This is a genomic window from Streptomyces sp. NPDC057428 (assembly GCF_042803195.1).
In the GTDB taxonomy this organism is placed as follows: domain Bacteria; phylum Actinomycetota; class Actinomycetes; order Streptomycetales; family Streptomycetaceae; genus Streptomyces.
Genome location: NZ_JBHVCT010000016.1, coordinates 42643 through 94800 on the forward strand (window position 1 = coordinate 42643; position 52158 = coordinate 94800).

Sequence of the window (52158 nt, forward strand, 5' to 3'; positions counted from 1 at the left end):
ACCGGCCGGGGGGGCCGGCGCCCGCGGGCTAGCTCTCGGGGCGGTCTCCTTGCGACCCCCCCCGTCCTTTTGCCCCCTGGTTGGGGGGGGGGCCGCCGGCGGCGGCCCCCGCCCGGGGCCCCCCGCCGGCGACTGCGAGTCATATCAGGATGGTGATCATCTCTTTCGTACGACAACGAAGTCGGCGAGCGCGGTGAGCTGCGCCCGCACTCGTTCCGGCATGTCGACACCGTGCAGCGCCTCGACGGCCACGGCGTGCTGACGGCGTGCTTCCTCGGTGGTCCACTCGCGGCCGCCCGCCTCCTCGATGAGTGCCGCGCGCACGGCGAACTCCTCTTCGGAGAAGGTGTCGAAATCGGTGCTCTTGGCGTCGGCGGCGAGGAGTTCACCCAGCCGCTCCGACGCCGGCCCGCCGGCGGCCAGGGCGGCTACGACGGGCAGGGACTTCTTGCGCTGGCGCAGGTCGCTCCACGTCTGCTTGCCCGTGGACTCCGGGTCGCCCCAGATTCCGAGCAGGTCGTCGACCGCCTGGAAGGCGAGGCCGAGGTGGTAGCCGTACGCCTCCAGGGTGTCGGCCGTACGGTCGTCCGCCCCGCCGAGCACGGCGCCGATGGAGACGGCGCAGGCGAGCAGCGCGCCCGTCTTGTTGCCCTCCATCTCCAGGCACTCCTCGACGGTGACCCGCTCGCGGTGCTCGTAGGAGATGTCCTGGGCCTGACCGTCGATCAGCTTGCGGCTGGCGGTGGTCAGCCTGCGGGTGGCGCGGCCGGCCTCGACGGTGCCGAGCTCCAGCAGGACCTCGTTGGCCAGCGCGAAGAGCGCGTCGCCGACGAGGATCGCCTGGGCCGGACCGTGCACCTTCCACACGGTGTCGCGGTGGCGGCGCTGCTCGTCGCCGTCCATCAGGTCGTCGTGCAGCAGCGAGAAGTTGTGCACGAGTTCGACGGCCACGGCGCCGGGGATGCCGGCTTCCGCCGGGGCTCCCGCGGCCTCCGCTGACAACAGCGCCAGCGCGGGACGCACTGCCTTGCCGCCGTCGCCGTCAGCGGGCCGGCCCTGAGCGTCGATCCAGCCGAAGTGATAGGCCGCGACGGTGTCCATGGGCGGCGCCAGCCGGTCCACGGCAGCTCGCAGCACCGGCGCTGACAGGGCCCTTCCACGCTCCAGAAGCGCGGTGACGTCCGTGGTGTCCGCCACGGTGTCGAAAGCCGGATTCGCCGGGGTCACAGACTCTCCTCTTGTTCCGGTGGTACTGCTCATGCCGCCTCCTGCAGCGGATGTTCGTGGGGCCGGCCGAGTGCCTGGAGCGCTGCGTCCGCGGCGCTGAAACCACTGCGGACGGCGCCCTCCATCGTGGCGGGCCAGCCGGTCGCGGTCCATGCTCCCGCCAACTGCAGCCCGGGGGCACGGGTTTTCGTGCCGGGCCGCAGGCGGGCCACTCCGGGTGCGGGCGCGAACGTCGCCGTGCGCTCCCTGGTGACGAAGAAGTCCCGGATGCCGGCCCCGCGTGCGGCCGGCAGGAGTCGTTCCAGCTCGGGTACGTAGCGCTTGCGGAGCTCGGCGACCGGGAGATCGATCTCGTCCTGTGCCGCGGACTGCGACACCGCGATGTACTGGCCACCTCCCTGGAGGCCGGAGGACCCCGTGCGGTCGAAGACCCATTGCACGGGTGAGCCCAGTGCGGCGAAGAAGGGCCTCCGCAGCACCTTGCGGTCGTAGACGACGTGCACGTTGAGGATCGGCGCGTCCTCGAGGTCGAGCAGCCTGCCGGGGTCGTCGAGCGCGCCGTCGGGCAGCAGCCGGTGGGTCTCGCCCTGCGGCACGGCGAGCACGACGGTGTCCGCCTCGAACCGCTCGCCGTCCGTCCCGACGGTCCAGCGGCCGTCCTCGGTACGGGTGAGGGATCCGGCCCTGGTGCGCACGTGGATGCGTACGCCCGCTGATTCGAGCGCCTTGCGGGCGAGGGTGTCGTGGAGATCGCCGAGCGGCACGGCCGCCCAGCCGATGTCGGCGGCGCCCGGGTCGGAGAGCAGTCCCGTCTTGAAGACCATCGCGGCCAGGGCCATGGAGGCGTTCGAGGCGGTGGCGTTGAGCGTGGCGACTCCGACGAGGTCCCAGAGTGCCTCGATGGTGCGCGAGGACTGCCCGTGGCGGCGGAGCCAGGTCGCGAAGTCGACGCCGTCGAGCGCGGGGTCAGCGGGGTCGAGCCGCCCCAGGGCGAGCGCCGCACGGGCGACACCCGCCTTCTCCGCGACCGAGAGGTGGGGGTAGGCGGCGAGACCGCCGGCGAGGTGCAGCGGCACGGGCAGTCCGGTACGGCGCAGGCGGCCGAGCCGCGGCCCGGCGAGCCGGCCCACGTCGAGTACGGGTACATCGAGGCGGTCCTGGAGCGGGGCGAGGTGGGAACCCTCGATGCGGTCCAGGAACCAGCGGTAGCCCGTACAGCAGCGCAGGTACACGTGCTGGCCGTTGTCGACGGAGAGGTCGCCGCGCCGGAAGGAGAAGGCGAGCCCGCCGAGCCGGGGGCGCCCTTCGAGCAGGGTCACGTCCACGCCGGAGTCGGCGAGACGCAGCGCGGCGGTGACCCCCGCGAGGCCTCCGCCGATGACGACAGCGCGGAAGGAGCGTGCGCTCCGGTCGGTCATGGCTGCCCCTTTCGCCGTGTCGTCGCAGTCAGGGACGCGCCGGAGCCCTGCCGGGTTGCCCGCCCGGCACCGGCGGATCGCGCAGGACGTGCCATCAGACCCGCCCCCTGGCCGTACGGCGCGAGATGTACCGCGCGTCGAGACCCGACAGGCCGCGCACCGCGACGTAGGCCTTCTCGTGGCCGGGGAGCGAGACCCTGCCGCGCAGGACGGCCTCCGGGTCACGCTCGATCCTGTCGAGGAGGCGACGGTAGATACCCGCCATCGCCGCCACGCAGGCACCGCTGCGGCGGTCCAGCATCGGCAGCAGCCGGTACCCCTCGGCGAAGAGCGCCCGGGCGCGCCGGACCTCGAAGTGCACCAGACCGGCGAAGTCGGACCCGGGGGGCGGGGTGGCGCGGTGGAAGCCCGCGGAGCAGCCGAATTTGGCGAGGTCGTCGGCGGGCAGGTACGTGCGCCCGTTCCCGGCGTCCTCGCGCACGTCGCGCAGGATGTTGGTGAGCTGGAGCGCCAGGCCGAGGGTGTCGGCGTACTCCGCCGCGCGTTCGGCCCCGGGTGCGCCCGCCTCGGTACCGAAGACACCGAGGCTGAGACGCCCGATGGCACCCGCGACACACCGGCAGTAGGTCTTCAGGTCGTCCCAGGTCTCGTAGGTCGCGCCCCGGACGTCCATCAGCACGCCGTCGATGAGCTCGTCGAGGCCGTCGAGCGGCAGCGGGAAGCGCCGCGCGGCGTCGGCCAGCGCGACCGCGACCGGGTCGGTGTCGTCCTCGTCGACCGCCTTGTCACGAATCCGGTCGAGCAGTTCCCGGGTGCTTTCCAGCCGGGTTCGCTTGGTCTCCGGATCCAGTTCGCCGTCGCCGATGTCGTCGACCCGACGGGAGAAGGCGTACAGCGCCGACATGGCCTGCCGCTTCTCGTACGGCAGCAGTCGGATGCCGTACGCGAAATTACGGGCCTGCTGTCCGGTGACGGCCTCGCAGTAGCTGTATGCGGCCTGTACCGGCGCCGACATGTACGTCGTCTGTCCCTCCACGGTCCGGCTCACCCCTCTCTGTGCGCTCTTCGCAGGACGGCTCCCACCTCGCGCAGCATTCTGGGCGCGGTGGGCTTGGGCGGTCCGGGCAGTACGTCGAAACCGGCAGCCGAGACGGCGCCGAGTGCGGCACGTCCCCCGCCGACGAATCCGGCGAGCAGCAGCCGGAGCCTGCCGTGGACGCTGCCCACCAGGGGGATGCCCTCGTCCAGCAGGTGACCGGCTCGCTCGGCCTCGAAGGCGACCAGGGAGCGCACCGCCGCCCCCGCACAGGGCGCGGCCAGCTCGGACTCGCCGACGTGGAAACGGGCCATGTCCTCGGCGGGCAGATAGATGCGGTCGCGGCCGAGGTCCTCGGCGACGTCCTGGAGGTGCTCGGCGATCTGCAGCGCGGTACAGACGGCGTCGGAGCGGCGGATCCGTTCGGGGCTGGCGGTGCCGGTGATCTGCAGGACGAGCCGCCCGACCGGGTTGGCGGAGAGTTCGCAGTAGGCGAGGAGCTCGCCGTACGTCCCGTAGCGGCGGACCTTCTGGTCCTGACGGTTGGCTTCGATGAGCCCGAGGAAGGGCTCGGGGGTGAGCGCGCAGCGCCGCACCGTGGGGAGCAGGGCGCGCATCAGGGGGTGACGGGGGCCGTCTCCGACGCTCGCGAAGACGCGGTTCAGGTCGGCTTCGAGCGCGTCGAGCATGGCCGGCCGGTCCTCGCCCTTTCCGGGCTCCAGGCCGAGCCGGCGCGCGTCGGCGCCGCCGGGCGCCAGATCGCCGTCACCGATGTCGTCGACGAGGCGGGCGAATCCGTAGACGGCCATGAGATCGTCGCGCCATCCCCGCGGCAGGAAGAAGGGGGCCACGGGGAAGTTCTCGTCCGCGGCCTTGTCGAGCGTTCCGGTCGCGACGGCGTCGGCGCGCGCCTCCTGGGTAGCGGTCACCGCGTACCACCCGACGCGGGGACGGCGAAACCCCGTCGGAGCTGGAGATTTTCCATCGTTGCCGTCATATCTCCCGTTCTACACTGCTGACCCAAAACATCCCTTTTCGGACACGCCCTTAGTCCTCCCGAGTGCGACATGCGCGCCACGGGTGATGTGCCGGGGGGCGTTTCACCCCACATTGCCGCGAATCAGCACCGGTACAGCTTACGTTGTACAGCTCACAGGGACGCGCCGGGGTACGGCGCGCGCCGGTACAACACTTCGTGTGCCGTCAACGTTCCCCGGACGCGGGGTGATTGACGTCATCCGCCCGGAGGAGACCGTCCCGGGGCCCGCCCCGCGTCCTCAGGTGTCCGTGGGCGCACAGCGCGTGGCCCCCGCCGGAACGCACCGGCGGGGGCCACGCGGAGGCGACGGCTACTTGCCGGTCTCCCGCTCGTAGGCCTTGAGGACCTCTTCGGTCGGGCCGTCCATCAGGAGCTCGCCCCTCTCCAGCCACAGCACCCGGTCACACGTATCCCGGATCGTCTTGTTGTTGTGGCTGACCAGGAAGACGGTGCCCGCCTCCTTGCGCAGCTCGCGGATCCGCTCCTCGGAGCGCACCCGGAACTTGCGGTCGCCGGTGGCCAGCGCCTCGTCGATCATGAGGACGTCGTGGTTCTTGGCGGCCGCGATCGAGAAGCGCAGCCGCGCCGCCATGCCGGAGGAGTACGTCCTCATCGGCAGCGTGATGAAGTCGCCCTTCTCGTTGATCCCGGAGAAGTCCACGATGTCCTGGTACCGGCTGCGGATCTCCTCACGGCTCATCCCCATCGCGAGACCGCCGAGGACGACGTTGCGCTCACCGGTGAGGTCGCTCATCAGCGCCGCGTTGACACCGAGCAGGGACGGCTGGCCGTCCGTGTAGACCTTGCCGTGCTCCGTCGGGAGCAGGCCGGCGATGGCGCGCAGCAGGGTGGACTTGCCCGAGCCGTTGGTGCCGATGAGCCCGATGGCCTGGCCGCGGTAGGCGGTGAAGGAAACACCGCGCACCGCGTGGACCTTGCGCACACCGCGCGGCTCCCCCTTGCCGCGACGCATGATCCGGCTCAGGGCCGCGGTGGCACTGCCCTTGCCGCCGCCCGTGCCGTTGACCCGGTAGACGATGTGCACATCGTCCGCGATCACTGTGGGGATGTGTCCCTGGGACAATTCCTCAGCCACGGCCGTACCGTTCCTCTGCCTTCCAGAAGTACACGAAGCCCACGCCGCCCACCAGGAGCGACCATACGAGTCCGACCATCCAGACGTGCTGCGGCAGGTTCTCCGAGCCGTATCCGTCGATCATCGCGAAGCGCACCAGGTCCATGTAGATGGCCGCCGGGTTGTACTGGAGCACGTCGGCGATCCAGGCCGGCTTGCCCTCGAGCTGTACGGGAATGGAGAACATGACGCCCGAGGCGTACATCCAGGTACGCATGACGAACGGCATCAGCTGAGCCAGGTCGGGGGTCTTGCTGCCCAGCCGGGCCATGATCAGCGCCAGGCCGGTGTTGAAGAAGAACTGCAGGGCGAGAGCCGGGACGACCAGCAGCCACGAGAGCGTGGGATAGCTGCCGAAAGCCACGGCCACGGCCACCAGCACGATCATCGAGTACAGCAGCTGCTGGAGCTGCTGGAGCGAGAACGAGATGGGCAGCGAGGCCCGGGGGAAGTGCAGGGCCCGGACGAGGCCGAGGTTGCCCGCGATGGACCGCACCCCCGCCATGACCGAACTCTGGGTGAAGGTGAAGACGAAGACACCCGTCACCAGGAACGGGATGAAGACCTCCTGGGGCATTCCCTTCGACGTGCCGAGAATGAGCCCGAAGATCAGGAAGTAGACCAGCGCGTTGAGCAGCGGTGTCGCCACCTGCCACAGCTGGCCGAGCTTGGCCTGGCTGTACTGCGCCGTCAGCTTGGCCCTCGAGAACGCCAGGATGAAATGCCGGCGGCCCCAGAGCTGACGGACGTACGCGAACAGCCCGGGCCGGGCGCCACTCACCGTCAGGCCGTACTTCTCGGCCAACTGGGACGCACTCAGTCCCGCGTCGGCGGACGGTGGGGGGCTCAGCGCGATCCCTCCGTCATGGGTCGTGTCACTCACAGTTAAGAACTCTCGTCTTCACAATGCGCAGCCGGGGCGGCCGAGGCGGACAGGGTCCCCGTACGAATGAGTACGGCTCATGTTCTCAGAGGAAGAGCCTCTCAGATCACCGGTGGCCGGCCCAGTCTCGTCAGCCGCCATACCGTACGCCACCTCATGGGCCGCCGGGGTCCGCAGGGCTTCGTCCACCCTTCCCGGAAACCTCCGAACCATGCCCGCAGGGCCGGCAGCGAGGGTTTGCGCATCAGGGTGAGCAGCAGCCAGACCCCCGTGTACACCGGAACCAGCGGTGCGGGCAGGTTCCGGCGGGCCAGCCAGACGCGGTTGCGGGCCACCATGCGGTGGTAGACCGCATGCCGCGAGGGCGCGGTGGTGGGGTGGTTGAGGACCATGTCGGCGCGGTACTCGATCATCCAGCCGGCGTCCAGGGCCCGCCAGGCGAGGTCGGTCTCCTCGTGCGCGTAGAAGAACTCGCCGGGAAGCGGGCCCGCCTCCGCGATCACCTTGCTGCGGACGGCGTTCGCGCCGCCCAGGAACGTCGTGACGCGGGACGAGCGCATCGGATCGGAGGCGCGGAGCCTGGGCACGTGCCGCCGCTGGGTGACGCCGGTCTCCGGGTCCGCGATGCGGAAGGTGATGACGCCCAGCTTCGGGTCCGCCTCGAACGCCTGCCGGCAGAGCTCGGCGGTGTCGGTGTTCGGCAGCAGTCCGTCGTCGTCGAGGAAGAGCAGCGCGTCCACGTCGGCCCCGGAAGGCCCGAAAGCCTCGATGCCGACGTTGCGGCCGCCGGGGATGCCCAGGTTCTCGGGCAGTTCGACGGTCCGCACGCCCGGGGGCACGTCCGGCACCGGGGCGCCGTTCCCGACGACGACCACCTCGATCCGGTCGCCGTCCTGCCGGGCGACCGAATCGAGCAGGGCACGCAGTTCATCGGGTCGGTTGCCCATGGTGATGATGACCGCGCCGAGTTTCATGGGGGAGCTCACTTCAGCCTGCTGGACGCCAGGATCGACACCAGGTGCAGGACGGTCTGGAGCAGGGCGATGCCCGCCAGGACCGCGACCGCGAGACGGCTGAAGAAGAGGTCGTCCCGGACCGTGTCCAGGACGGCGGCCACCAGGATGACGAACGACGCCTCGATGCCGAGGATCAGGCGGTGGAACTTGAGCGCGCCGGCGGCTCGCCGGGCGAACGCCATTCCGGAGGAGCGCGGCTCTGACGCGGCCTCCTTGACGGGCGGCAGCCCGCCCTGGTGACGGGCGACGCCGACGAGGTCGGTCTCCGCCTTGATCAGGATGGCGCCGAGGGCGGCGAGCGTGCCCAGGAAGGCCCACAGCCAGTCGATGCGTCCCGGGCCCCACAGGTCGGCGGCGCGCAGGCCGAAGCCGACCAGCACCGCCGCGTCACACAGATACGCCGCCACCCGGTCCAGGTAGACCCCGCCCAGCGAGTACTGCTTCTTCCAGCGGGCCACCTCGCCGTCGACGCAGTCGAACAGCAGGTAGAGCTGGACCGCGAGCACGCCGAGCAGGGCTCCGGGGATGCCGGGGAGCAGCAGGGCGGGCGCCGCGAGCACCCCGGCGACGGTCATCACGTAGGTCAGCTGGTTCGGCGTGACCTTGGTCGTCACCATCTGCCGGGTGATGCGCAGCGAGACCTCGCGCATGTAGAGCCGACCAGCCCAGTGCTCGCCACTGCGCCGGTCCTTCACGCCCGGAGGGTGAACGACGGGGCGGAGTTCAGCTATGGATGGCTTTTGCATAGTCGGCGTACGCGTCCCTGATCTGGTCGGTGGACAGGTTGAGGTGTTCCAGGATCGTGAATCGGCCCGGACGCGTCTGCGGCGCGTACTCGACGGCCCGCACGAACTCGTCGGCGGTGAAACCGATCTCCTCGGACAGCACGGGCAGCCCGTGGCGACGCAGGACGGACGCCATGTGCCGCGACTCCTCGCGGGCACCCCTCAGGTGCATCGCGAAGCAGGCGCCGAGGCCGACCTGCTCGCCGTGGCTGGCGGCACGCTTCGGGTACAGCAGGTCGAAGGCGTGGTTGATCTCGTGGCAGCCGCCCGACGCGGGCCGGGAGTCACCGGCGACCGACATCGAGATGCCCGTCAGGACGAGGCCCTCCGCCAGCACCTTGAGGAAGGCGTCGTCGCCGACCCCGCCGGGGTGGCGGAGCACGGCCTCGCCCGCCTGCCGGGCCATGGCCGCCGCGAGACCGTCGATCTCCTCGCCCTGTACCTCGTGGGCGAGCTCCCAGTCGGCGACGCAGGAGATGTTGGAGACCGCGTCCCCGATGCCGGAGCGCACGAAGCGTTCGGGGGCCTCGCGGATCACGTCGAGGTCGATCACCACGGCGATGGGGGTGGGGACCCCGTAGGAGCCGCGCCCGTTGTCGTTGTCCAGGGTGGCGATCGGAGAGCAGAGCCCGTCGTGGGCGAGGTTCGTCGCGACGGCGACCATGGGCATCCCCACCCGCGCCGCGGCGTACTTCGCCACGTCGATGATCTTGCCGCCGCCGAGGCCGACGAGCGCGTCGTAGCGGTTGCCCTTGATGCCGTCGGCCAGCCGGACCGCGGAGTCGATCGTGCCGTCGGTGACGGGGTACCAGTCGGCCCCGGGAAGCACCGGGGCGAGCCTCTCGCGCAGGGCGCGCCCGGACCCCTCGCTGATCGCGATGGCGAGCTTGCCCGATGCGGAGATCCGCTGGTCGGCGAGGAGACCGGCCAGGTCGTCCATGGCGCCGCGCCGGATGTCGACGACGACGGGGGACGGGATGAGGCGGGTCAGTACCGGCACGCGATCTCCCTGCCCCTGGCCAGGTCGTCGTGGTTGTCGATCTCGACCCACGTCACTTCGCCGATGGGGGCGACGTCGACCGTGAAGCCGCGGTTCACGAGCTCCTGGTAGCCGTCCTCGTAGTAGAGGTCGGGGTCGCGCTCGAAGGTCGCCTTCAGCGCGTCGGCGAGCTCCCCGGCGGCCTCGGGCTCGATGAGCGTGACGCCGATGTACTCACCGGTCGCGGTGGCCGGGTCCATCAGCTTGGTGATCCGGCGCACGCCCTTCTCACCGTCGGTGATGACCTTCATCTCCTCGTCGGCGAGGTTCTTCACCGTGTCGAGGGCGAGGATGATCTTCTGGCCCTTGCCGCGGGCGTCCAGGAGGGTCTTCTCGACGGAGACGGGGTGCACGGTGTCGCCGTTGGCCAGGATGACGCCCTGCTCGAGGACCTCACGGGCGCACCACAGGGAGTAGGCGTTGTTCCACTCCTCGGCATTGTCGTTGTCGATCAGCGTCAGCTTCACGCCGTACGTCGCTTCGAACTCGTCCTTGCGGGCGTAGACGGCCTCCTTGCGGTAGCCGACCACGATCGCGACCTCGGTCAGTCCGACCTCGGCGAAGTTGGCCAGGGTGAGGTCCAGGACCGTCTTCTCGCCGTCCACAGGCACCAGGGCCTTCGGCAGCGTGTCCGTGTAAGGACGCAGACGGCGTCCGGCGCCGGCAGCCAGTACGAGGCCGATCATGCGAGTTCTCCTTCGTCGTGTACGGCGGGGGCCGAGGAGGACACCCAGAAGCGGATGGACTCCACGAGCACCACCAGGGCCACGGCGGCCGCGAGCGCGGTGAGGGCCGTGGTGAAGCCTGAACCGCTGGTCAGTACGGCGGCGAGTACGGCCACGACCAGGGTCCGGCCCTCGTGCCCGCCGATGGTGCGCACCAGCCACCGGGGGGGTGCGCCGGTGCCGCCCCGAATGCGGTACACCGTGTCGTAGTGATGGTAGGCGACCGCCGAAACCAGGCCGAATGCCGCGGGAACGGCGTGCGGCACGTCGCTGCGGGCGGCCAGCACGAGGATGGTGCAGTACTCGGCGGCCCGGAAGACCGGGGGCACGAGCCAGTCGAGCGCGCCCTTGAGCGGGCGGGAGACCGCGAGGCCCGAGAGGATCGCGTAGACCACCCCGGCGCCCACGGTCAGCAGCCCGCCGTAGGGGGCGAACAGCGCGGCGGCGACCACGGCCAGCGCTCCGGCGAACGCCAGCAGAGGGGCGGTGAAGCCGCCCCGCGGGCGCCGGAGCACGGAGGCGACGCCCTGCGCGAGCGGCCCCGAGTCGGCGAGGTCGGCCAGCGCCCCGGCAGCCCGGTCGGTGCGCTGCGCCTTGCGGGTCAGCGAACGCAGGAGACGGCCCGCCGTGGTGTAGCAGGCGGCCAGCGCACAGCCGATGAGCAGGGCGTAGAACACGATCCGGGGTGTGGTCACGGCGGTCAGCACGGCGATCATGGCCCATCGTTCGCCGATGGGCAGCACTATCATCCGGCGCAGCCAGACCGTCCAGCCGACGCTGTCCAGCTTGTCGGAGAGAGCGGCGGTCGGGCTGGTGTTGGAGACCGCGTCGTGGTTGGCCTCGTTGAACGAGAAGTCGACGACGTGGCGGCACGCCTGGAGCACCATCGCGCCGAGCGCCAGCACCCACACGTCGTCACCGCCGCGGGCGGCTCCGAGGGCCAGGCCCGCGTAGTACGCGTACTCCTTGGCCCGGTCGAAGGTGGCGTCGAGCCACGCCCCCATCGTCGAGTACTGCAGGGAGTACCGGGCGAGCTGCCCGTCCGTGCAGTCCAGGACGAAGGAGAGGAGCAGCAGCACCCCGGCCGCGATGTAACCGCCCCGGGTGCCGGTCGCTGCGCTGCCTGCCGCGATAAGCGCCGTGATCAGGGAGGCGGTGGTGACCTGGTTCGGGGTGAGACCCCGGCGGGCGCACCAGCGGGCGATGTAGCGCGAGTAGGGGCTGATGAAGTACGTGGTGAAGAAGCCGTCGTGCGCCTTCACCGCGCTGCGCAGCCGTACCGCCTCGTCGTCGACCGCGTCCACCGCGGCCTGTGCGGCACTGCGGTCCTCGGGGCCGGTGGGCACGGCGGCGGTGAGGGAGCCCAGTTCGGGAAGCTTCACGTCGGTGCCCTCGGCGGCCAGGGCGGCGGCCAGGCGGCCGGGGACCGTGCGGTCCTCGGCGGGGGTCACGGCGCCTTCGGGCTCGGTGCCCTCGGGCAGGGCAGGGCTGCCCACCCCGACGGGCGACACGGACCGGTGCAGGGCCCGCAGTGCCGCGGCACGTGCCTCGGGCCGCGCGGTGAGCGCTCCCGGGATCGCGGCGACGGGGAACCGGGGGTCGGTGAGTCCGAGCCTGAGGGCGTGGACGTGGCCGACGAAACGCGGGTCGACGAGCGCGACGCGTCTGCCGGCGGGGACGGCGGCGAGCAGCTCGGCGGCCTCGGAGGCGTCGGCGGCGGCAGTCACCTCGAAGCCGAGTGACCTCAGATCGTCCTCGAGCGACGACCCGGGTACCGGCGCACCGGTGAGGATTGCGGTCGACAGACGAACTCACTCCTTGGCACTGAGGGACGGCGCGCGACAGTGCGGCCCCGAGGTGGGCCGGCGGCACGTCGGCTGAGGCTATCGGATGAACGGAAGACCGAGTTCACCGCCCGTTTGTGCTCCGTTCGGGCGATCCGGTCATCACCCGGAGCCGTAGGCGATCATCATCGTCGATCAACACCTCGCCCCACAAACCGCGTCCGGACAGCGCATAAGCTGACGCGCATGACGTGGTTGATCACAGGCGGAGCCGGATACATCGGGGCACATGTGGCGAAAGCCATGAAGGCGGCGGGAGAGCGGGTCGTCGTCCTCGACGACATCTCGACGGGGAACGAGGCCCGGCTGCCCGCGGACGTCACGCTGGTGCGCGGTTCGGCGTCCGACCGCGGCGTGCTCGACCAGGTGCTGAGGGAGCACGCGGTCACCGGGGTGGTGCACCTGGCGGCGAAGAAGCAGGTCGGCGAGTCCGTCGAGAAGCCGCTGCTGTACTACCGGGAGAACGTGACCGGGCTGTCGGTGCTCCTGGAGGCCGTGGTCGCGGCGGGCGTGGGGCGCTTCCTCTTCTCGTCGTCGGCAGCGGTGTACGGCGTCCCGGACACCGACCTCATCACCGAGGACACCCCCTGCGCGCCCATCAACCCGTACGGCGAGACCAAACTCGCCGGGGAGTGGCTCGTCCGCGCCACGGGGCGGGCGCACGGCATCTCGACGGCCTGCCTGCGGTACTTCAACGTGGCCGGTACGGGGGAACCCGAGCTTGCGGACACCGGCGTCTTCAACGTCGTCCCCATGTTCTTCGACCGGCTGACGCGGGGCGAGGCGCCCCGGATCTTCGGTGACGACTACCCGACGCCTGACGGCACGTGCGTGCGCGACTACATCCACGTCGCCGATCTGGCCGAGGCGCACCTGGCCGTCGCCCAGAGGCTCGACCGCAACGCGGCCGGCGGGGACGGCGGCGACCTCACCGTGAACATCGGCCGGGGTGAGGGCGTCTCGGTGCGCCGGCTGGCCGAGCTGGTCGTGGAGGTCACCGGCCTGCCCGCGGAGCCCGTGGTCGAGGCGCGCAGGCCGGGGGACGCCGCCACCGCCGTCGCCTCGGCGGCCAGGATGACGGAGGAACTGGGCTGGACGGCCCGGCGGGGGATGCGCGAAATGGTGGAGTCGGCCTGGGAGGGCTGGTGCCTGCTCCACCCCGGGGCACGCGCCGCGAAGTAGCGCCCAGCGCGCCCGACGCTCTGACCTGCGGACGTTTCCGCAGGTCAGAACACATGACAACGGTGTTCAGTCCCGTCTTGCCCCGTACCCCGGCCCCGTAGTTCACTGGCCGCATCGGGCGAGGTGCGTTCGGGCTGTCCGATGGACACGACGGTGTACGGAGGCGTTCTCATGGGGGCAGGCCACGACCACGGGCATGCGCACGGTGGACCGCCCCCGACGGGGACGGCCGCGGCGGCGTACCGGGGCCGGCTCCGGGTGGCCCTGGGCATCACGCTCGGCGTCATGGTCATGGAGATCGTCGGCGGGCTGCTCGCGGACTCGCTGGCCCTGATCGCGGACGCGGCGCACATGGCGACCGACGCGCTGGGGCTCGGCATGGCCCTCCTGGCCATCCACTTCGCCAACAGACCCGCCGGCCCCAACCGCACCTTCGGCTACGCCCGCGCCGAGATCCTCGCCGCACTGGCCAACTGCCTGCTTCTGCTGGGCGTCGGCGGCTACCTGGTCTTCGAGGCCGTCGACCGCTTCATCACCCCGGCGGAGACCAGGGGCGGCCTGGCCATCGTGTTCGCCGCCGTCGGCCTGCTCGCCAACGTGGTGTCGCTGTCCCTGCTGGTGCGGGGGCAGCGGGACAGCCTGAACGTGCGCGGCGCCTATCTGGAGGTCGTCGCCGACACCCTCGGTTCCGTGACCGTGCTCGTGGCGGCGGGCGTCATCATCGCCACCGGCTGGCAGGCCGCCGACCCCATCGCCTCACTTCTGATCGGGCTGATGATCGTCCCCCGTACGGTCAGACTCCTCCGGGAGACCCTCGACGTGCTGCTCGAGTCGGCTCCCAAGGGGGTCGACATGGAAGCGGTGCGCGCTCACATCACGGCACTGCCCGGCGTCCTGGACGTCCACGACCTCCATGCCTGGACGATCACCTCGGGGATGCCCGTCGTTTCAGCCCATGTGGTCGTGCACCAGGAGATGTTGGATTCGATCGGGCACGAGAAGGTACTGCACGACCTGCAGGGCTGCCTCGGGCATCACTTCGACGTCGAACACTGCACCTTCCAGCTGGAACCCAGCGGACACGCGGAGCACGAGGCGAGGCTCTGCCACTGAGCCCCACCCGTGCGCGGGCGCGGTGCTAGGGTCTGCGTCGTGTCTCCGGGTCCGGAGCCCCGTGAAGAGCGAAGGAGCTGAGGTTGATGACCGTCGCGACGACGGCTGCCCCGCACAGCACTCGGTCCTTCCCCGTCTTCCGGGTGACCGGCCGACCGCTCGGCTGACGCCGGCCGGAGTCGGCCGGAGCCCCCTCACACAAGGGTTCCGACGTTGACCGACCCCATGCACGACGCCTTCTTCTCACTTCACCACCGGCTGCCCCGGCAGAGCCCGGGATCCGATGCCACCACCCGGCGGCTGCTCGCGCTCGCGGGCCCGCTGCCGGCACGTCCACTGGCCACCCGCGAGGAGCTCGCGGTGCGCTGCCGGCACGGCGCGGAGTACGGCTACGCGGGGTACGTGCTGCGGCCTCGTGACCCCCGCTGGCGGACCCGACCGGAAACGCCGGCGGACCACGACGCGGTGCGCGCCGTCGTCGCCGCCGCCTTCCCGACGCCCGCCGAGGCCGGTCTGGCCGACGCGCTGCGTACCGATCCGGGCGCCTGGCTGCCTGGTCTCTCGTACGTGGCCGAGGCCCCGAACGGTTCGGTCGCGGCCCATGCCCTGCTGACCCGGTGCACGGTCGGGGACGTGCCCGCTCTCGCGCTGGCACCGGTGTCGACGGCGCCGGACCACCAGCGCCGGGGCGCGGGCCGCGCGGTGGTGCGGGCGGTGCTGGACGCGGCGAGGCTGCGGGGCGAGTCACTCGTTCTGGTACTCGGTCACCCCGGGTACTACCCGGCCCTCGGCTTCGAGCCGGCGTCGCGGTTCGGGATCGCGCCGGGCTTCGACGTCCCCGACGGGGCGGTCATGGCGCTGGTGCTCGACGGTACCGCGCGGGTCCCCGCGGGCACAATCCACTGTCCGGAGGCCTTCGGAGTCTGACGTGATGTCCGTTCCGCCGTCCCCCGGGAGTGGGCGGCGGAACGGACATGCCAGCCCCCGAAGCACGGACAAGCGGCTTTTGTACGGCAGACTTGACCGCACTCGAGGGGTCCGGCGCACGAGGCCGGGAACCAAAGCGAAGGATGGGTATGCCGACCACACCAGCCACCGCGGCGCACAGCGCGTCGAACGGCACAGCAGACACGATCATGCTCGAACTGGTCGACGAGAGCGGCACCACCATCGGCACCGCGGAGAAGCTCGCGGCCCATCAGGCCCCCGGTCAGCTCCACCGGGCGTTCTCCGTCTTCCTCTTCGACGAGCAGGGACGGCTGCTGCTGCAGCGACGGGCACTCGGCAAGTACCACTCCCCCGGTGTGTGGTCGAACACCTGCTGCGGACATCCGTACCCGGGGGAGGCCCCGTTCGCCGCAGCAGCCAGGCGTACGTACGAGGAGCTGGGCATCTCGCCGTCGCTGCTCGCGACCGCGGGCACCGTCCGCTACAACCACCCCGATCCCTTGTCGGGCCTGGTGGAACAGGAGTTCAACCACCTGTTCGTCGGGCTGGCGCAGGAGGAGCTGCGGCCGGACGCGGAGGAGGTCGGGGAGACGGCCTTCGTGAGCGCGGGCGAGCTGGCGGAGCGCCACGCGGCAGCACCCTTCTCGGCCTGGTTCATGACCGTGCTGGACGCCGCGCGGCCCGCGATCAGGGAGCTGACGGGTACGCCCGCGGGCTGGTGACGCGGGCTCGGGGGTGCCGGGGCGGTCAGAGCTGCGTCGTGAGGGGCAGCGCCGCCCAGATGATCTTGCCGCCGCCGGCGGTGTGCTCCACATCGCAGGTACCGCCCGCCTCGGCGGTGATCTCGCGCACCAGCAGCAGCCCCCGGCCGCCCGTCTGCCCGTAGTCGGTGACGAGGGCCGTGGGGCGGTAGGGATGGTTGTCCTCGACGGACACCCGGATCCACTCCGCGCCGATGGCCACCTCGACGGCGAGCTCGGGCGAGAGCAGGGCCGCGTGCCGGACCGCGTTCGTGACGAGCTCCGAAACGATGAGCAGCAGGCCCTGGAGGATGTCGTCCTCGACCGGTACCCCCTGCCGGCTCAGCAGGTCCCGCACCGCGTGACGGGCCTGGGGCACCGAGGCGTCCACGGCGGGGGCCGTGAAGCGCCACACACCTTCGTACGACACCGGATGGGCCGGAACACTCCCGCGGCTCTCCATAGACCGGCACCCGCTCTCGACTCGCATCTCACTGACCATCGAGTAATGAGTGTCGGGAACAGCATGGTCCGGACCGCAGCACTGACCGTAAGTGGTCACTTCCGGAACCAATTTGATCGGTTGAGTATGACAGCGTCAGGTGATTGGACAACTTCTCGTCTTCTTCGGGCGCCATCTGCTCCGTCACCGTACGGACGACGCATCACCGGCCCGCGCTCCTCACGGTGCGTGCTCGCTTCGCGACCCCTTCATGACTATGGGTTCGGGCCCTGCGGATAGCATCCGGCGCATGGACCTCACGGAGCGGCCGACACGCACGGAGCCGCGACTGGAGCACACCGTCGTGGACGGCGTGGCCAGCGTCGTCATCAGCAACCCCGCGAAGCGCAATGCGATGACCTCGGACATGTGGCAGGCACTGCCGGTGCTCCTCGAAGAGCTGGCCACCGACTCCGCCGTACGCGTCCTCGTGCTCACCGGCGCCGGCGGCACGTTCTGCGCGGGCGCGGACATCGCGTCCCTCCGGACTCCCGGCGGGCGGCCGCAGGCTCTCGCCGTGCAGGCCGAGGACGCCTTGGCCGCCTTCCCGCGGCCCACACTGGCCGCCGTGCGCGGCTACTGCGTGGGCGGCGGCAGCCAGCTCGCAGCGGCCTGCGACCTGCGGTTCGCAGAGGAGGGCGCGTCGTTCGGGATCACCCCCGCCAAACTGGGGATCGTCTACCCGTCGTCTTCGACACGGCGGCTGGTGTCGCTGGTCGGCCCCTCGACCGCGAAGTACCTGCTGTTCTCCGGCGAACTCATCGGCACGGAGCGGGCCCTGCGGACCGGCCTGGTCGACGAGGTCCTGCCTGCGGGCGCCCTGGACGACCGGGTTCTGTCCTTCGCGCAGGTCCTGGCCGCGCGTTCGCAGCTGACGCAGGCGGCGGCGAAGGAGTTCGCCGACGGCCGCGAGGACCGGGACGCGTACTGGTCCCGGCAGGCACGGGACAGCGGCGACACCGCCGAGGGGGTCGCCGCGTTCCTGGAGCGCCGCGCTCCCCGCTTCACATGGACCACGGGGCCGCCGGAGAGCGGGGCTACCTCAGATGAACCGGCTCTTCGCCCGCCACTCCCCGACGGTGCCGCACCGCCGTCGTGACCCCAGGGGTACCGGACATACCAACCAGTCGGTAACATGCAGGCATGACCACTCTCCCCCAGCGCGCCGGACGCCGGTGCCACAACACCCTCAACCCGATGCACTCCTGTGTCTACTTCTCCCCCGACCTCGGCAAGGAGTTCGGGGAGCTGGGCATCGAGGACCCGAGCGCCGTCTACTTCGCCGCGCGCGGCGCGGCCCTGGGCACGGTCGGCGCGGGCACCGTCACCTCGACCTTCTACAACTTCAACCACGCACTGGTCGCGCGGCACCTTCCCCACGTCTGGTCGGGGATCACCCCGGAGGCCGCGCTCGGCGCACGGCTGAGGGCCGCCGACTCGACGCTCCGCCGGGTGCTCGGCGAGGAGGTCGTCGCCTCCCGGGAGATGGAGGAGGCGGCCCGGCTGGCACTGCGCGCAGCAGAGGCCTGCACCCGCCACGCCCGTCCGCTCTACGCCGCGCACGCCGACCTGGCCGTGCCGGACGAGCCGCACCTGGCGTTCTGGCACGCGGCGACGCTGCTGCGCGAGCACCGCGGTGACGGGCACCTGGCCGCGCTGCTCTCCGCCGGCCTCGACCCGCTGGAGGCACTGGTCAGCCACAGCGCCACCGGCAAGGGCATGGCGCCCCGCTGGATCCTCGCCACGCGCGGGTGGCGGCGCACGGACTGGGACGGGGCGGTCGAGCGGCTGCGCAGCCGCGGTGTCCTGGACGCCGAGGGCGACCTGACCCACGCGGGGACCGCGCTCAGGGCCGAGCTGGAGGAGGCGACGGACCGGATGGACGCGGCGCCGTACGAGCACCTGGGCGCCGACGACGTGGCACGGCTGACCGAACTGGGCCGCGGGTTCCTGTTCGTCGCGGCCTCGGCCGGCGCGTTCCCGGACGACCTGGTCGCCCGGGGCTGACCTCTCGGAGGGGTGTGGCAGGTCCCTTCCGCGGCGCCCCGCGCGGCGGCAGGGACCGCCGGGCGCGACCGGTCCGTCCGCGATGACGCCCGGCGTGATCGACCAGGTCACGCGACACGGCACCCGGCGACCCGGCACAATGCAGGCGAAGATGCCCACCCGGGTGTGGAGCACCCCAAGTGGCACAGCCAGCACAAGCCAGTACGAGAAGGCGAGTCGGTAGAAACGTGACGACGTCCATCGAAGGCAGGATCGCCGAGGAACTCGGCGTACGTGAGCGCCAGGTGAAGGCGGCTGTCGACTTGCTCGACAGCGGGTCGACCGTGCCGTTCATCGCCCGCTACCGCAAGGAAGCGACCGAGATGCTCGACGACGCGCAACTGCGCACGCTCGAGGAGCGGTTGCGGTACCTGCGGGAACTCGAGGACCGCCGTGCGGCGATCCTCGAGTCCGTGCGCGAGCAGGGCAAGCTCGACGACGCGCTCGAAGCGCAAATCCGGGCGGCCGACACCAAGGCGCGGCTCGAGGACATCTACCTGCCGTTCAAGCCGAAGCGCAGGACCAAGGCCCAGATCGCGCGCGAGGCGGGCCTGGAGCCCCTGGCCACCGGGTTGCTCGCCGACCCGTCCGCGGACCCGCTCGCCACAGCGGCTGCCTATGTCGACGCGGACAAGGGCGTGGCCGACCCCGCGGCGGCACTGGAGGGCGCTCGCGCGATCCTGGCCGAGCGCTTCTCCGAGGACGCCGACCTCACCGGAGAGCTCCGCGAACGCATGTGGTCACGTGGCAGGGTGGTCGCGAGGGTGCGGGAAGGCAAGGAGGAGGCGGGCGCCAAGTTCGCCGACTACTTCGACTTCGCCGAACCGTTCACCGCGCTGCCCTCGCACCGCGTTCTCGCCATGCTCAGGGGCGAGAAGGAGGACGTACTGGACCTGGTCCTCGAACCGGAGGAGCCGTCGGACCAGCCCGGGCCCTCGTCGTACGAGAACATGATCGCGCGCCGGTTCGGCGTCGCGGACCGCGGCCGGCCGGGCGACAAGTGGCTCGGCGACGCCGTGCGCTGGGCCTGGCGGACCCGGATCCTCGTGCACCTCGGGATCGACATGCGGCTGCGGCTGCGCACGGAGGCGGAGGACGAGGCCGTACGGGTCTTCGCGTCCAACCTGCGTGACCTGCTGCTCGCCGCTCCGGCGGGCACCCGGGCGACCCTGGGGCTCGACCCCGGCTTCCGGACGGGCGTGAAGGTCGCCGTGGTGGACGCGACCGGCAAGGTCGTCGCGACCGATGTCATTCACCCGCACGTGCCGGCGAACAAGTGGGACCAGTCGGTCGCCACGCTGGAGCGCCTCGCCAGGGAACACCAGGTCGACCTGATCGCGATCGGCAACGGCACGGCGTCTCGCGAGACGGACAAACTCGCCGGTGAACTATGTGACAAGTATCCGGAGCTGAAGCTCACCAAGGTGATGGTGTCGGAGGCCGGCGCCTCCGTCTACTCGGCTTCGGCCTTCGCTTCGCAGGAACTCCCCGACATGGACGTGTCGTTGCGCGGCGCGGTGTCGATCGCCCGCCGGCTGCAGGACCCGCTGGCCGAGCTGGTCAAGATCGACCCGAAGTCGATCGGTGTCGGGCAGTACCAGCACGACCTGTCGGAGGTGAAGCTGTCGCGCTCCCTCGACGCCGTGGTCGAGGACTGCGTGAACGGTGTGGGCGTCGACGTCAACACCGCCTCGGCACCACTCCTTTCCCGGGTGTCGGGCATCGGCTCAGGACTGGCCGAGAACATCGTGGCGCACCGCGACACGAATGGCCCGTTCCGCTCCCGCCGGGCGCTCAAGGACGTGGCACGACTGGGCCCGAAGGCGTACGAACAGTGTGCGGGCTTCCTCCGGATCCGGGGCGGTGACGACCCGCTGGACGGGTCGAGCGTGCACCCTGAGGCGTACCCCGTGGTACGGACGATGGCGAAGCGGACGGGTGGAGACGTCGCCGCCCTGATCGGCAACACGGACACGCTCCGCTCGCTGCGGCCGGACGACTTCGTGGACGAGAAGTTCGGTCTGCCGACCGTCACGGACATCCTCAGGGAGCTGGAGAAGCCCGGCCGCGACCCCCGGCCCGCGTTCAGGACGGCCACCTTCAAGGATGGTGTCGAGAAGCTCGGCGACCTGGCCCCGGGGATGGTGCTGGAGGGGGTCGTCACCAATGTCGCCGCCTTCGGCGCTTTCGTGGACATCGGTGTGCACCAGGACGGCCTCGTGCACGTGTCGGCGATGTCGCGCACCTTCGTCAAGGAGCCCAGGGACGTCGTGAAGCCCGGCGACATCGTGCGGGTGAAGGTCATGGACGTCGACATCCCGCGCAAGCGTGTCTCCCTGACGCTGAGGCTCGACGACGATGCCACTGCCGGACAAGGTGGCGGCCAGGGCGGCGGTCAGGGCTCGAAGCGCGAACGCGGCGAGCGGAACGCGCAGAGTGGCGGCGAGCGCCCGCCGCGACAGCGGCAGGGTCAGGGCCGGGGGCAGGGGCAGAGCCAAGGTCAGGGTCAGAGTCAGAGTCAGGAGAACCGTCAGGGCGGCGCCGGTCAGCGCCGGGACCGGCGCGGCGGAGCTGCACGTTCTGCCGCAGCACCGGCCAACAGTGCGATGGCCGACGCGCTTCGGCGCGCCGGACTGACCGGCGGGTCCGACAAGGGCGGGCCCAGGCGCTGAGAATCACCGGCGGGCGGACGGGAGGAACCCTCCCGGTCCGCCCGCCGTCGTTCCCCGGCATGGGCCGTGGGCCGTGTGTCTTGGGCCGTGAAGGCCTGCCCGCCCCGGCTCCGGGCCGGGCAGGCCTTCGTCCGTCAGACGGCCTCGGCGACCTTCCCGTGGGACACCTGGATGCGGCGGGTCGTGCGCACGGCCTCCAGCATCCGCCTGTCGTGCGTGACCAGGAGCAGCGTCCCCGTGTACGCCTCCAGAGCCGACTCCAGCTGTTCGATCGCAGGCAGGTCCAGGTGGTTCGTCGGCTCGTCCAGGACCAGGAGGTTGACCCCCCTGCCCTGCAGGAGCGCCAGGCCCGCGCGGGTGCGCTCGCCGGGCGAGAGCGTGGTCGCCGGACGCATCACGTGGGCCGCGCGCAGACCGAACTTCGCCAGAAGGGTGCGCACCTCTGCCGGCTCGGTGTCGGGGACTGCCGCGCAGAAGGCGTCCAGCAGGCTCTCGGTGCCGTGGAAGAGCTTGCGCGCCTGGTCGACCTCGCCCACCACGACGCCCGAGCCGAGCGTGGCGTGGCCCGCGTCGAGCGGGAGGCGCCCCAGCAGGGCCGCCAGCAGCGTGGACTTCCCGGCGCCGTTGGCACCCGTGATGGCGACCCGGTCCGCCCAGTCGATCTGCAGGGTGGCCGGACCGAAGGAGAAGCCGCCCCGGACCACTTCGGCGTCGCGGAGGGTGGCCACGACCGAACCGGAGCGCGGGGCCGAGGCGATCTCCATCCGCAGCTCCCACTCCTTGCGCGGCTCCTCGACGACGTCGAGGCGCTCGATCATGCGCTGGGTCTGCTTGGCCTTCGCGGCCTGCTTCTCACTGGCCTCGCTGCGGAACTTGCGGCCGATCTTGTCGTTGTCGGTCGCCTTCCGGCGAGCGTTCTTGACGCCCTTGTCCATCCAGCCCCGCTGCATCTGGGCACGGCCTTCGAGCGAGGAGCGCTTGTCCGCGTACTCCTCGTACTCCTCGCGGGCATGGGAGCGGGCGCGCTCGCGCTCCTCCAGGTAGGAGGCGTAACCGCCACCGTAGAGATTGATCTGCTGCTGGGCCAGGTCGAGTTCCAGGACCTTGGTGACCGTGCGCATGAGGAATTCGCGGTCGTGGCTGACGACGACCGTGCCCGCGCGGAGCCCGGAGACGAAGCGCTCCAGGCGTTCCAGACCGTCGAGGTCCAGGTCGTTGGTGGGCTCGTCGAGCAGAAAGACGTCGTAGCGCGACAGAAGCAGCGAGGCGAGGCCGGCGCGGGCTGCCTGTCCGCCGGAGAGGGCTGTCATGGGCAGGTCCAGGCCGACGGTCAGACCCAGCTCGGCGGCGACCTCCTCGGCACGCTCGTCCAGGTCCGCGCCGCCGAGGGAGAGCCAGCGCTCCAGCGTCTCGGAGTACGCGTCGTCGGCGCCCGGTGTTCCGTCGACGAGGGCCTGCGTCGCGGCGTCCATGGCGGTCTGGGCGTCGGCGACCCCGGTTCGGCGGGCCAGGAACTCCCGTACGGACTCACCCGCACGGCGTTCGGGCTCCTGCGGGAGGTGGCCGACGGTGGCGGTGGGCGGCGAGAGCCGCAGCTCCCCCTCCTCCGGCCGGTCGAGGCCGGCGAGCAGACGGAGCAGCGAGGATTTGCCCGCGCCGTTGGCTCCGACGAGACCGATCACGTCACCGGGCGCGACCACGAGGTCGAGTCCGGCGAAGAGTGTGCGGTCGCCGTGCCCGGCGGCGAGTTCCTTGGCGACGAGAGTGGCAGTCATCAGGCTGACGATCCTAACCAACACGGGCGGTCGCTCTCCGGCTGGACCGCCGGTGGGACCATGGTCTGCCCGGGCCCCGGCGGGCAGGGGCGACGCGGTGGCGCGGGCGTGACCGTGGCCCGCGGGTGCGCCGGTGCCGCGGCCGGGCTGGCGCCCTGAGCCACAGCCCGCTCGTCCGGACCGCCGCCGCCCAGCCGGGTCAGGCCGGCGGTTCGGGCCTGCGGCGTTCGTCTCTGGTGACCTCGGACCCGGGGCCGATGCGGATCTCGAAGTCGCCGTCGTACTTCGCGTGCCCCTCGATGACCGCCGACTCGACGGCCTCCACACCGAACTCCCTGCGGACGATCATCGGGTCCTGGCGCAGGTCCCTCATGAGCGCGACGCACATCCCGATCATCACGAGGGTGAAGGGTGCCGCCACCAGGATGGTCAGGTTCTGCAGACCGGCCAGGGCGTCCCCCTGTCCGTCGCCGATGAGCAGCATGACCGCGGCGACGGCGCCGGTCACGACGCCCCAGAAGATGACCACCCACTTGGCGGGTTCGAGGACACCCTTCTGGGAGAGCGTGCCCATCACGATCGACGCGGCGTCGGCGCCCGAGACGAAGAAGATCCCGACCAGGACCATGACGAGGATGCTCATCACGGTGGCGATCGGGTATTCGTGGAGCACTCCGAAGAGCTGGGCCTCCGGGGTGTCGCCGACGCCCTTGAGCTGTCCGTCCCGCTGCAGTTGGATCGCCGAGCCGCCGAACACCGCGAACCAGACCAGGCTGACCGTGCTGGGGACCAGGATCACGCCGCCGACGAACTGCCGGATCGTGCGGCCACGGCTGATCCTGGCGATGAACATCCCGACGAAGGGCGTCCAGGAGATCCACCAGGCCCAGTAGAAGACCGTCCAGCTGGCCAGCCAGTCGGCGACTTCGCCCCCTCCCGTCGCCTCGGTCCGGCCGGCGAGCTGGGCGAGGTCACCGAAGTACGCCGCGATCGAGGTGGGCAGCAGGTCCAGGATGATGATGGTGGGGCCGACGACGAACACGAAGACCACCAGGATCAGCGCGAGCACCATGTTGATGTTGGAGAGCCACTGGATGCCCTTCTCCACACCGGACACGGCCGACGCGACGAAGGCTGCCGTGAGGACGGCGATGATCACGACGAGCAGCCCGGTCCCGGTCTTCTCCAACCAGTCGAGTTCCTGGAAACCGCTGCCGATCTGCAGCGCCCCGAGGCCCAGCGAGGCGGCGGAGCCGAAGAGGGTCGCGAAGATCGCGAGGATGTCGATGATCCGGCCGACGGCGCCGTGGGAGTGCCGCTCACCGATGAGCGGGATGAACACGGCGCTGATGGTCTGGCGCCGGTGGCGGCGGTAGGCGCTGTACGCGATGGCCAGCCCGACGACCGCGTAGATCGCCCAGGGGTGGAGTGTCCAGTGGAAGAGGGTGGTCGCCATCGCCGTCTGCTCGGCCTCGGCGGCGTCGGCGGGGTGCGTACCGGGGGGCGGGTTGACGAAGTGGGCCAGCGGCTCGCTCACTCCGTAGAACATCAGGCCGATGCCCATGCCGGCGCTGAACATCATCGCCACCCAGGAGACCGTGCGGAACTCGGGCTCCTCCCCGTCCTGACCGAGCGGGATCCGCCCGTAGCGGCTGATCGCGAGCCAGAGAGCGAAGATCACGAATCCGGAGGCGGCCAGGATGAAGGCCCAGCCGCCGTTGTGGATCAGCCCCGTGAGCAGACTGTCCGACACGTCCGTCAGCGAGTCGGTGGCCGTGGAGCCCCAGATCACGAAGGCGACGGTGAGAACCGCGGAGACGCCGAACACCACCCGGTCCGTCGAGGCACGGCGTCCGTGGTGCGGATCGGTGGGGAGTTCAGCCGTGACCGGCAGATACTCCCCTCGCCCACCCCGTTTCTGCTCATCGTTCGACACAAATGGCACCTTTCACGCAATGCGAATATTTCGCCCTCCGTAGGCAGTACCACACTCGGTGTGCATCCCCGGGGACCGCCGAGCGATACACGCGTGACCGTCTACGAGTGACCGTGTACGCCCGGAACGGTCCGGCGGTCACCGCGTCGGCTCGTCCGACGGGGCGGATAGGCTGGGGCGTCCGTGCCGAACCCGCTGGTTCCAGCCGTTCCCCGCCGGGGCGCGCGTGTACGAGGAGCGACCCTTGCCCGACCCGATCCCTGACTCACAGCGTGACGTACGGCCCACTCTGGAAGCGGTGGCGGCCCGCGCCGGGGTTTCCCGGGCGACGGCGTCCCGGGTCGTCAACGGGGGCGCGGGCGTGCGCCAGCCCCTGGTGGACCACGTTCGCAAGGCGGTCGACGAACTCGGCTACATCCCGAACCACGCGGCGCGTACGCTCGTCACCCGGCGCAACGGTGCCGTCGCCGTGATCATCGACGAACCCGAGTTCCGCGTCTTCTCCGACCCGTTCTTCTCCCGCCAGATACGGGGCATCAGCCGCGAGCTCAACGCACACGACGCCCAGCTGGTCCTGCTGCTCGTCGAAGGCAGCGGCGACTTCGAGCGGGTCACCCGCTACCTGGCCGGCGGGCACGTGGACGGGGTTCTCGCCTTCTCCCTGCACACCGACGACGAACTGCCCGCGATCATCAGGCGGTTCCGGGTCCCGACGGTGTTCGGGGGCCGCCCCGAACACCCGGCCGGGGGCGCCGAGGACGCGCCTCGGGTGCCGTACGTCGACTGCGACAACCGGGGCGGCGCACGCGACGCCGTGCGCCACCTGGTCTCGCTCGGCAGGCGGCGGATCGCGCACATCGCGGGGCCGCGCGACCAGACCTCGGCGCTCGACCGGATCGACGGCTACCACGACGCCCTTCCGGACGCGGGGCCGGAACTGATCACGGACGGCGACTTCACCGCTGAGGGCGGGGCCCGGGCGATGGCGGGTCTGCTGGACGCCCACCCGGATCTGGACGCGGTCTTCGTGTCCAACGACCTGATGGCTTCGGGCGCCTTGCGCGTGCTGCTCGAACGCGGCGTCCGGGTACCGCAGGACGTTGCGGTGGTCGGCTTCGACGACATGACGTCGGTCGCCGAGGCAACCGAGCCGCCGCTGACGACGATCCGTCAGGACGTCGAGGGGATGGGGCGGTTGATGGTGCGACTGCTGATGGAGCGGCTGAACAGCTCCACCGCGACCTGGCCCGATTCGGTGATCACCCATACGGAGCTGATCCGCCGGGCGTCGGCCTGACGCCTCCCTACCCCCTGCGCCGTGCCCGCCACGCGGCACGGGCGGAGCGGGCCCGCGGCAGGTAGCGCAGCCGCTCCGGCAGGAGCGGCACGATCGCCCGGACCACCGCTCCGAACCGTCGCAGCCGCCGCTCCTGCCGGGGTGTCCAGTCCAGCCCGATGGCCTCGCGGGCGTCCGGCGGCATCAGTCCGACGGTGAGGAAGCGGCGGAACCTGGCCAGGGGCGGCAGAATGAGCGGCCACGCGGCTCGCAGGACCAGCCGCAGCGCGAGCGGCCCCCGGTCGGGCGGCGGTACGGGGGCGTCGGTGGCGACCAGCTCCCGTACGACGGCGGTGGCCTCCACCTCATTGGCCAGCATGGTCCGGTAGTAGGGCCAGAAATCCTCGATCGTCGGGGGCATGTCCTGGTCCCGGAGCCCCAGGACGCGGCCGACCTGGAGCCACTCGCGGTACAGGGCGCGCTCCTGCGACTGCGTGAACGGGCGGACCAGGTAGCGCGAGGCGTGCTGGTAGACGGGGAACCCCGTGGCGTGGACCCATGCGTAGTTCGCCGGTGTCAGCGCGTGGTACCGGCGGCCCCGGGTGTCGGTGCCCTGAATGGTGCGGTGCAGCCTTCTGAGCCTGCGCCCCTCCTCCGCTGCCGCCTCTCCCCCGTACACCCAGAGCTGGAGCGAGCGGAGGGACCGCTCGCCCCGCCCCCACGGGTCGGTGCGGAATACGGAGTGCTCGTCGACTCCGGCGCCGACGGCTGGGCGGGCGACCTGGAGGGTGAGGGCCGCGGGCAGCATGAGCAGGCCCCGGACGTCGCCGGCGAGGCTCCACAGGACTCCGCCGGGAGGCGGCGGGACGGGGTCTCCTTCGCTGTCCATGCGGGTGCTCCCAAGGGTCGGCGGGGGCGCGGACCGGTACACGGCCCGCGTGTGTTCCAGTATGCGATCCCGGTGCGCCCGCGAGCAGGAGGGAACCGGGGGCGGGGGCCACTCGGCACCTGGACGCGTGCGTCCGGCACCTCTTGTGCGCATTGGTGCCAGCAGTGTGGACGCTCCCGATGGCGCCCGTCACTTTTCTTCCGCGGAAGCCGAGTTGTCTCACTTCCGCGTACAGCCCAACACCTGTGACGTGGATCGTGCCCGGGGACCTCGCCGTACGGGGTTGGCGCGTGCCACTTTCACAACAGTGGTGAGCCAGTAATACTGTTGAACCTGAGTACGCACAGGCGTGCCGCATGCCGGAGGGACCCTGCCGGACCTCCGCAGGCAGGTGCACCGGCCACGAGGAGCAGACATGGCGACCGGAACCGCGGAGCCGACGCTGACCGTCGACGAACTGGCGGCGCGCGCTGGGGTGACGGTGCGTACGGTGCGCTTCTACAGCACCCGGGGTCTGCTGCCGCCGCCGGTCATCGGCCCCCGGCGCGTCGGTCACTACGGCCACGAACACCTCTCCCGGCTGGCGCTCATCGAGGAACTCCAGCACCAGGGCATGACACTGTCCGCCATCGAGCGCTACCTCCAGCAGCTCCCGGACGACCTGAGCGCGCAGGACCTCGCGATCCACCGCGCACTGGTGGCGTCATGGGCTCCGGACGCCGCGGAGGACATGGCACGGGCGGAGCTGGAGCGGCGCGCGGGCCGGACGCTCAGCGCGCAGGACGTGGACCGGCTGGCGGCCATGGGGGTGCTGGAGCACCCCGAGAAGCCCGGGGGGCCGCTCAGGGTGGACCTGGGCCTGCTGCGGCTCGGGGTGGAACTCCTGGACGTGCCCATCGCCCACGGGACGATCCTGGCCGCGCGCACGGTGCTGCTGGAACACACCAGGTCGGCCGCCCACGAGCTGACGCGGCTGTTCCGGGACGAGGTGTGGAACCCCTACCGGGAGCGGGAGGCGGACCCGGAGCACGTGAAGGCGATGAAGTCCCTCTCGGCCCACATGCAGCCGATGGTGCTGCAGGCGCTGCTGACTGCTTTCCAGCGGTCGCTGAAGGAGGAGCTGCGGGCCGCGTTCACCGCGAGTGAGCAGGGGTGAACACGGCCCGCCGCGGCTGCGTCAGTCGTGGAACGTCTCGCCCTTGCCCGCCTTCTCCAGCAGGAGTTCCGAGGGCCGGAAGCGGTCGCCGTAGCGCTCGGCCAGTTGCTGAGCGCGCGCCACGAATCCGGGCAGTCCGCCCTCGTACCCGTTGATGTACTGGAGCACGCCGCCCGTCCACGCCGGGAAGCCGATGCCCATGATGGAGCCGATGTTGGCGTCGGCGACGGTCGTCAGGACGTTCTCCTCCAGGCAGCGGACGCTGTCCAGCGCCTCGGCGAAGAGCATCCGCTCCTTCATGTCCTCGAACGGGATCTCCACGTCCCGGCGGGTGAAGTGCTCGCGCAGCCCCGGCCACAGGGCGCCCCGGCCACCGTCCTCGCCGTACTCGTAGAAGCCCGCTCCCCCGCTGCGGCCGGTCCGTCCGAACTCGTCGACCATCCGGTCGATGACCTCGTCGGCGGGGTGCGCGGCCCAGGTGCCGCCCGCCTCCTCGACGGCGCGTCGGGTCTCGTTGCGGATCTTGCGGGGCAGCGTGAGCGTCAGCTCGTCCATGAGGGAGAGCACCTTGGCGGGGTAGCCGGATTGTGCCGCCGCCTGTTCGACCGACGCGGGCTCGACGCCCTCGCCGACCATCGCGACCCCCTCGTTGATGAAGTGGCCGATGACGCGGGAGGTGAAGAAGCCGCGCGAGTCGTTCACGACGATCGGGGTCTTCTTGATCCGGCGCACCAGGTCGAAGGCCCGGGCCAGGGCTTCGTCGCCGGTCTGCTCGCCCTTGATGATCTCGACGAGCGGCATCTTGTCCACCGGCGAGAAGAAGTGCAGCCCGATGAAGTCCACCGGTCGCTCCACACCTTCGGCGAGGACGGTGATGGGCAGCGTCGAGGTGTTGGAACAGAGCAGCGCGTCGGGCTCGACGATTCCCTGGATCTCCTCGAACACCTTGTGCTTGAGCGCGGTGTCCTCGAAGACGGCCTCGATCACGGCGTCGCAGCCCGCGAGGTCCGCCGGGTCACCGGTCGGGGTGATGCGGGCCAGCAGCTCGTCGCGCTGCGCCTCGGTGGTGCGGCCGCGGGACAGCGCCTTGGCCAGGAGCTTCTCGCTGTACGCCTTGCCCTTCGCGGCGGCCTCGGTGGACACGTCCTTGAGGACCACGTCGATACCGGCGCGCGCGCAGGAGTAGGCGATGCCCGCGCCCATCATGCCGGCGCCGAGGACGGCCACCTTGCGGACCGGCCGCTCGGGGACGCCGGCGGGGCGGCTGGCACCGGAGTTGACGGCCTGGAGGTCGAAGAAGAACGCCTGGATCATGTTCTTGGCGACCTGGCCGGTGACCAGCTCGGTGAAGTAGCGCGCCTCGATGACCTGCGCGGTCTCGAAGTCGACCTGCGCGCCCTCCACGGCCGCGGCCATGATGTTGCGGGGCGCGGGCATGGGCGCGCCGGCCAGCTGCTTCTTCAGGTTGGCGGGGAAAGCGGGCAGGTTGGCGGCGAACTTCGGGTTCGACGGGGTACCGCCGGGAATCCGGTAGCCCTTGACGTCCCAGGGCTGCTGCGACTCCGGGTTGGCGTCGATGAAGGCACGGGCCTTGTCGAGCATCTCCTCACGGGTGGCGGCCACCTCGTGGATCAGGCCGTTCTCCAGGGCCCGAGCCGGCGTGTACTGGGTGCCCTGGAGGAGGACCTTCAGCAGCGCGTCCGCGATGCCCATCAGCCGCACGGTGCGGGTGACACCGCCGCCCGCGGGCAGCAGGCCTAGAGTGACCTCGGGCAGGCCGATCCGGGACCCCGCGGAGTCCAGGGCGACGCGGTGGTGGGCGGCCAGCGCGATCTCGTAACCGCCGCCGAGCGCTGCGCCGTTGATCGCGGCGACGACCGGCTTGCCGAGGGTCTCGATGCGTCGCAGCGACTTCTTGATCGCGCTGCCGGCGTCGAAGGCGGCCTGGGCGTTGTCCGGGCCGATCCGGACCATGTCCTTGAGGTCGCCGCCGGCGAAGAAGGTCTTCTTGGCGGAGGTGTAGATGATGCCCCTGATGGAGTCCTTCTCCGCCTCCGCGCGGTCGGCGACGGCCGCGATGGAGTCCCTGAACGCCTGGTTCATCGTGTTGGCGGACTGGGCGGGGTCGTCGAGTACGAGGGTGACGACGCCGGTCTCGTCCTGTTCCCAGCGAATGGTCGTGCTCTCGTTCATTTGCTTGTCTTCTCCGTAGGAAGGGGAACGGTCAGAGACGCTCGACGACGGTGGCGACGCCCATGCCGCCTCCGACGCAGAGGGTGGCGAGGCCGTAGCGCTTGTCCTGGCGCTCCAGTTCGTCGATGAGCGTGCCGAGGATCATCGCGCCGGTCGCGCCGAGCGGGTGGCCGAGTGCGATGGCGCCACCGTTGACGTTGACCTTGTCGAGGGAGAGGCCCATGTCCCGCACAAAGCGCAGGACGACACCGGCGAACGCCTCGTTGATCTCGACGAGGTCGATGTCGTCGATGGTGAGCCCGGCCTTGGCCAGCGCCTTGCGGGTCGCGGGGGCCGGTCCTGTGAGCATGATGGTCGGCTCGGAGCCGGAGACGGCGGCGGAGACGATCCGGGCACGCGGGGTGAGTCCGTAGCGCTCGCCGGTCTCCTTCGACCCGATGGCGACGAGGGCAGCCCCGTCGACGATCCCGGAGGAGTTGCCCGCGTGGTGCACGTGGTCGATCTTCTCGACCCAGTGGTACTTCTGCAGGGCCACGGCGTCGAAGCCGCCCATCTCGCCGATCGCCGCGAAGGAGGGCTTGAGGCCCGCGAGCGAGTCCGCCGTGGTGCCGGGGCGCATGTGCTCGTCGTGGTCGAGGACGAGGAGTCCGTTGCGGTCCCTCACGGGGACGACGGAGCGGGCGAAGCGCTCCTCCTTCCACGCGACGGCGGCGCGCTCCTGCGACAGGGCGGCGTACTCGTCGACGTCGCGGCGGGAGAAGCCCTCGATGGTGGCGATGAGGTCGGCGCCGATCCCCTGGGGGGCGAAGCCTGTCTCGAAGCTGGTCATCGGGTCCATGGCCCAGGCGCCGCCGTCCGATCCCATCGGCACGCGGGACATCGACTCGACGCCGCCGGCGAGCACGAGGTCCTCCCACCCCGAACGGACCTTGGCGGCTGCGAGGTTGACCGCTTCCAGACCTGAGGCGCAGAAGCGGTTCTCCTGTACGCCCGCCACGGAGTCCGGCAGTCCGGCGGCGATCGCTGCGATACGGGCGATGTCGGAGCCCTGGTCGCCGAGCGGGCTGACGACGCCGAGGACGATGTCGTCGATGGCCGCCGGGTCCAGGCCGGGGAAACGTCCCCGGATCTCGTGGATGAGGCCGACGACGAGATCGATCGGCTTGGTGCCGTGCAGGGCGCCATTGGCCTTACCGCGGCCGCGCGGGGTGCGGATCGCGTCGTAGACGAATGCTTCGGTACTCAAGGCAGCTGCCTTTCGGGGTCGGTGCTGGGCGGGTAGGTCTCTCGTCCGGATCATGCGAGCCCTGCGTGATCCGGACGAGAGGCCCCGGGTCAGGTGAGCAGGGAGCGGCCGATGATCTCCTTCATGATCTCGGTCGTCCCGCCGTAGATGGTCTGGATGCGGCCGTCGATGAAGGCCTTCGCGACCCGGTACTCCGTCATGTAGCCGTAGCCGCCGTGGAGCTGGAGGCACCGGTCGGCCACGCGCTTCTGCAGTTCGGTGGCCCACCACTTGGCCATCGACGCGTGCACGGCGTCGAGCGTCCCCTCGGAGTGGTCGACGATGCAGCGGTCGAGGAAGGCCCGGGTGACGGCGCACTCGGTGGCCATCTCGGCGATCTCGAACCGGATGTGCTGGAGCTTGGAGAGCGGACGTCCAAAGGCCTCGCGCTCCTTGACGTAGTCGGTGGTGATCTCCAGGAGGTGTTCGGCGGCGGCGATGCCGGCGACCGCTATGCCCATGCGTTCCTGGGCAAGGTTGGTCATGAGGTGCAGGAACGCGCCGTCGCGTTCGCCGAGGAGGTTGTCCTTGGGCAGGCGTACGTCGTTGAAGAACAGCTCGGCGGTGTCCTGCGACTTCTGGCCGATCTTGTCGAGGTTGCGGCCTCGCTCGAAGCCCTCGGCTCCGCGTTCGACGACGAGCAGCGAGAGGCCTTTCGCGCCGCCCTCGGGTGTCGTCCTGGCCACGACGACGACGAGGTCGGCGAGGATGCCGTTGGAGATGAAGGTCTTCGAGCCGTTGAGGAGCCAGTGGTCGCCCTTGTCCTCCGCCGAGGTACGGATGCCCTGGAGGTCGGAGCCCGCGCCCGGCTCGGTCATGGCGATGGCGGTGATGGTCTCGCCGCTGCAGAAACCGGGCAGCCACCGCCGCTTCTGCTCCTCGGTGGCGAGGCCGGTGAGGTAGGGACCGATGATGTCGTTGTGCAGTCCGAGTGCGAGGCCGGAGACCCCGGCCCGGGTGAACTCCTCGGCGAGCACGGCGCTGTAGCGGAAGTCCGCGTTGCCGCCACCGCCGTACTCCTCGGGGACGGCGAGGCCGAGGAGTCCCTGGCGGCCTGCCGCCAGCCAGGCCTCGCGCGAGACGATCCCGTCCCGCTCCCACTGCTCGTAGTGCGGGAGGACCTCCTTGGACAGGAAGGTGCGGACAGTCCCGCGGAACGCGTCGTGCTCTTCGGTGAAGATCTGCCGCTGCACTTCAAGCCCCCTGGAGCCAGTTCTTGACGGTAGAGATCAGGCGCGCCGGAGGAGATCCGGCGGATGTGACGTCGAGCGTGGTGCCCCCGGTCCCGGGCGGTGTGCCGACGCGGTCGCAGACGTGGCCGGCCGGCCCGCCCGGCGTCAGGGGTGCGCCGAAACCGGATTGCGGTTGGACGTCGATGGACTTCGCCCGGAGTTCCATCAGCCCGCCGCCTCCTTCCCGCAGGTCCGCAGACCCGGCAGGTCCCAGTCCGCTGCGACATCCTCGGTGTCCGCCCCGGGCAGTGCGGGTCCGCTGCGCACGGAGACGGGCGTCGCGGAGAACCGGGGTGCGGGGGCGGGCTGGGTGAGGCCGCCGTGCTCCACAAAGGTGGAACGGTCGGCGAGGTGGGGGTGGCCCGGCGCCTCGCGGAGCGAGAGCACGGGGGCCACACAGGCGTCCGTGCCCTCGAAGCTCTTGGTCCACTCGGCGCGGGTACGCGTGGCGAACCGGTCGGCGACGAGTGTGCGCAGCGCCTCCCACTGTCCGGGGTCGTTGCGGTCGGGTGCCTCGTCGCCGAGTTCCAGGAGCGTGGCGAACTCGTCGTAGAAGCGGGGCTCCAGGGGGCCGACCGCCATGTACTGGCCGTCGGAGGTCTCGTAGCAGCCGTAGAAGGGGCAGCCGCCGTCGAGGAGGTTGCCGCCGCGCCGGTCCTGCCAGCTGCCGGCGGCCAGCATGCCGTGGATCATCGTGGCGAGGTGGGCAGCGCCGTCGACGATCGCCGCGTCGACGACCTGCCCCGTCCCCCCGGGCGTACGGGCGTGCTGGAGGGCGGCGAGCACGCCGACGACGAGGTAGAGCGAGCCGCCCGCGTAGTCGCCGACGAGATTGGCCGGCACGGTCGGCGGCTCACCGGACCTGCCGATCATGGACAGGGTTCCGGTGAGGGCGATGTAGGCGATGTCGTGCCCTGCCCGGTCGGCCAGCGGCCCGTCCTGGCCCCAGCCGGTCATCCGCCCGTAGACGAGCCGCGGGTTGCGGGCCAGACAGTCGTCGGGCCCCACCCCCAGGCGTTCGGCGACGCCCGGCCGGTAGCCCTCGATCAGCACGTCGGCGCGCTCGACAAGGTCGAGCACTTGGCGGGACCCGCCCTCGGTCTTGAGGTCGACCAGGACCGACCGCTTGTTGCGGTTGGTGAGGTCGAAGGCCGGATCGATGCCGAGACCCGGACCGCCCGGGCGGTCGACCCGCACCACGTCGGCGCCGAGGTCGGCGAGGAGCATCGCGGCGAACGGACCCGGGCCGATGCCCGCCAGTTCGACGACGCGCAACCCGCTCAGCGGGCCCCGCGACCCGTGCACTGTCGTTGCCATCAAGCCCCCTCGCGGTATGACATAACTGATGTAACATCGATGATGCTAAGAACCGGCCGCGCTCCGCACAACCCTTTCGGCCGAGCAAGCGCTTAGTTCCTTCTCACCGGGATCCTCTCGCACCGAGGCCCTCCCGGCCGTACGGCGCCACGAACGCCTCGGCTACCCTCTGCCTGCATCATCGGCGCCCGGCCCCTGCGGAGGCACTCATGAACAGGCAGAACGGGGCAGAACGCCCTTATGACGTGGTCCTTTTCGGAGCTACCGGCTTCGTCGGGGCACTCACCGCCGAATACCTCGCCGCCCACGCACCGGACGGTTGCCGCTGGGCCCTGGCGGGTCGCAGCCGCGGCAAGCTGGAACAGCTGCGCGACCGCCTCGCCGCGGACCGTCCGCACCTCGCGGATCTCCCCCTGCTGACCGCGGACGCCGACGACGGAGAGGCGCTGCGGGAACTCGCCGGCTCCGCGCACGTGGTGGCGTCGACGGTCGGTCCGTACGTCTGGTACGGCGAAAAACTGGTCGCCGCCTGCGCGGACGCGGGCACGGACTACGCCGATCTCACCGGGGAGGCCGAGTTCGTCGACCGGATGTATCTGGAGCACGACGCCCGGGCCCGCGAGACGGGCGCCCGTCTCGTGCACGCCTGCGGCTTCGACTCCGTACCCCACGACCTCGGCGCTTACTTCACGGTCCTGCAGCTTCCCGAGGGCGTGCCCCTGACCGTCGACGGTTACGTGCGCACCGACGCGGTCTTCTCGGGCGGTACGTTCTCCTCGGCGCTCACCGCGATGGGGCGCGGCCGGCAGATGCTGCGCGCCGCGAAGGAACGCAGGCTGCACGAGCCGCGGATGGCCGGCCGCCGGGTCCGCGCGCCACAGGGTTCACCGCACTTCAGCCCGGAGACGGGTACCTGGGCACTCCCGCTGCCCACCCTCGACCCGCGCGTCGTGGAGCGCTCGGCACGGGCGCTGGAGCGCTACGGTCCCGACTTCCGCTACCGGCACTTCGCCTCGGTCAGGCGCCTGCCGATGGCGCTCGGAGGCACCGCGGCCGTGGGTCTGCTGCTCGGGGCCGCCCAGATACCGGCTGCGCGGAACTGGCTGTCCGCACGGGTCGAGCCGGGCACGGGCCCGGACGAGCGGCGCAGGCGGCGGAGCTGGTTCACGGTCCGCTTCGTCGGCGAGGGCGGCGGACGGCGGGTCTTCACCGAGGTGTCGGGCGGCGACCCGGGCTACGGCGAGACTGCGAAGATGCTGGCCGAGTCGGCGCTCTCGCTCGCCCTGGACGACCTGCCTGCGACGTCGGGTCAGGTCACGACGGCCATGGCGATGGGTGATGCCCTGCTGGAGCGGCTGAAGGCCGCGGGGCTGCGCTTCCGGATCGCTGCGGTGCGCTGACCGCCGACGACCGGGCGTGACTCCGGGGTCAGCTCATCCAGGACGCCAGCGTGACGACCATGGACACGGTCCAGGCGGCTCCTGCGAGGACGCCCAGGGTCATGCCCACGGCGATGCCGCGCTGGGAGAGACGTACGGTTCCGGTGCTCATCTGCGGTGCGTGGTTGTCGATCATGTGCACCAGTCTGCCCCTGATGTTCGACGAGGAACATCCGTACATGTACTCAGTTGGCAACAGATCCGCCGGGCCTCTGCCCTGGGATCCCGCCGGAGCCGGCGTCAGCCGACCGCCTCCCGGAGTGCGGAGCGGCACAGCGCGTCGGCCCGGCGGGTGGTTTCCGGCTGCCGGAAGTCCCTGGCCAGTGCCAGCGTGTGGGCACACGCGCCGGCCAGATCGGTGCGGTGCCCGACGGAGACGAACACGGGCTTCGTGCGGTTCTGGGTGCGCAACGCTCTGCCCACCTCCTCGTCCCCGTCCAGGAGCGGAGTGGAGTCACCCCGCAGGGGCCCGGGTTCCTCGTAGCGGAAGGTGAAGGGGTTCTTGGCCACTCCGATGACCGGCAGGCCGGTGAGGACGCCGAGGTGGCTGGCGAGGCCGAACCTGCGCGGGTGGGCTCTCCCGTACCCGTCACAGACGACGAGCCCGGGGTCCACCGGCAGGGACTCCAGAGCGGCCAGTACGGCCGGGAGTTCCCGGAAGGCGAGGAGCCCCGGGACGTACGGAAACGTCACGCGGCCCTCGGCGGTCGACTCGGCGACCACCTCCAGGGTCGCCGCGTCCAGGACCACTGCCGCAGCGACCACGAGGTCGCGCCCGTCGTCGTAGGCCACGTCGACCCCGGTGACCCGGCCGGTCCCGGGCGGCGGCCCCTGCTCGTCCAGTACGACACCGGGGCGCAACGCGTCCTGCACGGCGCGGGCTTCGGCCTCGTCAGCGGGCATCCGGAATGTCGTCATGACGGGTCAGTCTAGGCAGCGGAGACCCGGCCGATCAGGTGCGTGGACGACCGGCACCGTACCGGTCGAGAGCGTCTGCGCGCGCCCCGCTCCTCACCGCCCCGGGTTCCGCCCGAGCCGTGCGACGCGCCCCTTCTCGCCCGAGGCCCAGCAGCCGCCGTCCGCAGCGCAGTCCACGGTGTCGTACGAGCCGGTGTCCACGGTCCGCCAGGTGCGCCCGCCGTCGCGGGTGACATCGGTACCGGTGGGTCCGACGGCCAGCGCCGACCCGCGGCTGTGCGGCAGCCACGCGACGCCCGAGCGGTAGGCCGACGGCGGGGTGGTCGCGCGCTCCCAGCTCCGCCCGGCGTTCCCGGTGACGGCCGCCGCGTCCGGCGACGCCTGGTCAGCCCGGTAGTCGCCCCCGACGGCGATGCCGTGGGCCCGGTCACGGAAGGCGACACCGAACACGCCGCGCGCGGGGTCCCCCGCAGGGATGCCGGAACGTGCTTCGGTCCAGGTCAGCCCGCGGTCCCCCGAGTGCAGGATCCGGGCGCTGGCCGCGCCCCCCGTGGCCAGCCAGACATCCTTGGCGCCCGCGCTGACGAGACACTGGCCGCTCGCCGCGAAGCCGGCTTCGCCGGGCTGCGCAGCCGGCATCCCGGCAGCGGGCAGTACGCGCCAACTGCGGCCGCCGTCCGAGGTGGACAGGATGCGGAACTTTCCGTCCACCGGGTCACTCATCGCGAGCCCGTGACGGCTGTCGAAAAACGTCAGACAGTCGTAGAAGGCCCTGGAGTCGGCGTTGCGGAAGGACTCCGTCCAGGTCCTCCCCCCGTCGCCCGTACGGAAGACCCGGGACGCCTCGCCCTCACCGATGGCCAGAGCCACCGCCCTGCGCCGGTCGAAGGCCTCGATGTCACGGAACTCCAGACCGTCCGCGCCGGCCGGCGACACGTCACGCCAGTGCCCACCCCCGTCCTCGGTGCGCAGCACCGTGCCCCCGGACCCCGCGACCCAGGCCGCGTGCCGGTCCACGGCGGACAGGCCGCGGAAACGCACGTCCGTCCCGGTGGCGGTGAGTTCCCACGCGGGCGTCTGGTGACGGTGCCTCACCTCCCCGGCCTGCGCCGACGGCACGGCGAACGCGGCGGCCACCGCCGCCCCGCAGAGTCCCAGTGCCAACAGCAGTCTCGTCTTCCGCATGGCCCTCATGGCGCTGGAAGCTAACCCACCCCGCTGCGGGCGTCCAGGGTGCGCCGCTCGAAACGGGGCAGTCGACCGGAGGGAGACAGCCGGGCGGTGACGCAGCTCACGCCGCCCGGCAGTGCACGGACGGAGGAGTTCCGTCGTCTACTCCCATGGCGGGAGCCGTTCGTCCGAGACGAGAGGGAGCAGGTCTTGTCCAGCGTTATCGAGCAGTCCGTGCAGGCCCGCATGGTCGCATCCGCACCGCGGATGGAAACCCTGCCGGCGACTCTGCACTACGACCGCGGGGACCCCTTCGCCGTCCGCATGGCGTTTCCGGCACCGGCGACCCTCGAAGGCACCGAGGTGTCCTGGGAGTTCTCGCGAGAACTGCTGGCCACCGGGATGGACACCCCCGCGGGGGTCGGCGACGTCAGGGTCCGTCCGTTCGGATACGACCGCACGGTGCTGGAGTTCCACGCCGTCGAGGGCATCGCGATGGTGCACGTGCGCACCTCCGAACTCCGCCACTTCCTCAAGCGCGCGCAGGAACTCGTACCGGTGGGCGACGAGTACCGGTTCCTCGATCTCGACGGCGACCTGACGGACCTGCTCGGCGGAGCCTGCTGAGGGCCGTTGTTGTCGCCGCACCGGAGAAGTGCGTTGCTCCACACCCGAGGTTCCCGTACGCCGTGCCGCGCACCGACACGCGCGTGCCCTGTGCGGCCTCTGAGACACCTGCGCCCGCACCCACCACCCAGGAGACCCTGGACACGCTCGACGACACGCCGACTCTGGTGCGCGACGTGGCGCCTGGCGCGCCGCGCGTGACGGACAAACGGCGTCCTCACCAGACCGGCACATCTCCTGTTCAAAGGGGGCGCGCGGACCAGTCGGCGGGAGCGTCTGGACGAGGACGGACCGCGCGAGATCGCCCGGGGCGGTTGCCGGACGGGGAGCCCGAGAGAACCGACTTGTCGCCACAACAGGCCCTTGACCTGCACTGATAACCGTACGTGAGCGAACACTGCGAGGATCGGGCTTGGCTCCGGCCTTACCGCCGCCTTAACCTACGGTCACGTAACCTACGAAGCCGTAGGTAATCCTCCCGTCCCCAGGAGCTCCCGTGACGATCACCTCTCCCCACCTCGGCAGTTCGAAGGCGTGGACAGACGCCCAGCTGCTGTACGCGCTGGAGGAGGTGGTGGAGAAGGAACTCAACCGCCATCTCAAGGTCGCGAAGGCGTGGATGCCCCACGAGTACGTACCGTTCTCCGACGGCCGGAACTTCCCCGGCGTCTTCGAGGACGGCGAGGCGTGGGAGTCCAGCCAGTCCAAGGTCACCGACATCGGGCGGATCGCCCTCGTCGTGAACCTGCTGACCGAGGACAACCTTCCCAGCTACCACCACGAGATCGCCTCCCTCTTCGGGCGTGACGGCGCCTGGGGCACCTGGGTGCACCGCTGGACCGCGGAGGAGGGCAGGCACGGCATCGTGATGCGCGACTACCTGCTCACCTCCCGCGCCGTGGACCCGGACAAGCTGGAGGAGTTCCGCATGACGCACATGGCGGAGGGCTTCGAGTCCGACAACCGCCACTCCATGCTGCACTCCGTGGCGTACGTCGCCTTCCAGGAGCTCGCGACCCGCGTCTCGCACCGCAACACCGGCCACCAGTCGGGCGACCCCGTCTGCGACCGGATGCTGGCGCGCATCGCGACCGACGAGAACCTGCACATGGTCTTCTACCGCAACCTGCTGGCCGCGGCGTTCGAGCTCGCGCCGGACCTCACGATGGAGGCAGTGCGGGACGTGGTCGTCAACTTCCGCATGCCCGGCCACGGGATGCCCGGATTCGAGCGGGCCGCCGCGCAGATGGCGATCGGCGAGATCTACAACATGCGCATCCACCACGACGACGTGATCCAGCCCGTGCTGCGCTACCTGAAGGTGCTCGACATCGACGGCCTCGGTCCGGAGGGCCTGAAGGCGCAGGAGGAGATCGGCCTCTACATGAGCGGCCTGGACAGCGAGGCCTCGAAGTTCGACGAGAAACTGGCCGCGCGCAAGGCCCGCCTGGCGGCCCGCGCCCAGGCCTGACACCGGCCCGACCCGACACATTCCGGGCCGGCCGCCCTCCGGCCCGGGATCCGCTCCCCGAACCGCGGCGAGATGCGGCGTGCGCTCCTGCGTGCGCCGCCTCTCCGGTTGAGCCGCCCCCACGGCTTCACGGAACGTATTCTCGTCCGGGTGAAACCTGTGACCCGCCTTGTTCTTATCGGCGCGCCGATAGCCATCGTTGCTTCGATCCTCCTCAACAGTGGTGACTCCGAGCCACCCGCCGTGGTCCAGCAGGCCGCCGGAGCCACGGGCGGGAACACGGAAACGCCCGGAGTGGACGAGAGCGCGGAGCGGATCGCATCACTGCCGCCCGGCCTCGCCGCTCCCTCGATGAAGGAGACCGCGTCCCGGCTGGTGGCCAGCGCCGAAGCGTCCACCCTGGACTGGCGCAGCCAGTACGGGGCGATCGAGGACATCGGCGACGGCACCGGCTACACGGCGGGGATCATCGGATTCTGTTCCGGGACGAACGACATGCTGCAGCTGGTCGAGTCCTACACCGAGGGCCACCCGGACAATCCGCTCGCGCGGTTCCTCCCCGCCCTGCGCGAGGTGGACGGAACCGACTCCCACGAGGGTCTGGACCCCGGCTTCACCGACGCGTGGCGTGCGGCCGCCGACGACCCGGCGTTCCGGAAGGCGCAGGACCGCACGCGCGACAAGCTGTACTTCGAGCCCGCGGTCAGGCTGGCGAAGCTGGACGGCCTCGGCACCCTGGGCCAGTTCGTCTACTACGACGCGATGGTGCTGCACGGGCCCGGCGTCGAGGCCGACGGCTTCTACGGCATCCGCGACGCCGCGATGGCGTCCGCGGACACGGCCGCGGAGGGCGGCGACGAGAAGACCTACCTGAACGCCTTCCTCGACGAAAGCAGATCGGCGATCAAGGCGCGGAAGGTGCAGCGCGACACGAGCCGGATCGACACGGCGCAGCGGGTGTTCCTGCGCGAGGGAAACCTGGGCCTGGAGAAGCCGCTGGTGTGGCGGGTGTACGGCGAGACCTTCCGCATGGGCTGACGACTCCACCCGCTCCGGAGGACAGCACCGGATGGGCGGTGCCCGCCTCACGACCCCTGGTCCCGCCCAGCCGGTCAGCTCGCCTCGCGGCGGCCTCTGCGCATCCGCTCCCGTTCCTTCTCGGAGAGCCCGCCCCAGACGCCGAAACGCTCGTCGTGGGCGAGTGCGTACTCCAGGCAGGCCGTACGGCCCTCGCAGGCGTTGCACAGCTGCTTGGCCTCCCGGGTGGAGCTTCCGGGTGCGGGGAAGAAGAACTCGGGCCCGGCCTGGGCGCACAGCGCCGTCTCCTGCCAGGAGAGCTCTTCGGTTGTCGTGGTGTTGATCGTCATGAGGGACACGGTGCCCTGTCGCGATAAACAGGTGATCAACGATTACTCGACGTGCACGCTGACGAGTTCGTGCACGGGTCAGGGCATCGGTGCGGGCTTGATGATCGCGAACGCCGCGCCCGCCGGGTCGGCGAGGGTCGCGATCCGGCCGACCTGTGGCACATCGGTGGCGTCCGTGGTCACCGTGCCGCCCAGGCGATCCGCGTCGGCGGCCGTCGCGTCGGCGTCCTCGACCGCGAAGTACGGCAGCCAGTGCGGTCCGGCCGCTGCCCGGGCCTTCGCCTGGTCGAGGGGCACGAGCCCGCCGAACGACGACGTGTCGTCTTCGGTGCCGGCGGGGCGGATCATGGTGTACGAGCCGCCGGGATACTGCATCGCCCCGGTCTGCCAGCCGAAGACCGTGTGGAAGAACGCGGCCGCCGCCGGCACGTCGGGGGTGTACAGCTCGGACCAGATCAGCGCGCCCGGCTCCATGATCATGCCGAGGCCGGTGTTCGTGCCTGGCTGCCAGACTCCGAAGTAGGCGCCCGCACTGTCGGTGAAGCCGCCCATGCGCCCGTAGTCCAGCACGTCCATCGGAGCGAACGCCGCGGTGCCGCCCGCCTGCTCGACCGTCCGAGCCGTGGCGTCGGCGTCGGGGGTCTGGAAGTAGACGGACCACGCGGGCTTGCCCTGCTCCTTGGACACGGTCATGACGCCTGCGACCGTCCTGCCCCTCAGCTGGTACATCCCGTACCCGCCGGTCTCGGGGCCGCCGGGCACCAGGTCCCAGCCGAAGAGGCCCTTGTAGAAGGCCGTGGCCTCGTCGATGTCGGGGGTGCCCAGGTCGATCCAGTTGGGGGCGCCGGTCTCGAAGGACGGGTCGAGCATGGTGTGCTCCTCGGGCGTGTCACGTGTGACCGCGCGCCGCGTGGCACGGGCCTTCCCACACTCATCGAGTCTTGCACCGGGCGCTGACAACCGCAGCCCCGCCGCGCCCGCCCGCGCCCCGGAGGGTGCGGGCGGGCTCCCGTCGGGGTCCGAGTCCGCCGGTGCGTCCACGGGCCGCCGTCAGGCCCCTGCCGACGGGAGGGCGGCGGCACTGCGGCGGTCCTCAGTGCTCGTGCGCCTCGGCGGCTCCGGCGGCGTGGTGCGGCGGGTCGTATCCGGGGACCGTGCCGTCGGCCTTGGCGACCAGCAGCAGCCCGGCCATCCCCATGTCGGAGTGGCTCTGGACGTGGCAGTGGTACATCCAGGCGCCCGCCCCCACGTGTTCACCGGCGATGACCTGGAAGCCGAACGACTCGGCGGGTCCGCAGATCTTCGTGTCGACGACCCGGCTGGGGTCGTCCGGGCCGGTGAGCAGGCCCGTCCTGTTGTCGGCCCAGCGGTGCCCGTGGATGTGGAACGTATGGTAGTACTCACCGTGCGTGATCATCACGACCTCGACCCGGTCGCCCACCGTCGCCTCGAAGTTCGGGGCCTCGTGGGCCGCCTTGTTGTTGATCGTCATGTCGTTGAAGACGATGGTGATCGTCTTGTCCGGCAGGACGTCGCCCTTGCGGCGCACGACGAGCGGCCCGTACAGACCCTTGCGGATGCCCCCGGTGCCGTGGTCCGTGCCGACGACGTGGTCGTGGTAGTGCCAGTAGCCCGCGCTCCCCGCCTGCCAGGTGCCGTCCTTGCGGCGGCCGGGGGCGTGCGTGCGCCAGGTGTAGGTGCGCGTGCCGCCGGGTTCGACGTGGCTCCGGTTCATGCGGGTGCCGTCACTGGCGATGTCGTAGTCCACGCCGTGGACGTGGAGACTGGCGTCGACGTCCGTGGTGTTCTCGAATTCGATGTGCAGCGTGTCGCCCTCGACGATCTCGATGAGTGGGCCTGGGACCGACGCCTTGCCCTTCTCGAAGCCGTAGCCCATCGACCCGTCCGCCAACTTCTCGGCGAACAGCTTGAGATGGCGTACGACTCCTCCGGCGGGCGCGGTCTTCGCCGGGTTCTCCGCCGAGGTGGCCTGGACCGCTCCCAGTGACATCGATGTCACCCCGGTCGCCGCCGCAACGCCGCCGCCCACCAGCATCCGGCGGTTGAAGGTCCTTCGGTCCATGTCTAACTCCCCACTGAGATAAGGAAACTGACGCACTGCACCCCTTGGACGGCCACACGGTAGCTGGGGGGCCCTCGTTTATCCACACTCAGGACAAAGTTCGTTCGAATGCTGCCGTACCTATTGGCGAGCCGCGAAAAGAGGTCTAGCTTCGTGCGCTGTCGCAGTGACCGCAGAGGTGCGGTGACGAAGAAGTGACCGGAGAAGCGACCAAGAGGGGTGGGTGACCACATGCAGCGCACACCACATCGCAGGTCCAGATCGCGCCGCGGGATCGCGGCGGCCGTGGGGATCGGGGCCCTGACCGCGTCCCTGCTGGGCGGGAACGCCACCGCGAGCCCGTATCCCGATCCGGGGCTCAAGGAACGGATGGCGACAACGTTGTCCCTTCCCTCGCCGCCGGGCGGGGCCAACGTCAAGGTGCTGGTGTTCCACGCCTCGGCCGGCGACGAGTCGCCGACCGTCGACGCGGGGATCGCGGCCATCGAGAAGATCGGGCTCAGCGGTCCGGAAGCCGGGCGTTTCAAGACCGTGGCCACCGACGACGCCGGGGTCTTCACCAACGGCAAGCAGCTCGGCAAGTACAACGCCGTCGTCTTCCTGACGGGCGGCGGTGACGTCCTCGACCCGGAGCAGGAAGCGGGTCTGGAGGCGTACATGGAGGCCGGTGGCGGCTTCCTCGGCATCCACGACGCGGCGCGCACCGAGCCGTACTCCGACTGGTTCACCGGCCTCGTCGGCGCCCGTCCCGCGGCGGACAGCCCCACGGCCGTCCAGCGCGCGACCGTGGAGATCGGCGACCGGCAGCACCCGGCGACGAAGAACCTCCCGCTGGAGTGGAAGCGTCCGGACACCTGGCTGAACTGGAAGACCAACCCGTCCGGCGCCGTGCACACCGTGGCCCGGGTCCGCGAGCTCACCTACACCCCGGGCAAGAGCGCCAACGGCTGGGACCACCCGGTCTCCTGGTGCCGCGACTACGACGGCGGCCGGTCGTTCTACACCGCCATGGGCGGTACGGCGGCGAGCTTCGCGGAGACCGATTTCCGGGACCACCTGCGCGGCGCGCTGGCCTGGACGAGCCGCACCTCGCAGGCCGACTGCAAGGCCACGATCGACTCCAACTACACGGCCGAGCGCCTCACCCAGCCCAACCAGCCCGGCACGAACGACCAGATCGGTGAGCCCCACGGCCTGGTGACGGCGAAGGACGGGCGGGTCTTCTACATCGGGCGCGGCGGCGCGGACAGCAGCGTGCCCGTGGTCACCGACTGGAACAACCCGGACGTCGGCAAGGGCTGGGGCGAGATCCACGTCTACGACCCGGCGACCAAGAAGGTCACCCTCGCCGGCCGGCTGAGCATCTTCGGCAACAAGGGCGGCGGCGACGAACTGGTCAAGGTTGAGGAGGGCCTGCTCGGCATCGAGCTGGATCCGGACTTCGCCACCAACGGCTGGGTGTACCTGCACTACACCCCGCACGCGAAGATCGACCGTGACAAGCAGATGGCGGTGCGCCAGGTCTCGCGCTTCACCTTCGACCACGCCACGAACAAGCTCGACCTGGCGTCCGAGAAGGTGCTGCTGTCCTGGCCGGTCCAGATCCACAGCTGCTGCCACGCGGGCGGCGGCATGGCCTGGGACTCCAAGGAGAACCTCTACATCGCCACCGGGGACAACAACTCCTCCGGCTTCAGCGACGGTTACTCGGGCAACAACCCGCAGCCGAACTACAAGGGCGTGTCCTTCGCCGACGCCCGCCGCACCGCGGGCAACACCAACAACCTCAACGGCAAGATCCTGCGCATCCACCCGGAGGACGACGGCACGTACACCCTGCCGCAGGGCAATCTGTTCACGGGCAAGGAGCCCGACGAGGGCGGCGGCAAGACCCGCGGCGAGATCTACGTGATGGGCGTGCGCAACCCGGCACGCATCTCCATCGACAAGTCGACGGACACCCTGTACGCGGGCTGGGTCGGCCCCGACGCCGGCGCTCCCAGCACCACCTGGGGTCCGGCGAAGTACGACACGTTCGCCGCGATCACCAAGGCCGGCAACCACGGCTGGCCGTACTGCATGGGCAACAAGCAGCCCTACCGGGACCGCAACCTGCCCGACCCGTCCAAGCCGCTCGGCTGGTACGACTGCGACGCTCCGAGGAACGAGTCGCCGAACAACGACGGTCTGGTCAAGCTCCCGCCGATCACGTCGAACACCATCTGGTACTCGCCCCAGGGCGGCGGCGTCGACTACCCGCGTGACGCCAACGGCATCCCGAGCTACAAGGTCGAGGACCAGAAGCAGCTCCTTCCCTGGCTCAAGGGCGGCGGCCAGGCCACGATGAACGGTCCCGTGTACCGCTACGACGCGGCGAGCACCAGCGAGGCCAAGTGGCCCTCGTACTGGGACGGGAAGTGGTTCGTCGGTGACTTCTACGACGACACCCAGCCCCGCCACGCCGTGCTGACCGACCCGAAGACCGTCGGCAAGGGCGGGCTGCCCACGCACGCCGAGTCCCTCAAGAAGATCATCCCGGTCGGCGCGACCGGTATCCGCAACCTGATGGACTGGAAGTTCGCCCCGGACGGTTCGCTCTACGTCCTGGACTACGGCCGCGGGTTCTTCACCTCCGACTCCAAGTCCGCGCTGTGGCGCGTGACCTACAAGGGCGGCGGTCCGACCCCGGCCGCCGCAGACCTGGCCAGGAAGGCGGCAGCGCAGTGAGACGACCCACGCTCCTCGCCCGACAGCGGTACGGGCCCGCACACTGGTGGCTCGCCCTGTTCGGCTCGTTCCTGATGGTCCTCGGGCTGGCTTCGACAGCGGCGTACGGACGGGAGGACGACCGGGCTGCGGCCGCGGCCGACCAGATCCTGACCTGGACCGCTGGCGACCCCATCGACCACTATCTGTCGGCGCCCAAGACCGCGGTGGCCGGCGCCGCGACACTCGTCTTCGAGAACAGCGCGGCCACCGGCAACACCACGGGCATGCCGCACACGCTGACCTTCAGCGTCTCGGACGTGGAGTTCAACAACGACGTCACGGTCAACATCCTGGCCAACCCCAGTGACGCCGAGGGCGGCAAGCACAGCGTCGAGGTGACCCTCACCCCCGGACGGTACTTCTACCACTGCACGATGCCGGGCCACGGGTCGATGCAGGGCATCCTGACGGTGACCGAGGGGAGCGGCGAGGACACGACCGCTCCCGAGACCTCCGCGACCGTGGCCGGTGACAAGAACTCCGACGGCGCGTACATCGGCCAGGCGACGGTCACCGTCGCGGCCACCGACGCGGGTTCCGGCGTCGACACCGTCGAGTACGCGGTCGGGGCCGACGGGGCCTGGCAGCCGTACACCACGCCCGTCGTGGTGAACGAGGTGGGGACCCACAAGATCCGCTACCGCGCCACCGACAAGGCGGGCAACGCCGCCGCAGAGAAGTCCGTCGACTTCGCGGTGGCCGCGCCCCCGACGGACGACAAGACGCCGCCGGAGACCTCGGCGACCGTCTCGGGCGAGAAGGACGCCGCCGGCGCCTACCTCGGCATGGCCACGGTCACCGTGACCGCGTCCGACACCGGTTCGGGCGTCAACACCATCGAGTACGCCATCGGGGCCGACGGAGCCTGGCAGGCGTACACCGCTCCCGTCATGGTGCACGAGGTGGGCTCGCACACCGTCCGCTACCGCGCCACCGACAAGTCCGGCAACGTGGCGGCCGAGAAGTCCGTCGACTTCGCGGTCGTGGAGCCGCCGTCGCAGGACAAGACGGCGCCGGTGACCTCCGTGGCGGTGACGGGCGACAAGAACTCGGACGGCGCGTTCATCACCAGTGCCAAGGCCACGGTCACCGCGACGGACGCGGACTCGGGTGTGGACAAGATCGAGTACTCCCTCGACGGCGGGCCCTACCTGGCCTACACCTCCCCCGTCATCGTGGACCGTGTCGGCTACCACACCTTCGCCCACCGGGCGACGGACAAGGCCGGCAACACCTCCGCGGCGAAGCAGTCCTCGTTCACCATCGCCGAGAGCGGCGGAGTGCCGCCGCCCAACTGCCCGGAGTACGACGAGCGGCTCACCGTCATCGTCGGGACGGTCGACTCGGGAGTCCCCAACCGGCTCACGGGCAACCGCTGCACGATCAACGAGCTGATCGAGGACGAGAAGGACTGGTCGTCGCACGCACTGTTCCTCAAGCACGTCGACAAGGTCCTGGACAGGCTGCTCACCGACGGGGTCATCGACACCCGTGAGCACAAGAAGATCTACAAGGCGGCCAAGCAGTCCGGCATCGGCAAGCCGGGCCAGGACGAGGGCTACACCAAGCTCTTCGACGGCACGGCCGCGTCCCTCGCGAAGTGGGAGCAGGTCGGCGGCGGGAAGTTCGGGCTGAACACCGAGGACGGCTCGATCACCAGCTCCACCACCGTCGACGGCATGGGGATGCTGTGGTTCCCGTCCCGCCAGTTCGGGGACTTCTCGCTGAAGCTCCAGTGGCGGGACGACGCCCCGGACGCCGGCAACGCCAACGGCGGGGTCTTCGTCCGCTTCCCGAACGTCCACGACCACCCGGAGGAGTCCCGTCCGGAGTGGGTCGCCATCAAGTACGGCCATGAGGTCCAGATCAACGACCGGCCCGACGGCGACATGTACAAGACCGGGTCCCTCTACGGATTCGACCGGGTGGGTCTCGGCGGCGCCGGGGTCACGCCCAAGGGCACCTGGAACGACTACGAGATCCGGGTGGTGGACCAGCACTACTCGGTCTACCGCAACGGTGTCCTGCTGAACGAGTTCGACAACACCGGCGGACAGCTGTTCGAGCCGCCGCGGGGCGACGACCCGGGGACCGACGGCCGGCGGTACGCCTCCGGCTATGTCGGACTCCAGGTCCACAGCACCACGGACGTGATCTCCTACCGCGACATCCGCATCAAGGAGTTGTAGGTCACAGACGCGGACGGGAGGCCGTGGCGGCATGCTCGGGCATGCGGCCACGGCCTCCCGGATGCCGGTGGCGCCACACCCAGAAGACCGTGCAGGAGACCACCGCCCAGATCGTCAGCACGAAGTAGGGGAATACGTACTGGTGGCCCTGGTAGTAGACAGCCGTGTGCTGCGCGTTGACCGAGGCGCCGGGTGGCAGCCAGCGGCCGATGTGCCCGAGGGCCGAGGGCAGCAGCGGCCAGGACACCGCTCCGCCTGACGACGGGTTGCCGAGCAGCACCATGACACCCCAGGTCGGGATGATCGCCCAGCGCCCCATGAGGGTGTTGAACATCGTGAAGACCATGCCCGACGTGAACATGGTGAAGGCGAGGATCGCCCACGACTGCACGAAGGGCAGATCGAGGGCCTCGAGCCCCCAGTCCACGATCGCGGCGATCGCGAATCCGCCGAGCAGCGAGTAGCTCACGGTGAACAGGATGCGTTCCAGCGGGTTGAGGGCGCGCGCGTGCACGCTGAGCTGGATGGCTCCGAGGAAGCCGATGATGACGGCGGCGATCGAGATGTAGAAGAGGGCGAGGCCCCGCGGGTCGCCCTTCTGGAGGGGCATGACGTCCTGCACCTTGAGCGGGACGCCGGTGGTGCGCGCCACCTTCGCCCCTGTCTGCTCCAGCAGTTGGGCCACGGTCGAGCCCGAGGCGCCGGCGACCTGCATGAACACCCCCTGCCCGGCGGTCCTGAAGATCACGAAGACCTTCTGGTCGTCGAGCGCGTCCCGGGCCTGCGTGGCGTCCGGGTACCGGCGGACATCCAGCGAGGCGTCGAGCGCGTCCTCCATCCCCGCGATGAACTCCTTCGTGTGCGGTGCCCGGGCATTGTCGACGACGGCGGCCGGAATCTCGCGCGGAGTCGGGTTCGCGAGCGCGTAGGTGTAGGAGGCTGCGAAGAGTCCGGCCGAGGCGGAGATGATGAGAGCCACGACCATGGCGGGGAAGTACGGCGACTTCTTGTACGCCTCCCACTTCTCCCGCCGGGTCAGTGGCCTGCCGTGCGCCCCGTGATGGCCGGCCTCTCCGGACGTCATGCGGGGTTCCCGTCGTCGTGGCGGGCGCGGCTGGGCTGCACGCGTTTCGGCTCGCCCGGCATCTTCGGGTACTCGGGCGGATAGGGCAGGTCGCCGAGTTCGTGGTCGTGTTCGTCCCGCCGCGCGAGTTCCAGCAACTGATCGAGGCGGAAGGCGTGGTCGTCCATGTCGGCGTGCAGATCTCCCACCTCGGCGAAGCGCGCGGGCATGGACCGGAGGTCGAAGTCGCGGGGTTCGGCGTCGTCGACCTCCTCCCAGCGCAGCGGTGCGGAGACCGGAGCGTGCGGGAAGGGGCGCACGGAGTAGGCGGAGGCGATGGTGCGGTCACGGGCCGTCTGGTTGTAGTCGACGAAGATCCGCTCGCCCCGTTCCTCCTTCCACCAGGCGGTGGTCACCCGGTCCGGCATCCTGCGCTCCAGCTCACGCCCGACGGCGATGGCCGAACGCCTCACCTGGGTGAACGTCCACTCGGGGACGATCGGCACGAAGACGTGGATGCCGCGCCCGCCGGAGGTCTTGGGCCAGCCGCGCAGGCCGTGGTCGTCCAGGACCGAGCGCAGTTCGTGGGCGGCCCTCACCGCATCGGCGTAGTCGGTGCCGGGCTGCGGGTCGAGGTCGATGCGGAGCTCGTCGGGGTGGTCGGTGTCGGCCCTGCGCACAGGCCAGGGGTGAAAGGTCAGGGTGCCGAGGTTGACCGCCCAAAGGACGGCGCCGAGCTCGGTGGGGCACATCTCGTCGGCGTGCCGGCCGCTGGGGAACTCGATCCGGGCGGTGGGGGTCCAGTCGGGGAGGTTCCTGGGCGCGCGCTTCTGGTAGAAGAAGTCGCCCTCGACCCCGTCGACGAACCGCTGGAGCGTGGTCGGCCGCTCCCGCAGCGCGCGCAGGATGCCGGGTCCCACGGCCAGGAAGTAGTCGGCCACGTCCTTCTTGGTATAGCCCTTGTCCGGGAAGTACACCTTGTCCGGGTTGGACAGCCGTACGGTCCGGCCGTCCACATCCAGTTCCAAAGCTGCTCCTGCACCCATGCCGAACACCGTAGGCGGCACGCACATATGCCGCATATCGGAAGACGCACCCGGTACGGCGGGTGAGAATCGGGCCATGGACCTGCCGGTGATGCCTCCTGTGAAGCCGATGCTCGCCAAGTCCGTGTCCGCGATCCCCCCGGGGATGCAGTACGAGGCGAAGTGGGACGGCTTCCGCGCGATCGTGCACCGGGACGGTGACGAGGTGGTGATCGGCAGCCGGACGGGAAAGCCGCTCACCCGCTATTTCCCCGAGGTGGTCGCCGCCGTGCGGGAGAACCTGCCGGCCCGCTGCGTGATCGACGGCGAGATCGTCCTGCCGTACGAGGGACGGCTGGACTTCGACCGGCTGAGCGAACGCATCCACCCGGCCGACTCCCGGGTGCGGCTGCTCGCCGCGGAGACGCCGGCCGCCCTCGTCGCCTTCGACATCCTCGCGCTGGACGACACGTCGCTGCTCCCCGCTCCGCAGACCGAGCGCCGCGCGGTCCTGGAGAGGGCGTTGGCCGGGGCCTCCGCGCCGGTCCACCTCGCCCCGTCGACCACGGACCAGACGCTCGCGCAGGACTGGTTCGAGCGCTACGAGGGCGCCGGGCTCGACGGAGTGGTCGCCAAGCCGCTCGATCTGCCGTACAGACCGGACACCCGCGCCATGTACAAGATCAAGCATGAGCGGACCGCCGACTGCGTGGTGGCGGGCTACCGCTTCCACAAGAGCGGCCCGGTGGTGGGATCGCTCCTGCTCGGCCTGTACGACGCCCAAGGCGCGCTGCAGCACGTCGGGGTGTGCGCGGCCTTCACGATGAAGCGGCGCGCCGAACTCCTGGAGGAACTGGACCCGCTGCGCATCGACCCCGCCGCGCACCCCTGGTCGGCGTGGGCGGACGCGACGGCCCACGAGGGGTCGCGGCTGCCGGGCGCGCCCAGCCGCTGGTCCGGCAAGAAGGACCTGTCCTGGGTGGCGTTGAGCCCGGAGCGCGTCTGCGAGGTGGCGTACGACCACATGGAGGGCGACCGCTTCCGCCACACCACGCAGTTCCGGCGGTGGCGGCCGGACCGCACCGCCACCGACTGCACATACGGGCAGCTGGAGGAAGTGGTGCGGTACGACCTGTCCGAGGTGCTCCGGCCGAGCTGATCCAGCGGGCGGAGGTGGGCGAGGTTGGAGGGGCTCGGTGAGCCCGTGGGCTGCGGGCCGACGATGCGCGTGCGGGCCGTCTTGAGCTGGCTGACCCCGCCGCCGTTCAGGAGCATCGAAAGGTAAGCATTCAGCGTGACCGCGTTGCGTGACGGTTTCGGGCATGGGGTGACGGCCGGTGACCGGTGGTCAACGGCTGGGGTGTGGGCGGTCAGATGAGGGCTGCTGCTGGGGGTAGCCAGGTGGTGCCGGTGAAGGCATCGCGGAGCACGGTCAGCGGGTTGACCGCGTGTTTGACTGCGGTGGAGAGCGCGCCGCGGATCAGGTAGCGGTCGGCCGTGCTGGCCAGGTCGGTGAGCCGGCCGGAGATCTTCTCTTGGATCTTGGATGGTCGCAGGTCGCGTTCGGCCTGGTTGGATGTGGGTGGGATGCGCAGGTCGGTGGTGAAGCGCACGAAGTCCGCCTCGCG

At 70.6% G+C, this 52158-nt stretch carries 43 protein-coding genes and 1 pseudogene; 16 read left to right on the plus strand and 28 right to left on the minus strand.

The window, feature by feature from the left end:
- Positions 1–156: 156 nt before the first annotated feature.
- The 11 genes from ACFU5K_RS09235 to ACFU5K_RS09285 form a co-directional block, all read right to left on the minus strand.
- Entirely contained in the window at positions 157–1260 is a 1104-nt protein-coding gene (locus tag ACFU5K_RS09235; RefSeq protein ID WP_384058492.1) for a polyprenyl synthetase family protein, read from the minus strand.
- Complete coding sequence (gene hpnE / locus ACFU5K_RS09240; RefSeq protein ID WP_384058494.1) at positions 1257–2645, minus strand: hydroxysqualene dehydroxylase HpnE; 1389 nt, start codon at positions 2643–2645, stop codon at positions 1257–1259. Before hpnE ends, ACFU5K_RS09235 begins: the two co-directional genes overlap by 4 nt.
- A gap of 94 nt (positions 2646–2739) precedes the next feature.
- Positions 2740–3660: a presqualene diphosphate synthase HpnD gene (hpnD, locus tag ACFU5K_RS09245; protein ID WP_384058568.1), complete on the minus strand. Its 921-nt coding sequence runs from the start codon at positions 3658–3660 to the stop codon at positions 2740–2742.
- A gap of 29 nt (positions 3661–3689) precedes the next feature.
- Positions 3690–4610, minus strand: coding sequence for a squalene synthase HpnC (gene hpnC, locus ACFU5K_RS09250; RefSeq protein ID WP_384058496.1), 921 nt, complete (start codon positions 4608–4610; stop codon positions 3690–3692).
- 420 nt (positions 4611–5030) lie between these two features.
- The gene (locus ACFU5K_RS09255) at positions 5031–5816 is read right to left on the minus strand and encodes an ABC transporter ATP-binding protein (protein WP_384058497.1); all 786 of its coding nucleotides are present in this window, start codon (positions 5814–5816) and stop codon (positions 5031–5033) included.
- On the minus strand, positions 5809–6738 hold the full coding sequence (locus tag ACFU5K_RS09260; RefSeq protein WP_384058499.1) for an ABC transporter permease: 930 nt from the start codon (positions 6736–6738) through the stop codon (positions 5809–5811). Before ACFU5K_RS09260 ends, ACFU5K_RS09255 begins: the two co-directional genes overlap by 8 nt.
- 101 nt (positions 6739–6839) lie before the next feature.
- Entirely contained in the window at positions 6840–7712 is an 873-nt protein-coding gene (locus ACFU5K_RS09265; RefSeq protein WP_384058570.1) for a glycosyltransferase family 2 protein, read from the minus strand.
- Positions 7713–7720: 8 nt separating this feature from the next.
- On the minus strand, positions 7721–8500 hold the full coding sequence (locus ACFU5K_RS09270) for a CDP-alcohol phosphatidyltransferase family protein (protein ID WP_384058501.1): 780 nt from the start codon (positions 8498–8500) through the stop codon (positions 7721–7723).
- The gene (locus tag ACFU5K_RS09275) at positions 8478–9539 is read right to left on the minus strand and encodes an iron-containing alcohol dehydrogenase family protein (RefSeq protein ID WP_384058503.1); all 1062 of its coding nucleotides are present in this window, start codon (positions 9537–9539) and stop codon (positions 8478–8480) included. Before ACFU5K_RS09275 ends, ACFU5K_RS09270 begins: the two co-directional genes overlap by 23 nt.
- A complete protein-coding gene (locus tag ACFU5K_RS09280; protein WP_384058505.1) occupies positions 9527–10264 on the minus strand; it encodes a sugar phosphate nucleotidyltransferase in 738 nt (245 codons plus the stop codon). The genes ACFU5K_RS09275 and ACFU5K_RS09280 overlap by 13 nt, the downstream gene beginning before the upstream one ends.
- On the minus strand, positions 10261–12030 hold the full coding sequence (locus ACFU5K_RS09285; protein ID WP_384058507.1) for a DUF5941 domain-containing protein: 1770 nt from the start codon (positions 12028–12030) through the stop codon (positions 10261–10263). The genes ACFU5K_RS09280 and ACFU5K_RS09285 overlap by 4 nt, the downstream gene beginning before the upstream one ends.
- A gap of 303 nt (positions 12031–12333) precedes the next feature.
- On the opposite strand from ACFU5K_RS09285, the gene galE reads away from it, so the two are divergent.
- The 4 genes and pseudogenes from galE to idi all read left to right on the plus strand — a co-directional run bounded on the left by galE (position 12334) and on the right by idi (position 16112).
- Positions 12334–13329 (plus strand): UDP-glucose 4-epimerase GalE, encoded by a 996-nt coding sequence (galE, locus tag ACFU5K_RS09290; protein ID WP_384058509.1) that lies wholly within the window; start codon positions 12334–12336, stop codon positions 13327–13329.
- Between the two features lie 171 nt (positions 13330–13500).
- Entirely contained in the window at positions 13501–14442 is a 942-nt protein-coding gene (locus ACFU5K_RS09295; RefSeq protein ID WP_384058511.1) for a cation diffusion facilitator family transporter, read from the plus strand.
- A gap of 339 nt (positions 14443–14781) precedes the next feature.
- Positions 14782–15369 (plus strand): annotated as a pseudogene (locus ACFU5K_RS09300) (GNAT family N-acetyltransferase); the annotation flags it as partial.
- A gap of 149 nt (positions 15370–15518) precedes the next feature.
- Positions 15519–16112 carry an isopentenyl-diphosphate Delta-isomerase gene (idi, locus tag ACFU5K_RS09305; RefSeq protein ID WP_384058513.1) on the plus strand — a complete coding sequence of 198 codons (594 nt, stop codon included), beginning with the start codon at positions 15519–15521 and terminating at the stop codon, positions 16110–16112.
- A 25-nt stretch (positions 16113–16137) separates the two neighbouring features.
- Here idi and ACFU5K_RS09310 read toward each other — a convergent pair whose 3' ends face one another.
- Positions 16138–16593, minus strand: a complete 456-nt coding sequence (locus ACFU5K_RS09310; RefSeq protein ID WP_384058515.1) for an ATP-binding protein — start codon at positions 16591–16593, stop codon at positions 16138–16140.
- A gap of 289 nt (positions 16594–16882) precedes the next feature.
- On the opposite strand from ACFU5K_RS09310, the gene ACFU5K_RS09315 reads away from it, so the two are divergent.
- The 3 genes from ACFU5K_RS09315 (at position 16883) to ACFU5K_RS09325 (ending at position 21350) form a co-directional block, all read left to right on the plus strand.
- Positions 16883–17731 (plus strand): enoyl-CoA hydratase/isomerase family protein, encoded by an 849-nt coding sequence (locus ACFU5K_RS09315; RefSeq protein ID WP_384058517.1) that lies wholly within the window; start codon positions 16883–16885, stop codon positions 17729–17731.
- 44 nt (positions 17732–17775) lie between these two features.
- On the plus strand, positions 17776–18639 hold the full coding sequence (locus ACFU5K_RS09320; RefSeq protein ID WP_384058519.1) for a hypothetical protein: 864 nt from the start codon (positions 17776–17778) through the stop codon (positions 18637–18639).
- A gap of 227 nt (positions 18640–18866) precedes the next feature.
- On the plus strand, positions 18867–21350 hold the full coding sequence (locus ACFU5K_RS09325; protein WP_384058521.1) for a Tex family protein: 2484 nt from the start codon (positions 18867–18869) through the stop codon (positions 21348–21350).
- A gap of 134 nt (positions 21351–21484) precedes the next feature.
- On the opposite strand, the gene ACFU5K_RS09330 is transcribed toward ACFU5K_RS09325, so the two are convergent.
- Positions 21485–23125 carry an ABC-F family ATP-binding cassette domain-containing protein gene (locus ACFU5K_RS09330; RefSeq protein ID WP_384058523.1) on the minus strand — a complete coding sequence of 547 codons (1641 nt, stop codon included), beginning with the start codon at positions 23123–23125 and terminating at the stop codon, positions 21485–21487.
- A gap of 199 nt (positions 23126–23324) precedes the next feature.
- Entirely contained in the window at positions 23325–25061 is a 1737-nt protein-coding gene (locus ACFU5K_RS09335) for a BCCT family transporter (RefSeq protein ID WP_384058524.1), read from the minus strand.
- Positions 25062–25305: 244 nt separating this feature from the next.
- Between ACFU5K_RS09335 and ACFU5K_RS09340 the strand changes: the two genes are divergently transcribed.
- A complete protein-coding gene (locus tag ACFU5K_RS09340; RefSeq protein ID WP_384058525.1) occupies positions 25306–26358 on the plus strand; it encodes a LacI family DNA-binding transcriptional regulator in 1053 nt (350 codons plus the stop codon).
- A gap of 7 nt (positions 26359–26365) precedes the next feature.
- Here ACFU5K_RS09340 and ACFU5K_RS09345 read toward each other — a convergent pair whose 3' ends face one another.
- Positions 26366–27226, minus strand: coding sequence for an oxygenase MpaB family protein (locus ACFU5K_RS09345; RefSeq protein WP_384058527.1), 861 nt, complete (start codon positions 27224–27226; stop codon positions 26366–26368).
- Positions 27227–27641: 415 nt separating this feature from the next.
- Here ACFU5K_RS09345 and ACFU5K_RS09350 point away from each other — a divergent pair, with 415 nt between their 5' ends.
- Positions 27642–28382 carry a MerR family transcriptional regulator gene (locus tag ACFU5K_RS09350; RefSeq protein ID WP_384058528.1) on the plus strand — a complete coding sequence of 247 codons (741 nt, stop codon included), beginning with the start codon at positions 27642–27644 and terminating at the stop codon, positions 28380–28382.
- A gap of 21 nt (positions 28383–28403) precedes the next feature.
- Here the strand turns inward: ACFU5K_RS09350 and ACFU5K_RS09355 are convergent, their stop codons facing one another.
- From ACFU5K_RS09355 to ACFU5K_RS09370, 4 genes are all read right to left on the minus strand, one after another.
- A complete protein-coding gene (locus tag ACFU5K_RS09355) occupies positions 28404–30575 on the minus strand; it encodes a 3-hydroxyacyl-CoA dehydrogenase NAD-binding domain-containing protein (RefSeq protein WP_384058530.1) in 2172 nt (723 codons plus the stop codon).
- A 31-nt stretch (positions 30576–30606) separates the two neighbouring features.
- Positions 30607–31821: an acetyl-CoA C-acetyltransferase gene (locus ACFU5K_RS09360; RefSeq protein WP_384058533.1), complete on the minus strand. Its 1215-nt coding sequence runs from the start codon at positions 31819–31821 to the stop codon at positions 30607–30609.
- 89 nt (positions 31822–31910) lie between these two features.
- Entirely contained in the window at positions 31911–33053 is a 1143-nt protein-coding gene (locus ACFU5K_RS09365) for an acyl-CoA dehydrogenase family protein (RefSeq protein ID WP_384058535.1), read from the minus strand.
- A gap of 204 nt (positions 33054–33257) precedes the next feature.
- Positions 33258–34409, minus strand: coding sequence for a CaiB/BaiF CoA transferase family protein (locus ACFU5K_RS09370; protein WP_384058536.1), 1152 nt, complete (start codon positions 34407–34409; stop codon positions 33258–33260).
- Between the two features lie 209 nt (positions 34410–34618).
- On the opposite strand from ACFU5K_RS09370, the gene ACFU5K_RS09375 reads away from it, so the two are divergent.
- Entirely contained in the window at positions 34619–35809 is a 1191-nt protein-coding gene (locus ACFU5K_RS09375; RefSeq protein WP_384058538.1) for a saccharopine dehydrogenase family protein, read from the plus strand.
- 28 nt (positions 35810–35837) lie between these two features.
- Here the strand turns inward: ACFU5K_RS09375 and mmpA are convergent, their stop codons facing one another.
- The 3 genes from mmpA to ACFU5K_RS09390 all read right to left on the minus strand — a co-directional run bounded on the left by mmpA (position 35838) and on the right by ACFU5K_RS09390 (position 37960).
- The gene (mmpA, locus tag ACFU5K_RS09380; RefSeq protein ID WP_384058539.1) at positions 35838–35984 is read right to left on the minus strand and encodes a morphogenic membrane protein MmpA; all 147 of its coding nucleotides are present in this window, start codon (positions 35982–35984) and stop codon (positions 35838–35840) included.
- Between the two features lie 104 nt (positions 35985–36088).
- The gene (locus ACFU5K_RS09385; RefSeq protein ID WP_384058541.1) at positions 36089–36766 is read right to left on the minus strand and encodes an endonuclease V; all 678 of its coding nucleotides are present in this window, start codon (positions 36764–36766) and stop codon (positions 36089–36091) included.
- Between the two features lie 93 nt (positions 36767–36859).
- Entirely contained in the window at positions 36860–37960 is a 1101-nt protein-coding gene (locus ACFU5K_RS09390) for a WD40/YVTN/BNR-like repeat-containing protein (RefSeq protein ID WP_384058543.1), read from the minus strand.
- 186 nt (positions 37961–38146) lie between these two features.
- Here ACFU5K_RS09390 and ACFU5K_RS09395 point away from each other — a divergent pair, with 186 nt between their 5' ends.
- From ACFU5K_RS09395 to ACFU5K_RS09405, 3 genes are all read left to right on the plus strand, one after another.
- Entirely contained in the window at positions 38147–38563 is a 417-nt protein-coding gene (locus ACFU5K_RS09395) for an SsgA family sporulation/cell division regulator (protein WP_384058545.1), read from the plus strand.
- A 496-nt stretch (positions 38564–39059) separates the two neighbouring features.
- Positions 39060–40034, plus strand: coding sequence for an acyl-ACP desaturase (locus ACFU5K_RS09400; RefSeq protein WP_384058548.1), 975 nt, complete (start codon positions 39060–39062; stop codon positions 40032–40034).
- A 159-nt stretch (positions 40035–40193) separates the two neighbouring features.
- Positions 40194–41072 carry a chitosanase gene (locus ACFU5K_RS09405; protein ID WP_384058572.1) on the plus strand — a complete coding sequence of 293 codons (879 nt, stop codon included), beginning with the start codon at positions 40194–40196 and terminating at the stop codon, positions 41070–41072.
- 74 nt (positions 41073–41146) lie between these two features.
- On the opposite strand, the gene ACFU5K_RS09410 is transcribed toward ACFU5K_RS09405, so the two are convergent.
- From ACFU5K_RS09410 to ACFU5K_RS09420, 3 genes are all read right to left on the minus strand, one after another.
- Positions 41147–41401 carry a WhiB family transcriptional regulator gene (locus ACFU5K_RS09410; protein WP_384058549.1) on the minus strand — a complete coding sequence of 85 codons (255 nt, stop codon included), beginning with the start codon at positions 41399–41401 and terminating at the stop codon, positions 41147–41149.
- Between the two features lie 78 nt (positions 41402–41479).
- Positions 41480–42271: a VOC family protein gene (locus ACFU5K_RS09415; RefSeq protein ID WP_384058551.1), complete on the minus strand. Its 792-nt coding sequence runs from the start codon at positions 42269–42271 to the stop codon at positions 41480–41482.
- A 223-nt stretch (positions 42272–42494) separates the two neighbouring features.
- Positions 42495–43484, minus strand: a complete 990-nt coding sequence (locus tag ACFU5K_RS09420; protein WP_384058553.1) for a multicopper oxidase domain-containing protein — start codon at positions 43482–43484, stop codon at positions 42495–42497.
- 231 nt (positions 43485–43715) lie between these two features.
- Here ACFU5K_RS09420 and ACFU5K_RS09425 point away from each other — a divergent pair, with 231 nt between their 5' ends.
- Both ACFU5K_RS09425 and ACFU5K_RS09430 read left to right on the plus strand, forming a co-directional pair.
- A complete protein-coding gene (locus ACFU5K_RS09425) occupies positions 43716–46211 on the plus strand; it encodes a ThuA domain-containing protein (protein ID WP_384058555.1) in 2496 nt (831 codons plus the stop codon).
- Positions 46208–48442 (plus strand): OmpL47-type beta-barrel domain-containing protein, encoded by a 2235-nt coding sequence (locus tag ACFU5K_RS09430; RefSeq protein ID WP_384058557.1) that lies wholly within the window; start codon positions 46208–46210, stop codon positions 48440–48442. Before ACFU5K_RS09425 ends, ACFU5K_RS09430 begins: the two co-directional genes overlap by 4 nt.
- 1 nt (position 48443) lies before the next feature.
- Here ACFU5K_RS09430 and ACFU5K_RS09435 read toward each other — a convergent pair whose 3' ends face one another.
- Together ACFU5K_RS09435 and ligD are read right to left on the minus strand one after the other, a co-directional pair.
- Positions 48444–49526 (minus strand): ABC transporter permease, encoded by a 1083-nt coding sequence (locus ACFU5K_RS09435; protein WP_384058559.1) that lies wholly within the window; start codon positions 49524–49526, stop codon positions 48444–48446.
- Positions 49523–50533, minus strand: a complete 1011-nt coding sequence (gene ligD / locus ACFU5K_RS09440; RefSeq protein ID WP_384058573.1) for a non-homologous end-joining DNA ligase — start codon at positions 50531–50533, stop codon at positions 49523–49525. Before ligD ends, ACFU5K_RS09435 begins: the two co-directional genes overlap by 4 nt.
- A 94-nt stretch (positions 50534–50627) precedes the next feature.
- Between ligD and ACFU5K_RS09445 the strand changes: the two genes are divergently transcribed.
- Positions 50628–51689, plus strand: a complete 1062-nt coding sequence (locus ACFU5K_RS09445; protein ID WP_384058561.1) for an ATP-dependent DNA ligase — start codon at positions 50628–50630, stop codon at positions 51687–51689.
- Positions 51690–51900: 211 nt separating this feature from the next.
- Here ACFU5K_RS09445 and ACFU5K_RS09450 read toward each other — a convergent pair.
- Positions 51901–52158: transposase (locus ACFU5K_RS09450; protein WP_384058563.1), on the minus strand; the 258-nt coding region annotated here is incomplete at its 5' end.

Excerpts from the sequence above, each read along its gene's own strand:
- ACFU5K_RS09390 (WP_384058543.1), bottom strand. The coding sequence starts at position 37,960 with ATGAGGGCCATGCGGAAGACGAGACTGCTGTTGGCACTGGGACTCTGC.
- ACFU5K_RS09370 (WP_384058536.1), bottom strand. The coding sequence starts at position 34,409 with ATGGCAACGACAGTGCACGGGTCGCGGGGCCCGCTGAGCGGGTTGCGC.
- ACFU5K_RS09280 (WP_384058505.1), bottom strand. The coding sequence starts at position 10,264 with ATGATCGGCCTCGTACTGGCTGCCGGCGCCGGACGCCGTCTGCGTCCT.
- ACFU5K_RS09410 (WP_384058549.1), bottom strand. The coding sequence starts at position 41,401 with ATGACGATCAACACCACGACAACCGAAGAGCTCTCCTGGCAGGAGACG.
- ACFU5K_RS09345 (WP_384058527.1), bottom strand. The coding sequence starts at position 27,226 with ATGGACAGCGAAGGAGACCCCGTCCCGCCGCCTCCCGGCGGAGTCCTG.
- ACFU5K_RS09355 (WP_384058530.1), bottom strand. The coding sequence starts at position 30,575 with ATGAACGAGAGCACGACCATTCGCTGGGAACAGGACGAGACCGGCGTC.
- ACFU5K_RS09315 (WP_384058517.1), top strand. The coding sequence starts at position 16,883 with ATGGACCTCACGGAGCGGCCGACACGCACGGAGCCGCGACTGGAGCAC.
- ACFU5K_RS09435 (WP_384058559.1), bottom strand. The coding sequence starts at position 49,526 with ATGACGTCCGGAGAGGCCGGCCATCACGGGGCGCACGGCAGGCCACTG.
- ACFU5K_RS09385 (WP_384058541.1), bottom strand. The coding sequence starts at position 36,766 with ATGACGACATTCCGGATGCCCGCTGACGAGGCCGAAGCCCGCGCCGTG.
- ACFU5K_RS09265 (WP_384058570.1), bottom strand. The coding sequence starts at position 7,712 with ATGAAACTCGGCGCGGTCATCATCACCATGGGCAACCGACCCGATGAA.
- hpnE (WP_384058494.1), bottom strand. The coding sequence starts at position 2,645 with ATGACCGACCGGAGCGCACGCTCCTTCCGCGCTGTCGTCATCGGCGGA.
- ACFU5K_RS09350 (WP_384058528.1), top strand. The coding sequence starts at position 27,642 with ATGGCGACCGGAACCGCGGAGCCGACGCTGACCGTCGACGAACTGGCG.
- ACFU5K_RS09420 (WP_384058553.1), bottom strand. The coding sequence starts at position 43,484 with ATGGACCGAAGGACCTTCAACCGCCGGATGCTGGTGGGCGGCGGCGTT.
- ACFU5K_RS09425 (WP_384058555.1), top strand. The coding sequence starts at position 43,716 with ATGCAGCGCACACCACATCGCAGGTCCAGATCGCGCCGCGGGATCGCG.
- ACFU5K_RS09235 (WP_384058492.1), bottom strand. The coding sequence starts at position 1,260 with ATGAGCAGTACCACCGGAACAAGAGGAGAGTCTGTGACCCCGGCGAAT.
- ACFU5K_RS09310 (WP_384058515.1), bottom strand. The coding sequence starts at position 16,593 with ATGGAGAGCCGCGGGAGTGTTCCGGCCCATCCGGTGTCGTACGAAGGT.
- idi (WP_384058513.1), top strand. The coding sequence starts at position 15,519 with ATGCCGACCACACCAGCCACCGCGGCGCACAGCGCGTCGAACGGCACA.
- ACFU5K_RS09295 (WP_384058511.1), top strand. The coding sequence starts at position 13,501 with ATGGGGGCAGGCCACGACCACGGGCATGCGCACGGTGGACCGCCCCCG.
- hpnD (WP_384058568.1), bottom strand. The coding sequence starts at position 3,660 with ATGTCGGCGCCGGTACAGGCCGCATACAGCTACTGCGAGGCCGTCACC.
- mmpA (WP_384058539.1), bottom strand. The coding sequence starts at position 35,984 with ATGATCGACAACCACGCACCGCAGATGAGCACCGGAACCGTACGTCTC.
- ACFU5K_RS09320 (WP_384058519.1), top strand. The coding sequence starts at position 17,776 with ATGACCACTCTCCCCCAGCGCGCCGGACGCCGGTGCCACAACACCCTC.
- galE (WP_384058509.1), top strand. The coding sequence starts at position 12,334 with ATGACGTGGTTGATCACAGGCGGAGCCGGATACATCGGGGCACATGTG.
- ACFU5K_RS09330 (WP_384058523.1), bottom strand. The coding sequence starts at position 23,125 with ATGACTGCCACTCTCGTCGCCAAGGAACTCGCCGCCGGGCACGGCGAC.
- ACFU5K_RS09415 (WP_384058551.1), bottom strand. The coding sequence starts at position 42,271 with ATGCTCGACCCGTCCTTCGAGACCGGCGCCCCCAACTGGATCGACCTG.
- ACFU5K_RS09375 (WP_384058538.1), top strand. The coding sequence starts at position 34,619 with ATGAACAGGCAGAACGGGGCAGAACGCCCTTATGACGTGGTCCTTTTC.
- ACFU5K_RS09270 (WP_384058501.1), bottom strand. The coding sequence starts at position 8,500 with ATGCAAAAGCCATCCATAGCTGAACTCCGCCCCGTCGTTCACCCTCCG.
- ACFU5K_RS09445 (WP_384058561.1), top strand. The coding sequence starts at position 50,628 with ATGGACCTGCCGGTGATGCCTCCTGTGAAGCCGATGCTCGCCAAGTCC.